Origin of the sequence: Streptomyces sp. NPDC014734, assembly GCF_043083325.1 — a bacterium.
In the GTDB taxonomy this organism is placed as follows: domain Bacteria; phylum Actinomycetota; class Actinomycetes; order Streptomycetales; family Streptomycetaceae; genus Streptomyces.
Window position 1 is genome coordinate 174267 of record NZ_JBIBYN010000005.1, and the last position, 57671, is coordinate 231937.

Consider the following 57671-nt stretch of genomic DNA (forward strand, 5'->3'; position numbering starts at 1 on the left):
GGGGGGTGGGGTCTGGGGCGCGGCGGCGCCCGGCCTGGGGGTGGGCGGCCACGTCTACCCCCCGGGCGGGGGGGGGGGGGGCGGGGCGGGGGGGGGGGGCGGCCCCGGGCCCCGCGTCGGGTGCCTACGCGCGGCCCGCGGTCCGCTGGGTGCGACGGGAGACCGAGTCGATGACCACCGCGGCCAGCAGCACCGCGCCGGTGATCATGTACTGGATGGCGTTGGCCATGCCGATCATGTTCAGGCCCTGCTGGATCGACTGGATCACGATCATGCCGAGCAGCGCGGACCAGACCTTGCCCCGTCCTCCGAAGAGGCTGGTCCCACCGATGACGGCGGCCGCGATGACCAGCATCAGGGTGTTGCCACCGCCGACACTCTTGGTGGCGCCGCCGGAGAGGCTGGCGATGAACAGGCCGCCGAAGGCGCCCAGCGTGCCGGACACGGCGAAGACGGCGATCCTGACCCTGCCGACATCGATCCCGGCGCGCCGGGCGGCCTCCGGGTTGCCGCCGACCGCGAAGACCCGGCGCCCGAAGGCCGTGCGCCGGGCGACGAAGTCCGCGACGACCAGCACGGCGAGGAACAGCACGAGGGCGAGCGGGAGTCCGCGGGCGCCCGCGGGCTCGTTCAGGACGTACGCGACGACGAAGCAGGCGACCGCGACGACCGCGGTGCGCAGCACGACCTCGCCGGTGGGCCGGGCGGGCAGGCCCGCCGCCCGGCGGCGCCGGGTGTCCACCAGGAGCGAGGCGGCGTACGCGAGGACCGCGACCAGGGCGAGTCCGTAGGCGGCGGCCTTGTCCTCGAAGAAGTAGTTGGTGAGGTTCTCGACGGCACTGCCGGACGGTGTGTTGATCGAGCCCTCCCCACCCATCATCCAGTCCTGGAGGCCGCTCCAGCCGAGGAATCCGGCCAGGGTGACGACGAAGGCCGGTACCCCGATCCTGGCGAAGAAGAAGCCGTGCACCACGCCCAGCACCGTGCCGGAGAGCACGGCGACGAGGATCGCGAGCCATTCGTTCCAGCCGTGATTGACCTGGAGAACCGCCCAGACGGCGGCGCCGACCCCGGCGACGGAGCCGACCGAGAGGTCGATCTCTCCGAGCAGCAGGACGAACACGATGCCGACCGCCATGATGCCGAGGCCGGAGCTGTAGACGGCGATGTTGGCGACGGAGCCGGCGGAGAGGAAGTTGTCGTTCTGGAACTGGAAGACGATCGCGATGACGATCAGGCCGACGAGGACCGGCAGCGAGCCGAGGTCGCCGCCGCGGACCTTGCGGCCGAACTCCGTCCAGTAGCCCTTGAGGCCCTCCTCGCGGACCAGCAGGCGCGGGTCGACGGCGGCGACGGGCGCCGCCCGCTGCCCGGGGGCGTCCGGCGTCCGCGGCGTCCCGCCGGTGCCGGGGGCCGTGGAGGCCTCGGGCCCGCCGGAGGTTCCGGGGGTGCCGGAGGACTCGGGGGTGCCGGAGGGCTCGGGGGACTTGGCGAGGTCGCTCACTTCGCGTCCTCCTTCGTGGCCACGCGTGCCTGACGGCGCGTGACGGCGTTGTCGGTGGCGCCGGTGATGGCGGCGATGATCTCTTCGTTGGTGGTGCCCGCCACGTCGAAGGAGCCGTTGTTGCGGCCGAGGCGGAGCACCGCGACCCGGTCCGCGACGGCGCGCACGTCGGCCATGTTGTGACTGATGAGGATCACACCGTGGCCCCGCTCGCGGAGTCGCTCGACCAGGTCGAGCACCTGGGCCGTCTGCTCGACGCCGAGTGCCGCGGTCGGCTCGTCCAGAATGACGATCTTGGGGTCGCCGATCAACGCGCGTGCGATGGCGACGACTTGGCGCTGTCCACCGGAGAGCGAGGCGACGGGAATGCGCACGCTCGGGATCCGGATGGAGAGGGTGTCCAGCAGCTCCTTGGCGCGCTTCTCCATCGCGATCTCGTCGAGGACGGACGCGGTGCGCAGTTCGCTGCCGAGGAAGAGGTTGGCGACGACATCGAGGTTGTCGCAGAGCGCCAGGTCCTGGTAGACGGTGGCGACTCCGAGTGCCTGGGCGTCGTTCGGCCGGTTGACGCGGACCGGCTCGCCCTCCCACTCGATGACGCCCTCGTCGATCGGGTGGACGCCCGAAATGGTCTTGACGAGGGTCGACTTGCCGGCGCCGTTGTCGCCGACCAGGGCGACGACCTCGCCGGAACGAATCTCCAGGTCCACGTCCGTGAGCGCCTGGACGGCGCCGAACCGCTTGGAGATTCCGCGCAACGCCAGCACGGGCGTAGCGGACACGTGAATCATCTCCTTCACCGCCTGACCGGCGGGGATGGTGGTGCCGAGCACGGGGGGTGTGCGAGGGAAGTCCGGCGCCCGCCCCCGCTTGCGGGGCGTGGAACGGGGCGGGCGCCGAACTGGCTGAGAGCCTGCCGGGCGGCCTTCGACCGGAAAGCGGACAGGGCATGGTGCGTGCGATTCCAAGGCGTCGGGATGGCCCAGTGGTGCAGCTGCCCGGTCGCTCCGGCAACGCCGGAAGCGTGCGTGCCAGGACGTGGCCGCCCGGCCGGAGGCCGCCCGACAGGCTCTGGGGCCCGCGGACGCGGCCTCCGTCCGAGCGGGGCCGGCCGGGTCGATCGGGCCGTGGGCCTACTTGATGCCGGCCGCCTCGCAGGCCGCCTTGTACTCGGGCGTGCAGATCTCCGCCGCCTTGTAGACCTTGTCGGCGATGATCGTGCTCGCCACGTTCTCCTTGGTCACGACCTGCGCGTCGTACAGCCGGGCCGGGATGCCCTTGAACTCGCCGGAGAGGCTGTCGACCTGAGTGGGCGTCAGTTCATCGAACTTCTCGCCCTTGAGGAGCTTGACGGCGATCTCCGCGGCGGTCTCCGCCTGCGGCTTGACCTGCTTGTAGATCGTGAAGGCCTGGTCGCCCTTGAGGATGCGCTGGAGACCGGCGAGCTCGGAGTCCTGGCCGCCGACCGGGACCTTGATGCCCCGCGTGTTCAGGGCCGTGATGATGCCGCCGGCCATGCCGTCGTTGGCGGAGTAGACGCCCCGGAAGCCGTCCTTGCCCAGCGCGTCGATGGCCGCGCCCATCTTCTTGTTGGCCTCGTCCGCCGACCAGTCCGGGATGTCCTGCTCGTAGACGACCTTCTTGACCTGGGTGTCCAGGACGCTGTGCGCGCCCTTCTTGAAGAACGGGGCGTTCGGGTCGGTCGGCGAACCGTTGATCATGACAACGTTGCTCTGCTTGGCCTCGGAACCCAGCGCCTTGACCAGGGCCTCGCCCTGGAGGCGGCCGATCTTCTCGTTGTCGTACGACACGTACGCCGAGATCGGGCCCTCGGCGAGGCGGTCGTACGCCACGACCTTGACGCCCTTCTTCTCCGCCTGCTGCACCCACGACTTGGTGGCCTTGTAGTCGACGGAGTCCAGGATGATGACCTTCACGCCCTGGGTGACGAGCGCGTCGAACTGCTTCTTCTGGGTGTCGCTCTGCTGCGCGGCGTTGCTGTACATGACCTTGCAGTCGCCGCACAGCTCGGTGACCTTCGCCTCGATCATGGGACGGTCGAACGTCTCGTAGCGAGTGGTCTTGTTCTCCGGCAGCAGCAGCCCGATGGACTTGCCGTCACCGCCGTCGGCCTTGTCGTCGTCGCCACCCGCCTTGCCACAGGCGGCGAGGGAGACGGCCATGGAGACTGCGGCCGTTCCAATGACGATGCGACGCGTCGTTGCGTTCATGCGGGTTGCCTCCCTGACGAGGCCGCGACGTCGCGGCCGAGGTGGCTGGAAGTCAACTCGGCCTCGACGTCAGCGTCAAGGAGTAAATCCTTAACGAGATGACAACGGTGCCATTCCTTCTCTAAGTGAAGACGAAGCCGTCACCGGGTCCTTCAGCGGCGCGCTGCTTTCCAAAAGGGTGGAATCCCCCATCTCGCTGAGCACCAGGGCCAGTGCGCCCAGCACTTCGGCCCGGCCGCCGAGCGCACCGGGCAGCACCGAGAGCTGCCTTGCCGCGCTCGGAATGGCGTAGCGGGACACCGAGTCGCGGATCGGGGAGAGCACCAGCTCGCCCGCCTCGGCGAGCGCGCCGCCGAGCACCACCCGGCTGGGGTTGAGCAGATTGCAGAGGTTGGCAACCCCGCTGCCGATGTGCCGTCCGACGTCCCCGATCACCCGGCGGCAGCCCGGATCGCCCTCGCGGGCCAGCTGGACCATCCGCTCCATGGTGAGGTCGGGTCCGTGGCTGGGGCGCAGCAGCGGCAGTACGTACCGCGCGGCCGTGAAGGTCTCCAGGCAGCCCCGGTTGCCGCAGCGGCACACCGGACCCGATTCGTCGAGCGTGATGTGCCCGATCTCGCCGGCCGTGCCGCCCGGGCCGCGGTAGATGCGGCCGTCGATCACCAGACCGGCGCCGACCCCGCTGGCGACCTTGATGTAGGCGAGGTCCTTGACGCCGCGCCCGCTCCCCCACACCAGTTCGCCGAGTGCCCCGAGGTTGGCGTCGTTGTCGACGTGCACCGGCACACCGAGCCGGTTCGCCAGTTCCTCGCCGGGATTGATGCCCGTCCAGCCCGGCAGTATCGACGTGGAGCCCAGCGTGCCGGACTCGACGTCGATCGGGCCGGGGACGCCGAGCCCCACCCCGATCACCTTGTCCGGCCCGATCCCGGTCGCCGCGATCAGCCGCTCGACCAGCCGCTGGGCCCGTCCGAACCCCTCCTCCGAGGAGGCGTCGACGTCCAGCGGCTCGGCCTCCTCGGCGAGCACCTGGTGGGCGAGGTTGCCGACCGCCACCCGCAGGTGCGCGTGGCCGAAGTCGACACCGATCACGATGCCCGCGTCACCGCTGAGCGAGACGCTGCGGGCCCGTCGGCCGCCTGCCGAGGTGGGGGTCACCTCGACCGTGCCGCTCTCCTTCAGTTCGCGAACGATATTGGAGACGGTGGCAGCCGAGAGGCCGGTGCTCCGCGCGATCTCCGCCTGGGTGAGTGAGCCGGCCATGCGTACCGCGCGCACGACCCGCTCAAGGTTGGCGCGATGCAGAGATGTCTGCGACCCCGGAGTCTCCATCGACTCTCTCACTCCTACCGTTTTCTCCAACATGTGAACTCCAAGCTGACCTTTTTGGGGCACTCCCCGTCAAGACCTTGAGCATCCGCGGCCTCGGATGAGCGCGGTCCCCGGGCCGTGGAGGTCCCCCGCACACGCGAACCGCCCGCCGGCGGGTGCCGGCGGGCGGTTTGCGGACGGTGCGGGGCGGCTACTTCACCGCGCCCGCGGTGAGTCCCGCCACCACCTGGCGCTGGAAGACGATGTAGGCGCCGAGCACCGGCAGCATCGCCATCACCAGTCCGGCGAACAGGCCGGACCAGTCGCCCTTGTATCCCTGGCTGTTGGCCAGTTCGACGAGGCCCTGGGAGAGCACTCGTTGGTTCGGGTCGCTGTTCAGCACCGTCGGCAGCATGTACTGGTTCCACTGCCCGAGGAAGTTGAAGATGCCGACGCTGATCAGGCCGGGCTTGGCCATCGGCAGCATGACCTGGAAGAACGTCCTGGTGTGCGAGGCCCCGTCGAGCATCGCCGCCTCCGCCACCGAGGTCGGCAGCGTCCGGAAGAAGGAGGTGAGGAAGAAGACGGTGAACGGCAGTGAGTACGCGATGTAGACCAGGATCAGCCCGTGGCGTGTGTTCAGCAGGGCCATGTTGTTCATGACGAAGAACAGCGGCACCAGCGCCAGGATGACCGGGAAGCTCATCCCGCCGATGAACAGGAAGTAGACGAAGCGGTTGCCGGGGAAGTCGAACCGGGCCAGGACGTACGCCGCCATCGATCCGAGCAGCAGGGTGCCGACGAGGGAGCAGCCCACCACCACGACGGTGTTGAAGAAGTAGTCGCTCATGTGCGCCTGGCTCCAGGCGCGCGACCAGTTCTCGAAGTGCAGCGTGTCGGGGAGCTTCCACGGCGTCGACAGGATCGAGTCGTCCGTCTTGAACGACGACATCACCGCCCAGAGCAGCGGCATGATGACCAGGATCGCCCAGATGATCAGCACGCCGTGCGAGAAGACGTTGAGGACGTGGCCCTCGCTGCTCTTCGTCCTGGCCGCGGGCACGTTCACCTCGGTCACGGGCGCCGGGCGCTCCGCCGGGGCCGCGGGAGGGGTGTCAGTGGTCTTCACGCGTACTCACCTCGTACTGTCGAGCCGGACACGGAGGCCGACCTGTGCTGCTGTGCGGGGGTTCCCATCGGTCGCGGCATCAGAACTCCAGCCGCTCGCGCCGGCCCAGCCGCATCACGATGGCAGCGAAGGCCATGGTGACGACGAGGAGTCCGACACCGATCGTCGTCGCGTATCCGGCCTGCCCGTCGCGGAAGGCCGTGTGGTACACGTACAGCGGCAGGACCGTTGTCGAGTAGTCGGGACCACCGGGGCCGACGGTCATGACCTGTACGGCGGTGAACGTCTCCACTCCGAGGGCCAGGATTCCCATGTAGACCCAGCCGGACTGGACCGTGTCCCAGAGCAGCGGGAGCGTGATCCTGAAGAACGTGGTGAAGCGGTTGGCGCCGTCGAGGAGCGCCGCCTCGTAGAAGTCCTTCGGAATGGACGCCATGCCGGCGGAGAAGAGGACGACGAAGAACCCGACCGTCGACCAGATCAGCACCGTCATGACGCAAATGAGCGCCAGATTGGGGTCTCCGAGCCATTCCGGTTTGAGCGAACCCAGGCCGATGCTGTCCAGCGTCGAGTTGATCATGCCGTCCCGCGGATTGAACGCGAACTGGAACAGCAGGGCGACGATGACGATCGAGAGCACCTGGGGGAAGAAGTAGGCGATCTTGTAGAAGCTCGACCCACGCACGCCGGAGACCGTGGCGTTCTTGCGCCGCCGGCCCCCGACGTTGAGCATGAAGGCGAAGAAGAGCGCCAGGCCCAGCGTCACCAACGGCAGCAGCAGCACGAGCAACACGCTGTGCTGCAAGGACTTCCAGAAGATGTCGTCCTTGAACATCCGCGTGTAGTTGTCGAACCCGACCATCGCGAAGTCGGAGCTCAGACCGGTCCAGTCCGTGAACGAGTAGTAGATGGACTGGACGAACGGCCAGATCACAAAGACCGCGTACAGCGCGAGTGGGATTGCCAGGAACCCCACGATGAAACGGTACTTGCCATGCTGCATCGTTTACCGACCCCGATCTTTCCGCGGGTGCCGCCGCTGGTGACGGTTGCTCACTGGTGCTTGTAGTGCGTGATGGACTGATCCTTGGCGGCCGCGTCGGCGAACGCCTGGATCTTCTTGAGGGCTTCCGCCGGGGTCGCGCGACCGGCCATCATCTCGCCGATGCCGGCCACACCGATCTGCTCCTTCTGGAGCTTCACGTACCAGTCCTGCATGCGCGGGTTCACCACGTTGTCGCCGGCCTTCTTCAGCACGTCGACACCCGACTGCAGAGCGGTCGACAGGGTCAGCCCGTCCGTGCCGCCGTTGAACGCGCTGAGCGACTTGACCTGCGTGGTGAAGTTCTTCGAGGACTCCTCGGAGAGCATGATGCGCAGCTGTTCCATGGCGCCCTCGGCGTTCTTCGCCTTGGCCGGAACGATGAAGGGCTCACCACCGGAGGCCCAGATGGTGCCGAACGGCATCTTGTCGGAGGAGTCCAGACCGGACGGCGGGGCGACCATCATCTTGAAGTCGGCGGGCGTGGTCGGCGCCGCCTCGTTCTCCACCCAGGAACCGTTGGGAATGAAGAGCGCCTTGCCCTTGGTCCACTCGGTCTGCGACTGGATGTGGGTCAGGCCCGGGGTGCCCTGAAGGATGTACCCCTTCTTGTACAGCTCGTAGTACGCCTCGAACGCCGCCTTGACCGCGGGGTCCATCCAGGCGTTCGGCTCCAGGTTGTCGATCTTGTCGAGAACCTCCCGGCCACCGATCTTGGCGATGAACGGGTAGAGCGAGAACGGCAGGTAGTAGGGGTACTTGCCCGGGTAGGTCCAACCCGCGATGCCCTGCTTCTTCGCCTTCTTGCAGAGTTCGAGCATCTCGTCCCAGGTTTCGGGATACTTCGCGTCGAGCTTGTCGAGCGCGGTCTGCGAGTACCAGACGCCGTACACCGTGTACGCGTAGTACATGATCCAGACCGGGTCGCCGTCGAACTGGCCCATCTCCAGCACACCGGGGCGCAGCGTGTCGCGGACCTTCTTGTTCGGGTCGTCGACGGACGGGGCGTCCATCAGCGGCGTCAGGTCCAGCAACTGCTTCTTGCCGACCAGGACACCCATGTCCATCTGCTCGGCGCCCGAGTTGTCGATCAGGTCCGGCGGGGTGCCGCCGTTGAACCGCGGCTGGAGCTGCGTCGCGATCTTCTGGGTCGCGACGTGCTTGACCTTCGGGGCCTTCGGGAAGGCCGCGTTGTACTTCTTCTCCGCGTCGATCGCGTACTTGTCGCCGAAGCCGCCGTTGAAGATGACGACTTCGAGCGGGGCCGTCTCGTTCACGCCGAGCGGGTTGGTCTTGGTGACCTTGCCCTTCTCGACCTTCTTGTCGCTGCTGCTGTCGCCGCTCGCGCACGACGAGAGGAAGCCCATCGCCGGAACGCTGAGCAGACCGAGTGCGGCAGATCGCTTGATCACATCGCGACGGCCGAGGCCCTCATTCTTGTGAGCGGAGGTGGATCCCATGCTCAAGTCCTCGCCTTCTCCAGGACTCAGGCGGTGTGTACCGGTCGCCCGTCGAAATTCGCCTCAGGCGAAGGGCCCCGCCACCGCGGTCAGTTGCGCTTGGGTGGTGCTGATTTTCAGGCTAGCCATGTGCGACGGGGGTACGGAGAGTCCGGCCGGGGACGCACGTGTGTGCCCTCCGGGCCCTGCTCCCCGATTCCCCCTTCGCCCGCGTCGCCGGAACGGGCTGCGCGGGTGCGCACAGGTATAGTCCACTCGCGGTCAACTGAGCAAGATCGAATGCAAGGTTGAACAGCAGTCTTTCCCGAGTTGAGACCTCGCGGACACCTCGCCCCGTTTACACCGCCACCGGGACGGGCAGTTCCGCATATCGGCCGAATCCGTCGGCACCCCCTCCCAACCTCCTTGACACATGGGGAACTTGGCTTCCTACTGGACCGTGCGCACCACCATGACAACGTTGTCCAGGTGTACTTCTTCGGGAGGAACGGCCCGGCATGCATCCACGACATGGCTCTCGCACGAGACACCGCCGCACGGTCGCGCTGATCGCGGCTTCACTGGCTCTGGTCATGACCGCCCCCGCCGCAGCCGCCGCGCAGTCGGACGGCACGGCACCGGGCCGAAGGGCCTCGCCGGAAGGGACCTTCGGTTCATCCTTCGAAGCGAACGAAAGGCAGCCGGACTGGCGCAACACCGTCGATGAGGGTCCTGACGGAAAGAAGCGGTCATCGGGTGTCGACGGCGGGTTCTCCGCAGGAATACCGGGCAATGTCACCGACAGGGTGACCGACGTCCGCGCCAGTGCCGAGAACACCGGCGGCGGGGAGGTGAAGGAGAATCTGACCGACGGGGAGCCCGCCACCAAGTGGCTGTCCTTCGAGCCGACCGCCTGGCTGGAGTTCGACCTCGCCGAGCCCGTCGACGTCGTGACCTACGCGCTGACCTCGGCCGACGATCACGACGAGCGCGACCCGAAGGAGTGGACCCTCCAGGGCTCCGCCGACGGCAAGGACTGGAAGGAGCTCGACTCCCGTACCGGTCAGACCTTCGCCGAACGGTTCCGGACCAACTCGTACGACATCGCCTCCCACGCCGCCTACCGGCACTACCGGTTGAACATCACGGGCAACAACGGTGCCGCGGACGCGACCCAGTTGGCCGACGTCCAGTTCTCCGACGGCGACACCACACGCCCCGTCCCGGACTCGATGCGCAGCCAGGTCGACCGCGGCCCGTCCGGCTCCCCCACCGCCAGGGCGGGCGCGGGCTTCACCGGGCGAAGGGCCCTGCGGTACGCGGGCACGCACAGGACGAAGGGCCGGGCCTACTCGTACAACAAGGTCTTCGACGTGAACACCGCCGTCACCCGCGACACCGTGCTCTCCTACCTGGTCTACCCGCAGATGACGGAGACGGACCTCTCCTACCCGGCGACGCACGTCTCGGTGGACCTGGCGTTCACGGACGGCACGTACCTGAGCGAGTTGCGGGCCGCCGACAGCAACGGGGGCCCGCTGACCCCGCAGGGCCAGGCCGCCGCCAAACGGCTGTACGTCAACCAGTGGAACAAGGTCACCTCGGCGATCGGCGCCGTCGCGGCGGGCCGGACCGTCGCCCGCGTCCTGGTGGCGTACGACTCCCCCGCGGGACCGGCGAAGTTCCAGGGCTGGATCGACGACATCACGCTCGCGCCGCGAAAGCCCGAGAAGCGCCGCGCGCACCTGTCCGACTACGCGTCGACGGTCCGCGGCACCAACTCCGGCGGCGGCTTCTCGCGCGGCAACGACATACCCGCCACCGCGGTCCCGAACGGCTTCAACTTCTGGACACCGGTCACCAACGCCGGTTCGACAAGCTGGCTCTACGACTACGCGCGCGGCAACAACGACGACAACCTCCCCACGCTCCAGGCGTTCGCCGCCAGCCACGAACCGAGCCCCTGGATGGGCGACCGGCAGACCTTCCAGCTGATGCCGTCGGCGGCCCCCGGCACCCCCGACGCCTCCCGCACCGCCCGCGCGCTGCCGTTCCACCACGAGAACGAGACGGCGAGGCCGCACTACTACGGGGTGACGTTCGACAACGGCCTGAAGGCCGAGATGACGCCGTCCGACCACGCGGCCAGGATGCGGTTCACCTTCCCCGGTGACGACGCGGGCGTCGTCCTCGACAACGTCACCGCCGACGGCGGACTCACCCTCGACCCCGGCACCCGCTCCTTCTCCGGCTTCTCGGACGTGCGCAGCGGCGGCTCGACCGGCGCCACCCGGCTGTTCGTCTACGGCGTCTTCGACGCGCCGGTCACCGCGAGCGGCAAACTCACCGGCGGCGGTGGCGGCGACGTCACGGGATACCTCCGCTTCGACGCGGGCGCGGACCGCACCGTCGGGCTGCGCTTGGCGACCTCCCTGATCGGCCTCGACCAGGCCAAGCGGAACCTGGCGGCCGAGATCCCCGCTTCCCGCTCCTTCCAGCAGGTCGAGAAGGGTGCGCAGCGGGCCTGGGACGATCTCCTGGGCAAGGTGGAGGTCGAGGGCGCCACGACCGACCAGCTGACCACGCTCTACTCCAGCCTGTACCGGCTGTACCTGTACCCGAACTCGGGCTTCGAGCGGGTCGACGGCAAGGACCGGTACGCCAGCGCGTTCTCCGGCCCGACCGGCCCCGACACCCCGACCCGCACGGGCGCGAAGATCGTCGACGGCCGGGTGTACGTCAACAACGGCTTCTGGGACACCTACCGCACCACCTGGCCCGCGTACTCCCTCCTGACGCCGGGCAGGGCGGGCGAGATGGTGGACGGCTTCGTCCAGCAGTACAAGGACGGCGGCTGGATCTCCCGCTGGTCGTCCCCCGGCTACGCCGACCTGATGACCGGCACCTCCTCGGACATCGCCTTCGCCGACGCCTACGTCAAGGGTGTGGAGTTCGACGCCGAGGCGGCGTACGAGGCGGCCCTGAAGAACGCCACCGCGGTCCCGCCGTCCCCGGGCGTCGGGCGCAAGGGCATGGCGACGTCCCCGTTCACCGGCTACGCGAACACCGACACGCACGAGGGCCTGTCCTGGTCCCTGGAGGGTTACCACAACGACTACGGCATCGCCCGGATGGGCCGGGCTCTCTACGACAAGACGCACAAGCGACGGTACGAGGAGGAGTCCGACTACTTCCTCGACCGTGCCCGCGACTACGTCGAACTCTTCGACGACCGGGTGGGCTTCTTCCAGGGCCGGGACGCCTCGGGCGACTGGCGGCTGTCGGCGGACGCGTACGACCCGCGTGTCTGGGGCTACGACTACACGGAGACCAACGGCTGGGGCTACGCCTTCACGGCCCCGCAGGACAGCCGGGGGCTGGCGAACCTGTACGGCGGGCGGGCCGGCCTGGCGAAGAAGCTCGACACCTACTTCTCCACCCCGGAGACGGCGGGTCCGGAGTTCGTGGGCTCCTACGGCGGCGTCATCCACGAGATGACGGAGGCGCGCGACGTACGGATGGGGCAGTACGGCCACAGCAACCAGGTCGCCCATCATGTCGCCTACATGTACGACGCGGCCTCGCAGCCCTGGAAGACGCAGGAGAAGGTCCGCGAGGTGCTGGGCCGCCTCTACACGGGCAGCGAGATCGGCCAGGGCTACCACGGTGACGAGGACAACGGGGAGCAGTCGGCCTGGTACCTCTTCTCCGCGCTCGGCTTCTACCCGCTCGTCATGGGCAGCGGCGAGTACGCCGTCGGCTCGCCGCTCTTCACCAGGGCCACGGTCCACCTGGAGAACGGCCGCGACCTCGTCGTCCGCGCGCCGGGGAACAGCGCGAAGAACATCTACGTGCAGGGCCTGAGGGTCGACGGCAGGAAGTGGAACTCGACCTCGCTGCCGCACGACCTGCTGGCCCGGGGCGGTGTGCTGGACTTCGACATGGGCGCCGCACCGTCGTCGTGGGGCACCGGCAAGGACGCGGCACCGCCGTCGATCACCACGGACGACGAGGTGCCGACGCCGAGGAAGGACGCGGTGAAGGGCGCGGGCGCCCTGTCCGACGACACCTCGGCCACGACGGCCCCGGTCGGCCCGGCCGCCCCCGTCGAACTTCCGGTGCCGTCGGCGACCGAGGCGGTCCAGTACACCCTGACGTCGTCGTCGGCGGGCCGGGCCCCGACCGGCTGGGTCCTCCAGGGCTCGACGGACGGCACGACATGGCAGGAGCTCGACCGGCGGTCGGGGGAGACATTCGCCTGGGACCGGCAGACGCGGGCGTTCTCGGTCGGCGCACCGGGCGCGTACGCGCGTTACCGCCTGGTGTTCACCGGCGAAGGCACCCTCGCGGAGGTGGAATTGCTCTCCTGAACCCCGGTCCCGGTCTCCCGGTCCGCGCTCCCGCGGCGACGCGCCGCCTGCGGCCGGTGCCCGGACAGAACCGGTGTCCGGAAGCGGCCGGTGCTCCCTCCTCCGGGGCACCGGCCGTCCGCGCGCCGGGAGGCGACCGGACGAGGAGGCGATCCGGGTCACCTGAACCGGCGAACGGGAGCACACCGGGCCGTCCGGACCGGCTCAGTCCCGCTCCGGGCTCCTGTGGTTCCCCTCCCCGTCCGGGACGATCCGACGGAGCAGGCTCTCGGGAAGGGCCACGTTCCACGCCGTGATCACCGGCCGGCCGTGCTCGGTGCCGAGCCGTGAGACGGCCCCGGTGGCGAGCTGGAACAACGTCCCCTCGGCCGGGGTCAGTCCGAGGTAGCGGGCGGTGAGCACCCGCAGGAAGTGCGAGTGGGCGACGAGTGCGACGTCCCGGTCCGTGTCCCGGCGGGCGGCCTCGGCGGCCTCGGCCAGCACCCGGTCGGCGCGGGCACCGACCTCGCCGGGGGTTTCGCCGGGGTGCGTCCCGGAGCCGGGAGTCACCCCGTCGGTCCACAGGTTCCAGTCGGGCCGGGTGCGGTGGATCTCGTCGGTCGTCACGCCCTCGTAGCCGCCGTAGTCCCATTCGCGCAGCTCGGGGGTGACGCGGGGGGCGGTGAGCCCGGCGAGTTCGGCGGTGCGCCGGGCGCGTACCGAGGGGCTGACCAGGGTGAGTGCGATCCGCCGGTCGGCGAGCAGGGGTGCCAGCGCACGGGCCTGGAGTTCGCCGAGGGCGGTCAGGGGCAGATCGGTGTAGCTGGTGTGCCGTCCGGACCGCGACCACTCGGTCTCACCGTGCCGGATCAGGATCAACTCGCCCATGGGTGCGTTCCGTCCCCTGCCTCTTCTTGTCTGTTCTGTCTGTTCTGTCTTCTCCGAACCACTGCCGATGCCGGGGCCCGCGTGTCGCGGCCGGGGCACCGTGCCGTGGAGGGGAACCTGCGGGCCCACCATCGCATTCCTCACCGGGTCGGCGGTGGGCCCGCCCACGGGTGTCGCGGTGCAACCGCGTTCCGAGGACGCGCGGAACACGAAGGGGCCGCACCCCGGTGTACCGGGATGCGGCCCCTTCGGCTGTCCGCCGCCTACTTGCGGATCAGGCTGCGGAGCACGTACTGCATGATGCCGCCGTTGCGGTAGTAGTCCGCCTCACCGGGAGTGTCGATGCGGACGACCGCGTCGAACTCCACACCGGTGTCGGTGGTGACCTTGACCGTGCGCGGCGTGGTGCCGTTGTTCAGCTCGGTCACGCCGGAGAAGGAGAAGGTCTCCTGGCCGGTCAGGCCGAGGGACTCGGCGGTCGCGCCCTCCGGGAACTGGAGCGGGAGGACGCCCATGCCGATGAGGTTCGAGCGGTGGATGCGCTCGTACGACTCGGCGATGACGGCCTTGACGCCGAGGAGCGCGGTGCCCTTGGCCGCCCAGTCGCGGGACGAGCCGGAACCGTACTCCTTGCCCGCCAGGACGACCAGCGGGATGCCGGCGGCCTGGTAGTTCTGCGAGGCGTCGTAGATGAAGGAGACCGGACCGTCCGCCTGGGTGAAGTCGCGGGTGTAGCCGCCCTCGGTGCCGGGCGCGATCTGGTTGCGCAGGCGGATGTTGGCGAACGTGCCGCGGATCATGACCTCGTGGTTCCCGCGGCGCGAGCCGTAGGAGTTGAAGTCGCGACGCTCCACACCGTGCTCGGTGAGGTACGTGCCGGCCGGGGTGTCGGCCTTGATGGCACCGGCCGGGGAGATGTGGTCGGTGGTGACCGAGTCGCCCAGCTTGGCGAGCACGCGGGCGCCGGCGATGTCCTCGACCGGGGCCGGGTCCATCGTCATGCCCTCGAAGTACGGGGGCTTGCGGACGTAGGTCGACTCGGCGTCCCACTCGAAGGTGTTGCCGGTCGGGATCGACAGGGCCTGCCACTGCGCGTCGCCCGCGAAGACGTCCTGGTAGGACTTGTTGAACATGTCCTCGCCGATGGCGTTGGCGACGACGTCGTTCACCTCGGCCTCGGTCGGCCAGATGTCCGCGAGGTGGACCGGGTTGCCGTCCTGGTCGATGCCCAGGGCGTCCTTGGTGATGTCCACCTTCATCGAACCGGCGAGGGCGTACGCGACGACCAGCGGCGGGGAGGCCAGGTAGTTCATCTTGACGTCGGGGTTGATCCGGCCCTCGAAGTTGCGGTTGCCGGAGAGCACCGAGGTCACGGCCAGGTCGTGCTCGTTGACCGCCTTGGAGACCTCCTCCGGCAGCGGGCCGGAGTTGCCGATGCAGGTGGTGCAGCCGTAGCCGACGAGGTTGAAGCCGACCTTGTCGAGGTAGGGGGTCAGGCCCGCCTTGTCGAAGTAGTCGGTGACGACCTTCGAGCCCGGGGCGAGGGTGGTCTTGACCCACGGCTTGCGGGTCAGGCCCTTCTCGACCGCCTTCTTCGCCACGAGCGCGGCGGCGACCATGACGTACGGGTTCGAGGTGTTGGTGCAGGAGGTGATCGCGGCGACGGTGACGGCGCCGTGGTCGATCTCGTACGTCGAACCATCGGGGGCGGTCACGGTGACCGGGTTCGACGGGACGCCGTTGGAGGCGGCGGGGGCGTCGGAGGCCGGGAAGGACTCCTTGCCCGCCTCGTCGGCGGTGTCCACGTAGTTGCGGACGTCCTGCTTGAACTGCTCGGCGGCGTTGGCGAGGACGATACGGTCCTGCGGGCGCTTCGGACCGGCGATCGACGGGACGACCGTCGACAGGTCCAGCTCCAGCTTCTCGGAGAAGTCCGGCTCGGCGGCCGGGTCCAGCCAGAGGCCCTGCTCCTTGGCGTACGCCTCGACGAGGGCGACCTGCTGCTCGTCACGGCCGGTCAGGCGCAGGTACTTCAGCGTCTCGTCGTCGATCGGGAAGATCGCGGCGGTGGAGCCGAACTCCGGCGACATGTTGCCGATGGTGGCGCGGTTGGCGAGGGAGGTGGCGGCGACGCCCTCGCCGTAGAACTCGACGAACTTGCCGACGACGCCGTGCTTGCGGAGCATCTCGGTGATGGTCAGCACCAGGTCGGTGGCGGTGGTGCCCGGCTTGAGCTCACCGGTCAGCTTGAAGCCGACGACGCGCGGGATGAGCATCGAGACCGGCTGGCCGAGCATCGCGGCCTCGGCCTCGATGCCGCCGACGCCCCAGCCCAGCACGCCGAGGCCGTTGACCATGGTGGTGTGCGAGTCGGTGCCGACGAGGGTGTCGGGGTACGCCTGACCGCCCCGGACCATGACCGTACGGGCCAGGTGCTCGATGTTCACCTGGTGGACGATGCCGGTGCCCGGGGGGACGACCTTGAACTCGTCGAAGGCGGTCTGGCCCCAGCGCAGGAACTGGTAGCGCTCCTTGTTGCGGCCGTACTCCAGCTCGACGTTCTGGCCGAAGGCGTCCTTCGTGCCGAACTTGTCGGCGATGACGGAGTGGTCGATGACCAGCTCGGCCGGGGCCAGCGGGTTGATCTTGGCCGGGTCGCCGCCCAGCTCCTTGACGGCCTCACGCATGGTGGCGAGGTCCACGACGCACGGCACGCCGGTGAAGTCCTGCATGATCACGCGGGCCGGCGTGAACTGGATCTCCTGGCTGGGCTGCGCCTGGGAGTCCCAGCCGCCCAGCGCCCGGATGTGGTCGGCGGTGATGTTCGCGCCGTCCTCGGTGCGGAGCAGGTTCTCCAGGAGCACCTTCAGGCTGTAGGGGAGGCGCGCGGAGCCCTCGACCTTGTCCAGCTTGAAGATCTCGTACGACTCGTCGCCCACGCGCAGCGTGCTGCGGGCGTCGAAGCTGTTCGCCGACACGACAGTCTCCTTCATCAATGTGCGCGTACTCCGCGCCGCGCCTCGTTACGGCGGGCGCCGCGTGATGCCGCCTGCGGCCCCTCGACCATCCGCTGGGGTAAGGTTTGTTAGGTAACCCTTACCCGACAGTGGGCGGCGGTGCGCCTTCGGCAATTATCTCGATGTCGAGATAACTCTAGTACATCACCGCCGGACGGTCATGCGCGGGCGGCTGATCCATCGCGGTGAAGGTTGAACGTTCTCACCGAGAACCCGTCGACGGGCTCCTCGCCCATCGAAGTCCGGCCCCGCTCGTCGAAGTCCGGGCGGGTCGGCCGGAGCGGCCCGCCCCACCGGCCCCCATGGGGTCACACGCCCCGGACGGGCCGGATCCGCCGGGCGGCCGCACCGACGGCCGCCGGTCCGCGGGAACGGTGTGGCGTGGCCCGTGGACACGGGCGATCCGGGTCCGGAGACTGCGAGGTGCCCGAACCGGCAGCCGTGGCCGCGCCGGGCCCGACCCCTGGAGACAGCACGCGCACCCACCTCGCCGCCGCACTCGGCACCTCCGTCCTGACCACGGGCATGCTCCTGGGCACCCCCGCGGCCGGCGCCCAGGCCTCCGCCCACCCGGTCAGCACGTTCGACGTGACCCTCGGGAACACCTACACGAGGGGCACGATCACCTGGCACGACCGGGCGGTCACGGTGGCAGGGGCACAGAAGTCGGTCGACCCGGCGAACCGCCGGCAGACCACTGCGTACAGCCTGGACATTCACAACAAGCAACTGGGGTACGCCGTCACTCCCGGAATCGCGTGCGGCAAGACCCAGGACTTCAGCTTCCCCGCATACTCAGGCGTTCCCGGCGGAGCCGCAGTTGTGCGGATCTGCCTCGACGACGGCACGAAGGCCCTGCTGTGCAAGCGCTACGGGCGCCCCTGACCGCAGCCCCGACCCCGCTGCGCCGCGAACCGGCCCTGCCCGCCCGCACCGTTCGCCCGCACTGTTCGCCCCGGCCCGAGCGCACCTCCGGCCCGGGAACCATCACCCCCGGCGGCACCCGACCTCGACGAGAGACGTCCGGCCCCGGCCGCGACGGGTCGGCGGCACGGCGAACCGCGCGGACACACCCGCCGGCCCCGGACGGGCGTACACCGCGCGACGTCACGACGTTCGAGGTGAACCATGGAAGGCACGTGCCACAGGCGCCGCGTCCCGCCCCCCACATGCGCGGGAACGGACAACGGCCGTGCCTGCGCACCTTCATCACCCGAACGGCGCACCCCACCAGAAGGCTCATCTCATATCTGAGATAGCCTTTCGCCATGTCAGACGATTACCTCGTACGCATCGGCAAGCTCATACGTGACGCCCGTCAGCACCGGGGCTGGACACAGAGTCAGCTCGCCGAGGCGCTCGCCACGAGCCAGAGCGCCGTCAATCGCATCGAGCGCGGCAACCAGAACATCAGCCTTGAGATGATCGCGCGCATCGGCGAGGCGCTCGACAGCGAGATCGTTTCGCTCGGCTACGCCGGGCCCATGCACCTGCGGGTGGTCGGTGGACGCCGCCTCTCGGGCTCCATCGACGTCAAGACGAGCAAGAACGCGTGCGTGGCCCTGCTCTGCGCCACCCTCCTCAACAAGGGCCGCACCGTGCTCCGCCGGGTGGCCCGCATCGAGGAGGTCTACCGCCTCCTGGAGGTCCTGAACTCCATCGGTGTGCGGACCCGCTGGATCAACGACGGGACCGATCTGGAGATCGTCCCGCCCGCCCGGCTCGACATGGACGCCATCGACGCGGACGCCGCCCGCCGGACCCGGTCCATCATCATGTTCCTCGGCCCGCTGCTGCACCGCCTGGACGCGTTCAAGCTTCCGTACGCGGGCGGTTGCGACCTCGGCACACGGACCATCGAGCCGCACATGATCGCGCTGCGCCGGTTCGGACTGGAGATCGCCGCGACCGAGGGGCTCTACCACGCCCAGGTCGACCACTCGGTCGCACCCGGCCGCCCCATCGTGCTGACCGAACGCGGCGACACCGTGACCGAGAACGCGCTGCTGGCCGCCGCCCGGCACGACGGCACCACCGTCATCCGCAACGCCTCCTCCAACTACATGGTCCAGGACCTGTGCTTCTTCCTGGAGGCACTGGGCATACGCGTGGACGGCATCGGCACGACCACCCTGACCGTGCACGGCGTCCCGCACATAGACGTGGACGTCGACTACTCCCCCTCCGAGGACCCGGTCGAGGCGATGAGCCTGCTCGCCGCCGCCGTGGTGACGGAGTCCCAGCTGACGATCCGCCGGGTACCCATCGAGTTCCTGGAGATCGAACTCGCGGTGCTGGAGGAGATGGGCGTCGACTGCGACCGCACGGCGGAGTACGCCGCCGACAACGGCCGCACCCGGCTGGTCGACCTCACGGTCCGCCCCTCCAAGCTGGAGGCGCCGATCGACAAGATCCACCCCATGCCGTTCCCCGGGCTCAACATCGACAACGTGCCCTTCTTCGCGGCGATCGCCGCCTCGGCCCACGGCCAGACCCTCATACACGACTGGGTCTACGACAACCGGGCCATCTACCTCACCGACCTGAACCGCCTCGGGGGCAGGCTCCAACTCCTCGACCCGCACCGGGTCCTGGTCGAGGGCCCGACCCGCTGGCGGGCCGCCGAGATGATGTGCCCGCCCGCACTGCGCCCCGCCGTGGTCGTCCTGCTGGCCATGATGGCGGCCGAGGGCACGTCCGTGCTGCGCAACGTGTACGTCATCAACCGCGGGTACGAGGAGCTGGCGGAGCGGCTGAACTCGGTGGGCGCGCAGATCGAGATCTTCCGGGACATCTGACCGCCTTCGGAAGAACGCCCCCGTCCCCTCCTGGCCTGCAGGTATGCGAACCAGGATGGGGCGGGGGCGCTGTCCTGAGGAAGGTCAGAGGTCCGGCCGGATCTTGCCGCCGACATGCGCGATGCGGATCGTGCCTTCTTCACCGATGGGACGGAAATGAATCCGGCCGGCTCCTGGGGTGAAGCGGGCGTGGAGGTGGAACGTCTCCCACTTCCCGTCCACGTCCTCGAACCTGCACACCCGCTTGCGCGTCTCGCCTTCCGGAGTCACCTTGCTCTGCCATTCCGGCTCTTTCATCGTGGCCGGATCCCATGCGGCGGCTGCGGCGTCCAGCCGCTCCAGGCAGCGTCGTACGGGTACCACCCAGCGCGGATCAAGGTCGCCGAGCCGGGCCTCGGTGCGGGCAGAAACTGGAGGCTCGGGTAGACGGCTCGGCGAGGAGAACCGGCAGATCCCCTTCCGCACCACGCCCGCGATCGGTCGCGGCGAGGCCGCCCCGGTCCGCACCGACCCGGCGATCGGCGCCATCGCCTCGTACGTCCTGAACTCCGCCCGCGACGCGAACACCCACGACCAGATGGTCCGCAACCAGATCACCAGGGACGTGAACGGTCTGCCGGGCACGAAGTCCGCCGACTACGGTCTTCCCGCCTCGGTGCCCGTGCGCAATGAGGCCGAGCGCGCCTGGGAATACCTCAAGCCGCTCTGGCGCGACCTGCGCGCCGTGCTGCCCCGGACCCGGCGACCGGCAAGCCCGCCGCCGACCCGACGGGCCGCGCCGGAACGGACTGGCTCGCCCAGCTCTTCCGCAAGCTGGACTTCGGCGCACCGACGGAGATCGGCACGACGGGAGTTCCGGCAGACTCCGACCCGGACAAGCGCTTCCCCGTCTCCCACCGCCACGGCCCGGCCCTCGTCCACCAGATCCCCTGGAACCAGAACCTCGACAAGCGCCCGGCCCCCGGCCAGGTTCCGCCGCAGTCGATGGTCCAGGGCTGCCTGAACCGCACCGAGGCGCACCTGTGGGCGATCGTCACCAACGGGCGCCGACTGCGCCTGTTGCGCGACTCGTCGTCCTTCTCGACGGCGGCCTACGTCGACTTCGGCCTGGAAGCCCTCTTCGACGGCGAACTGTTCAGCGAGTTCGTGCTGCTGTACAGCCTGCTGCACGCGTCGCGGGTCGCGGTGGCGGAGGGGGCGGCGGCTTCGGGGGCTGGCTGGAGAAGTGACGCGCCGAGGCCGTCACCTCCGGCACCCGTGCCCTGGACCAGCTCCGTCCGGGCGTACAGTACGCCCTGACCGTCGGCCTACGAGTCCCTGCTGGAGCTGGAGCCGAAGCACTCTGCTGCCGACTGGTGGGGGTGGCGCGCAACGAGCTACTTCATCGTGCGACAGTTGGCTGTTCCCACCCCCGACCAGCTTGCACCCCACGCAGCGCTTATCACCCCTCGTGCCCCAGAACTCAGATGCTCTGCACATGACATGACAGGCTTCGTCCGCGACCTCGGCGACACCGGCGCTCCCTTCCGCTGGGAGACCGACCGCCGCGCCATCATGCGCGTCGAGCTGGACGCACTCTTCTTCCACCTCTACGGCATCACGCGCGAGGACACTGCCTACATCCTGGACACCTTCAACGTCACCCGCGACAACGACATCAAGGCACATGGCGAGTACCGCACCAAGAACCTGATCCTCGCCGAGTACGACCGGATGGCCACCACCGGCCTCACCATGGAGACCCCGCTCGTCGAGGGCGATTCCGGCACCTATGGGTCCACCCTCACCCCACCCCCCGGCCACGGCCCCCGTCACGACTGATCCCGCTCCCCCACCGAAGGAACCAACACCCGTGGTACGCCGAAGCCAGACCAGCAACCCGCGCACGTCCGTCGTCCTGACCTCGGGCGCGGGTTGGGCGACGCGTGCCGCCGGGCAGCGCCGGAGCAGTGGGGCGGAGTCTCCGATACCCCGGCGGCAGGCGGGGAAGGCCAAGGCGTTGCGGCAGTGCCTCGAAGTGATTCGCATGGCGCTCAACGCCAGGCGTTGGGCCCTGGCGCGTTACGAGCTCGATCGGGCCAGGGTTCTCGTCAATGCCCTGCCCGCCGACCAGACCGTCCAGGAGCGAGAGCAACTGACGCTGCTGCGAAGGAAGTTCAAGGCACGCGGCACGACGGCCGCCAAGAACGCCGCACAGAAGAAGACGGTCGCGAAACCCACCGCGAAGAAGGTCACGCCCAAGAAGGTCACGCCCAAGAAAGCTGCGACCAAGAAGGCCGCACCCAAAAAGGCGGCGCCGAGGCCGGAACCAGCATCCGATCTCGGCGACCGCTTCATCAACCGTGCCGCGCTCGGTTACACCTCCGAGGCACCCGACACGTACCGCACGAAGGGCACCCATTCCGCGCGTCCCACGGCGAAGGCCGGGCGGTCCAGGTCCTTCGAGTCCCTTACGTGAACAGCCGTTTCGGCGACTGCGATCTCCACGCAGCTGTCGCCCTGGCTGCCGCTGTAGCTGGACTTGAACCAGGCGAGTTCCGTCGTTCCGCTGTTCATAGCTCTCCTCGCAGTCGCTCCAGCAGGTCCCGGGATTCCTTGGGACTCAAGGCCTGCGAGCGCAGTCTTTCATAGCGTTGGCAGAGCAGGCTCACCTCTTTCCGGTCCGAGATGAGCCGACCGTTCTGCTGTCCCTCCGAGTAGCCGAGCCGCTGCCCCGCGGGGGTCTCCAACAACTGAACCGGCCCATCCAGGCACGGATGCAACTCCGCCTCCAGCGGCACCACCTGGAGTGTCACGTTGCGCGGAGCACTCCGCTCCAGCACGTGGTCCACCAGGCCGCGCATCGCCTCCGCGTTCCCGAACCGCCGCCGGAACACGTGCTCCTCGACGATGAAGCTGAACGGCACCGTGGGCCGCTCACGCATCATCCGTTGCCGCTCCATTCGCGCGGTGAGCTGGTCCTCCAGTTCATCGTCGGTCCGCAGCGGAATCGTGCCCTCGAAAACCGCCCGCGCATACGGCTCCGACTGCAACAGCCCCGGCACCAGACGACATTCATACGTGTACAGACTCGCCGCGTCCCGTTCCAGCCGGGCCCAACGCCGGAACCACACCGCGAGCCCGACCTCACCGCGGCTGAGGTGGCATGCGGCCTTCCGAAGTGCGCCCGTGTTGCCGAGCGCCTCCTCCGCGCGCTCGACGAACGCCTCGTCCGCCATGCGGCGCCCGAGTTCGATGGACTCCACAGTGTGTTTGGAGTACCGGACAAGGGCGGCGAGCTCCGCCCGGCTGAGGCCCGCGTGCTCGCGCAGGGCCTGGACGACCGCGCCGAACGTGCGCAGACTGTCCGACGGATGGGGCTCCCGCTCCCACTCCGTCGCCGAGACCGCCCGAACGTCGGCGCTCCCGGCCGCCTCCCCCTCGACTTCGTCCATCCGCCGCTCCTTTCTCCGTACCGCACCCGCGACAGCTGCTCGCCGTCGTCCACGTTCGCCACCCAGTGTGACTGCTTGTCCCGCGTACCACCTACTCCATGTGTCCGTACGCTGACTCCGCGTACGGGATGCGGTACTCGTATCCGGCCATATCCGGCCGCCACGATGGGGGCATGAACCAACCACTCCCCCAACTCGTCGGGACTCGACACGTCTTCACGCAGCTGCTGTCGCCCACGCGGCGCGGCGCCCGGCTCGCCCGACTTCTCGGTGTGACGCAGTTGCAGTCCTGGGGCGCCCCGCAGGACCTCACGGAGCGTGCCGAGTTCGTCGTCGCGGAGCTCGCCTCCAACGCCGTCCTCCATGGCTTCGTGTCCGGCCGGAGCTTCCGGCTGTCGCTCGCGTTCGACGCCTCATCCGGTCGCCTCCGCATCGACGTCACCGACGCACGCGGGGATCGGTGGCCACTGACCGGGCCTCCGGGTACCGCACCCGAAATGCTCCGCACGGGCGGTCGCGGCCTCGCACTCGTCGCCGCGCTCTGCGATCACTGGGAAACACTCCCCCATCCGCCCAGCGGCAAGACCGTCCGAGCCGAACTGACCACTCCGAACCGTGAATGAGTACAGCCGGCCGGACGCCATCCGAAAACCGGCCACCCCCATCCGGTGGGCGGGCTCCAGGCGGTGGCTGGAGCGAGGCCGGAAGCGTGGCCGCGCAGCCACCCACAGCTGGTTGTACCGCTCACGAGGAGTCCGGTTGCCCCCTGTGAAGGATCGCGCGAGCGATCCGGAAGAGGGCAAGGACAAGAGCGCCGGCGGCGAGGACAGCGAGAGCGGCGATCGTGGGGTTCACCCATGCGGGAACGAGGCCGACATGCTCGTTGCACGCGTCGGACAACGGGAAGTACGACGTGCCATCCGCACCGGTGCGGTCCCGATACGCCTGGTCGTAGGTGGTGTGGAGGGTGAGCTCGCAGGTCTCCCGTACGTCCAGACCGCCTGAGAAGATACCGAAGCCCCACACATTGGCCGCGAGGCTCCCGAAGATCAGGGCGGCGCCGAGGAGCGCGACGGGCTGCTTGTGCCACGGTGGGAGCCGTTTCGCGCTATGGCGCAGCATCAGCAACCCTGCCGGGAGCGTCAGGACAAGACCTGCGAGGACGAGTTCGAACATCAGGACTTGGAACCGATCCCAGCGACGATCGCATCGGCGGACGCGAGCGCCTGCTGCCAGTCACCGGCCGTCGCCACGGCGTACGGCGTCGTACGGAGCGTCTGCGCGTACGCGGGCGCCTGGGCTTCGGCCTTCAGGCACGTCGCTTCGATCCGCGCCACAGCGCCGTACATGTGACGCTGTGCCGCAGCGGTGGCATCCTGCTGGTGCGACACGATGCTCAGTCCCCGCGCCCCGGCCTCCTTGACCCAGCCGCGCAGGCTCTCGGAGCTGATGCCGAGTTCGCGGGCGACGTCGGTCACCGTCCGTCCCGACGATCCCACGAGCTCGATCGCGTCCCGCTTGTCGTCGTCGGAGTACCGCTTCGTGTACTTGCTTCCCACATGGCACTACTTCCTCTGGAACCTCTCAGATCCCAGTCTCCAGGTGTCCGTGAGCAAGGGGAAGCTTCATGGAGCGCCTTGCCCCAGAGCAGCGCCGCCGCTTCCGCCGGACCGTGGCGGGCTTCGTCGACGAGCCCCGCTCAGAATCAGTCAGAACTTCTGTTGTTCGGCATCGGGGGGCAGGAGACAGGGAGTGTCGACAGACAGACTCCATTGATCATCGGCCACGTCACCCGCGGAGGCATAGTGCTTGTCCTTCGGATGCCGGGCCTGAACACCGTAAGTGCCACGCTCCTGCCCAGGGCCTTCCTGGTAGCCGACGATCTCGAATCCCTGGGCTTCAAGTTCGCTTTTCAGTGCCCTGGCCGCCTCGCTGTACCGAGCCCGGGGCAGCTTGGCGCGTGCGTTGAACATCAGGGTGAACCGGCTGTCGTCGGCTGTCTCGCCGTTCTTGCCGGTGCAACTGGTGAAGTTGGCCTTGGCCGTGGCGGGAATGATCTCGGCCTCGGTCGTGCGGGTCATGGACTCGACCCAGTGCTGGGCCCAGGCCTGCGCCTTCTCCTTGCTCATGCGGGGAAGGGGATCGTTTACGCCGTTGTCGGACATGCAGCCTCCGAGAAGCAGTGCGAGGGCAAGGGCGAGGGAGGCCCGCCGTGTTGTGGGCATGGTCTGCGGTCTCTTTCGGATCAGTTGGACGGCCCGGGACGCGGCTTCAGCCCGGCGATGATGCGGCCCTGATTGTCGAGGCTCTGACTGCCGTCGTCCCAATATCGGCTGTGCCCGGAGGTGTCGACGTACATCCTCTGGGCTCCGAAATCGGGGTCCTTCGGGTCCACTGAGAGTGTGAGTCCGGAGGTCCAGTTGGAGACGAAGTCGTCCCCGGAAGCGCCGACCCACAGGTGGTGGGGATTCACGTGTAGCTGGTCGGCGCGTTCCACAGTGAGGCCCGGGCTGCCGACAACAACGATGTCGTCCGCGTCCAGTCCGGTGCCGCCAGCATCGGCGGCACCGGTCATAGAAGATCCGTAGCTGTGGCCGATGACGGTGAGGTGCCCGCGATCGCCTTCCTGTGCGGATCGGAGACCGTGGGTGAAGTTGCGCAGGTCTTCTTCACCTGCCTTGGCCCGGCCTTGGGTGATTACGCTTCCGTCGATCTCGGGGGCGTCGTAGTCCATCCAGCTGATCACGACGACGTCTTCTCCGGCTGCGGTTGAGTTTGCCGCCGCGTTTTGCAGTTTCTCGATGCGGTTCAGCTGTCCGCCGTAGTTGTCCAACTGGTTGTCCGTTCCCGGCACCAGGACCGCGGTGTGCCGGGCGCTGTCGGGGTTGCCCAGGGCCACGATGGCACGGCCGTCCTTCTCGGTGCCGAATCCGAGGAGGTACATCTGCTTGTCTGCCGGGCCGCCGTCCGTCTTCTCCAGACGGTCCTTGAGGTTGGTCAGGTGCCGGTAGTTGTACCGGTCGTGGTAGCCAAGGCTGTCTTCCCGCAGTGCATAGTCATTCAGACGCAGGTCCAGGGCTGAACGGTTGGCTTCATCGCGGGTGGGCGTGGGCAGACCGTCCAGCGCGCCGATCCTGTCCGGGTAGGCGGCGAGGTAGAACTGCCGCTTCTCCTCGTCCAAGCCTGGCCTTGTGAAGGCGGGCCGGTCACGCGCTTGCGGCCGCCCTTCTGGGTGTCATCGAACGCCTTGGCGAGCTTCTTCCACGACGCCGTGGCGGCGTCCATTTCGGCGAAATCCTGGCGGAGCAGTTGTGCAAAGAGTTCGGGCATCGTGGTTGTTCACCAGCCCCGGAACTTGGAAAGGATGTCCTGCTCAAGGATATCCGTCCCGCTCGCCAGGCCCCGAAGTCCTTCAGCGTGACCGCCCCGGCTGACGCGCGCAGGTCGGCATGCGACACGTTTTGGTCCCACCCCATGAAACATCTCCCCTGCTTCGTAATCACGGACATCGTATGCACGGCGTGAAGGGAAACCACCAGGTTCCATGCCGCCCGCCAACGCGATCTCGAGTAATGGGATCACGGAGTCGTCATACATCGACGCGAATCACCCGACGCGAATCACCCGACGCCGAGAATCCCAGCAGGCGTTCCGAGACGGCCTCTGTCGGACTGGCTCAACCTGAAGCACCGTCTCGGCTCCCAGGACTTCGCGGAGTCGAGCGGTCTCTCCGCCGCCGGGAGCGTCCTGCCGTCCGGAGAGTGACGGGACGGCAGGACGAATCGCTTGGCAGTGTCAACGGGCAGGCTGCATGGAGTTCGCGTGGGCCTCACCTCGCACGGAAGGTGACCCGTGCCCCAGCCCGGCCGTCTCCCCGGTGCGCCCGACTTCCGGCTCACGCTCCCCAAGGACGGCGGAGAGGCGCACGGACGTCTACTCACCGAGTTCGGCGGGAACGGCACGAACAAGTTTCTCCTGCACGAGGGATCGTTCGTGGCGGCAGAGACATCGCCCGGCCTCCGCGACCACAGACGCCTGATCCGTGCGGATCCGCGGGCGAGCGGCGCGCCTGGAATCGCACGCCCCATGCCGCGCCCGCTTTCCGATCGACGGTCACCCGACAGGCTCTCAGCGTCCCGCCGCCCGGTCGCGCAGGTGACCGAGTGACCCGCCGCGGTGGCCCGCACGGCGCGGAGGCGGCCGGCGTCCGGTGCCGCCCGGGTCAGCCCGGCTTCGGCGGGTTCTGCGTGTCGAAGGCGAAGAGGGTGTTCTTGGCCGCGGCCGCGATCACCACACGCCCCGCGACGGCCACGCGCGGGCTCGCGCCCTGCTCGCCCGTCAGACCATCGGCCTGCGGGTCCGTTGACCACAGGGTCTTCCCGTCGTTCGGCGACAGCGCGACCACACGGCCGGTGGCCGAGCTGAAGTACAGCGCGTCGGCTCCCGCGACGGGGCCCGACGCACCTTCCACGCCCGTCTGCCGCGACCACTTCTTCCGGCCGGTCGCCGGGTCGAGCGCCGCAATGAGACCGGTCTGCGTGCTCACGTAGACGGTGCCGTCCGCCATGCCGGGCGTCCCCGCGTACGTCGTGGCCAGCCGGGAGTACGTGACTTTCCGCGAGGCCGGGTCGACCCGCGCCACTCCGTCGTAGCCGACCAGTATCGGGCCGTCCATGCGTCCCTGAAGCAGCACGAGCCCGCCGTCGGCGACACCCATCGGCACGGCGGGGCCTTCGACCTCGATCGGCCTGCCCAGGGCCCCCGAGGCGGGGTCGACCGTGTACAGGGTGGGGTGGTACACCTCCACGGCATCCACCTCCTCGTCCGTCCCGCACATTGCCATGAGCTGGGGGCCCACCGGGACGGGCGCGCACTGCCTGCCCGCCGGGAACGACGTCGTCCAGGTGACCTCACCGCTGTGCGCGTCCCGGGCCTCGAAGCGGGAGTTGGAAGCGTCGACCGTCACGACGGCGGAACCGAACACGACGGCGTCCTCGGTACGACCCGTGACGGCTGTCGACTGGGCGCCGGACGGCGCGGACCACAGCTCCCGGCCGCTGCTCGCGTCGATGGCCACCACCTCCCGGGGAGGGCCCTGCGGGGCCTCCTGGGCGGCGAAGCGGTATCCGAGCACCGTATCGCCGGTGGCGCCCACCATGTGCATGCCCTGGGTGGGGACACCCGGGCTCTTCACCGTCCACGCCCGCGAGCCGTCCAGGACGCTGATGCGGGTCGCGACAACACCGCCGCCCCCGCAGAACAGTGCGTCGCCGTGCGCGACGCAACGCAACTCGTCGGGGATGTCCTCCTGACCGCCCGGCACGGTCGTGCGCCAGGGCTCGAAGCCGTCGGGGAGCGCGACGCCCGGCTCAGCGGCACTGCTGCCCCTGTCGCCGCCGACGTTTCCCCCGAAGCCGCCCGCCTTCAATACGGCGACTCCGCCGCCGATCGCCGCCACCGCGACCGCGGCCGCCAGCACAGGACGCCATCGGCGACGCAGACGGCCGCCGACGGGGGCGCCTTCGCTCCCCGTATCGGGAACGGCCGGGGCGGTGGTCGGGGCAGTCGGTGCCGGGGTGGCCGCCGTCGCGAAGTCGTGCTGGGTGGCCATGTCGCGGGTGCAGCCCGCGCCGGTCCCGTTCGCGTCGGTCCCTCCGAGGTCGGTCGGCAGGTCCCGCAGCAGCACGAGGAGTTCGTCCGCCGAGGGGCGCCGCTCGGGCTCCTTGTCGAGGCACGACTCGACGACCGCGCGCAGGGCCACCGGCACGGCACCCAGCGACGGCTCCTCATGCACCACCTGATACGCCGTCATGTACGGGCTGTCCGCGTCGAAGGGCCCGCGGCCCGTCGCCGAGTACACCAGCAGCGTCCCCAGCGAGAAGACATCGGACCGCGGTCCCACACCACGCGGCGCCCGCAACTGCTCCGGCGACATGAAGGGCGGCGTACCGATGACCCGCCCTGTCATCGTCAGCGTCTGCTGATCCGCGGCGCGCGAAATACCGAAGTCGATGACGCGCGGACCCTCGGGCGAGAGCACGACGTTCGAGGGCTTCAGGTCACGGTGCACGACCCCCACCCGGTGGATGTCGCGCAGCGCCTCGGCCAGCCCGATGGCGAGCCTCCTCAGCTCCGCTCCGTCCAGCGGGCCCTCCGCGGCGATGTGCTGGGCGAGCGTCCGGCCCTCGATATAGGTCGTCGCCATCCACGGCTGCTCGGCCTCGGGGGCGGCGTCGACCACGGCGGCGGTGAACGCACCGCTCACCCGTCTCGCCGCCGCCACCTCCTGCCGGAAACGGATACGGAACTCGTCGTCCCCCGCGAACTGCTGGTGGATCAGTTTGATCGCGACAGGCCGCCCCGAACTCGTACGGGCCAGGAAGACCGTACCCATGCCGCCCGAGCCGAGCCGCGCCTCAAGTGGATAGCCGCCGATCTCGGCTGGGTCACCCCCGCGCAGCGACACTCTTCCCGACCCCCCTCCCCCGTGCGCCTCTGTCACCACGGGCCTTCGTACCTGTCCTGCACACAAACTAGCCGCAAGGCGGTACGGCAGAGCAAAGCGGGTGGCGAACTGCGGGCCCGGTGCTTCCCCCGCCACGCGCGGAGCCCTGTCGGCGCAAGCGGACGGGACGGCCGCGGGGCGGTGTCGGCCCGGCCCGGGACGGCCGCCCGGCCGCGGGAATTCGGCGTGCGGTGCCGGAAGCGGTGCGTCTCGGGGCGGAGAAGCCCCGGATGCCGGATGCAGTCGGGACTCCTGACGCAGTCGGGACTCCTGACGCAGTCGGGACTCTCGACGCATACAGGACTCTTGACGCAGTCGAGACTCTTGACGCATCCGGGGCTCCTGGCATATCCGGTACTCCGGTATGCATTTCGGGATTCTGGATGTATTCAGGCGTTGCGATGACGCGGCGGGCGGGCCCTCATGCCCAGAGCTGTTCGCCGAGAGTCCCGGTGGGTGCGGTGCCGGGCAGCACGTAGGCCACGGCCGAGGCACGGTGCTGGAGGAAGGGGGCGAGGGCGTCGCGGGCGGCCAGACGGTCCTGGACGCGGGTGAACTGGGCGGGGTCGCGCATGAAGGCGCAGAACAGCAGGCCGCGGTCGGTCGGGCCGTCGTCGTAGCTGTAGCTGCGGCGGAGCATCCGGGCACCACCGTCGTAGCGGGGGCTGGCGAGACGCACGTGGGCGGTGGCGGGGATGACGTAGGAACCGTCGGGGTTCTTGGCGTAGATGTCCGGCTCGTCGTGCTCGGCGGTGCCGCTGAGGGGGGCTCCGTCATGGGCGCGGCGGCCGATCACCCGGTCGCGCTCGGCCTCGGGGAGGGCCGTGAAGCCGGTGACGTCCATATGGATCCTGCGGTAGACGAGGACGGTGCCGTTCCGGTGGGTTCCGGTCGTGTCCCAGACCCACCGCTCGGCCGCCGTCCGGTCGGGATTGGCGATGCCGTCCTTGGAGCCGAACAGGTTGCGAGGGGTCGTGCCCGGGGCCGTCAGGGGCAGGAAACCGGACTGGGTCCAGCGCGGTACGGCGCCGGCGGAGTGCGCCGCCGTGCCGACGAGTTCGGCGACGACGGTGACGGTCCAGCGGTCCGCCGCGCACAGTTGGACCAGGAGATCGCCGTTGCTGCGGCGCGGGTCGAGACGGTCCCCGGGGAAGGCCGGCAACGCGCCGAATGAGGCGGGGACGTCGAGGCGGAGGCGGGTGGCGAGGGCCGGGCCGATGCCGACCAGGGAGGTGAGCCGGGTCGCGCCACCGCCCTGCAGTCGCGGATCCGGCGGGTCGGCGGAGGCGGCGGCGGCGAGCGTGCGGGTCAGTGCGCCGAGAACGCCGCGCAGAGTCTTCCGGTCGTCGGCGGTGGAGGTCTGCGGGAGGTCGAAGGAGAGCAGGTGCGTCGCCGGTTGCTGGGGCGCCGTGACACCCGCCTGCCGGACACCGTGGAAGGCGATCGCGGTCTCGGCCGCTGGGGCACCGGCGGTGGCGCGTCCGGCGGTCCGGTCGCCCCTCGCGAGTTCGTCGGCCGCCGCACCGATCCCGGCGGCGAGCACCACTCCACCGGCGAGCAGTGCCCGGCGCCGCCCGAAACCGGTTGCCGCGGGGCGGGACGATTCCTGCGCATTTCCCTGTTCGGTGGGCATACGCCTATTGCAGACGATAAAACATCTGCCATGCAACTCCTGTCTCCAGAAAGCTCGTTGGTACGCCCGGTGGTCCCGGCGACGGTGGTCCGGACGGCCCTGCGTCTGTCGGTACTTGTCGTCTCGGTCGTGATGGCCGCCGCCGGGTGCTCCGGTACGGGATCGACGTCCTCCGACGCACGGCATCCGGCGGGGAGCGTGCTGCGCGTTCCGCAGGACTTCCGTTCGGTGCAGCAGGCGGTGGACGTCGCCCGTGAGGGCGAGACGGTGCTGGTCGGCCCGGGCGTGTACCGGGAGAGTGTGCGCGTCACCAAGCCCCGTGTGGTGCTGCGGGGAACGGACCGCAACGCGGTGGTCCTCGACGGCGGTATGCGGCTGGCCAACGGCATCACCGTGACCGGCGCCGGATCGGTGGTCGAGAACCTCACCGTGCACGGATACCTCGCCAACGGCGTGCTGTTCACCGGCGTCACCGACGAACGGCTGCAGCGGCGCGGCGCCGGCGGCTCCGCCTACGACCCCCTGGACACCACCCGCTTCCCCGCCGTCCGGGGGTTCCGCGCGACCCGGGTGACGGCGTACAACAACGGTCTCTACGGCATCTACGCCTTTGACGCGCGCGACGGCGTGATCGAGGACTCCTACGCCTCGGGGCACGCCGACTCCGGCATCTACGTCGGCCAGTGCAAGCCCTGCAACACCGTCGTCCGCGGCAACACGGTGGAGCGCAACGCGGTAGGCGTGGAACTGACCAATGCCTCGGACGCCCTGTCGGTGCTGGGCAACCGCGTCGTCGGCAACCGGGTCGGCGTCACGATCAACTCCAACGATCTGGAGGCCCTCGCCCCGCAGCACGGTGCGGTGATCGCGGGCAACGTGGTCGTGGACAACAACGCCGCCGACACACCCGAGCAGGCGGACGGGGGCTTCGGCATCGGCATCGGCATCGGCGGCGGAACCGGGAACCGCGTGCAGCGCAACCTGGTCCGGGGCAACCGCGCGGCCGGGGTGGTCGTCACCGACCCGCCGGGGCATCCGGCGAGCGGCAATCGGGTCGAGGGCAACCACGCCACCGGCAACGGGGCCGACCTCGTGCTGGCCTCGGTCGATCCCACCAACTGCTTCGCGGGCAACCGGCCGGCCATCCAGAGCCCGGACGGTCTGGAGGGTCGCGCGGGCTGCGGCACCGGCGGCAGGGGCACGCTGCCCGGTGGCCGGACGGTGCCGGTGCAGGCGCCGCCGGGAGTCCCGTTCAACCGTGTGCAGGCGCCGCCCGCCCAGCCGTCCATGCCGGACGCGACGGTCCCGGGCAAACCGGCGACCGGTCTGCCGGGGCCGGTCGACGCGGCCGCGTATCCGCTCCCGGAGGACGCGGGTTCCGTGCCGCCTTCACGCTGAGCGCGGTGATCCGGTGGACGCGGTGACGCGGCGAGCCCGGGGAATCGGCGGACGCGGTGACGCGGTGGGCACCGTCCCCGTTCACCGTGCCGCCCCGGGAGGCGGGGTGAGGAGGACCGTCGGCGGCCGGGGAGCCGCCCGCGGCGTCAGCCGGTGCTCCACGGTGCCTCGGGGAGCTTCGCCCGGCTGTCGCGTCCGGAGAACTCCACGGTGGTCGGAGTCCCCAGGCCCGGCATCCGCATCGTGACCCGCCGCAGACCGCCGTCGTCGTCGACCCAGTACGTCAGCGGCGACCGTCCGCCGTCGGGCCCGGCACTCGACTTGGCGCCCTGGGCCCGCGGCCCGGCGAACCGGTCGTAGTCGCGGCCGTCGATCCGCTCGCGATCCAGCCAACGGGCTCCGGACTGCGCGAGCAACAACGGGTTGTCGGGGCGGTCGGCGCCGAGCCCGATCAGCAACCGGAGCCCGGCGTCCAGAGGATCGGTCGTGTAGGAGCGCGAGGACCAGCCCGAGCGCGGAATGTGCTCGGCCTGCTGCCAGGGCGGGGTGGTGTCACCCCGCGTGGCGCGGGCCAGGCCGAGGCCGCCGCTGTCCCAGACGATCAGACCCCGGTCGAGCTGCCCGGCGACGGGCCCGGAAGTCCCGGAGGGGCCGAAGGTTTCGCTGGAGGCGCCGCCGGCACCGCTGACCTGGTAGCTCCCGACGGCCCGGTGGGTCCGGTAGTCCACGATGCCACTGACCCGCACCATCACGCCGCCGCCCTCGGTCGTGGTGAGGGTCACCGCGACGGGACTCGCCTGGTACAGGTTCAGCCGCGACAGTGCCAGTCTGGACGCCTCGTCCGTCGTCACCGGCCGCTCGTCGGTGTGGCCGGAGAGGGCCCGGTAGACGGCAAGCCCGCCCGCTGCCACGCCACACACCACGAGCACGATCAGAGATCCGAGCCAGCGGGTCCGACGCGGCACACGGCCACCGGTCTTCCTCTTCCGAGCCATGCGGTCGCCTTCTCTCGTCGGTCGGTCACACAGGAGGACGGGGGTGCGAACCGATGGTCCGCCGACCCGCCCGGTCCGGCCCGGCGCCTCACCGTTGCCGGCCGGATCACTTGGGCCCCGTGCCGGTTCCGGACCGGTCCCGCGAGCCCGGCGTGATCCCCACGGGACGACCCGGTACCGCAACCGTGCTCGGCATGACCGTGGAACAGTTCAGGAGCTGTGGTGTCGTCGTTCGTCGTGGCCGATGCGTGCTCGGTGTTGTGCTTGCCTGCGCCCGTGGGAACCGTGCGGAACCCGGGCGACTTCCGGGGGAACGGACGTGCTGTGAGGCGAAAGCCAGGACGGCGGATCCCGGGCGGGCTCAGCGGGACGGGGCGCTGTTCACCGTTTTCTGATCCCCTTTTGGAGTTCGGCCGCACGGGCTGTTGTCAGGGAGACGTGGGCTGCCGTGGCAGGGGCGATGTGCCGTACCAGGCATGGTGTTTACGGACCCGGTAGTGGCCGGGGCCGCATCCGTTCTTCGCGGTCCGGAGACATTGCTCGATCGTACACCGGCAACTGGCCACGGTCAGAAGGATGTTCAGGCCGGTGCCGTCGGCCGCGAACCACACGTCGAGGGCGATCCCAACAGGCGATCTCCACGGGATCGGGTGATGAAGAGGTGGTCGGCGAGCATTTCGTCGAGGCTTTGCCGAAGGCCTGTGCGATCTCGTTGAGGTCGTCCGCGGTATGGACGGAACTGATCAGGAGGCTGTGCGGTTCGGGCAGGTACTCGCCGTGCTTGCGCATGTAGTACGCCGGGGCGATGGTGGCCTTGAAGTTGCTTCCCGTCATTCGGTCCCGGTACGGCTTCGGTTCGTCATGGCTGAAGGTGAGGGAGAAGATGGAGTTGCGGGCCTTGGCCCGGCAGGCGATGCCGCGTTCGCGGGCCGCTTGGCTCAGCATGACGGCGAGCTGTTGGGTGTGCTCGTCGAGCTGCCGGTAGAGCTCGGGGCGTGTCTTGAGACGTCGCACGGTGGCCGTGTCTGCCGCGCAGGTCGGTGAGTCGCCGCTGAGTGTGCCACCGGCGGGGATCCGGTTCTCGTCGTTGGTGAACGGTCCTGGGAGCTCTCGGCCATGTCGATGGACTCGGTGCGCCCCACGACCGCGCCGCAGGGCAGTCCGCCGCCGATCATCTTTCCCGGGCAGGTGAGGTCGGGCGGGATGCCGGTCATCGCGCGGCACGGGCGCACCGTTTCGACGCTCACGCGTTCCCCGGGCCGTCGACCGCGGCCACGAACTCCGGCGCGGCCTTTCGCACCTGCGGCGCCGTTTGCGCCCCGGGACTCCACTCCTCCGAACGTGACTCCGGTCGACCCGGGCTTCACCGCGAGCCCGCCACGGCGACCGCGGGTCGCGGCCCGGGTCCGATTCGCCACACCGACCGGCTCGCCGGCATCGATGCGAAGGTCCGCGCCGAAGCCCCGGGCGGGGCTTCGGCGCGGACGGAACCACGTGGGCGATCGGAACCCGATGACCAGTATCCCGTCCCGCCGGACCGGTCCGAGATCTGCCGTCCCGATCGCCCTTCCCCTCAACACACCCCCTCTTCTCCCGGTCGCTCAGGTCCTGCGCCGTCCCAGCTGCGACGAACACAACACCGAGCGCCCATCAGTCACGACGAACGACGAGGCCACAGCCCCTGAACGGTTCGGCCGTCAGGGCGAGCGCGGTTGCCCTGCCAGGGTTTGCGGGGAATCAAGGTGTCGGCTCCCCGCAATCCCTCAGTGGTGCGACGTCCTTCGCCTGCGCATCAGCACGACCAGCGCCGTGCCGAGGACGGTGAGCGCGGCGCAACCGGCCAGGGCCAGCGGAACCAGCCTGCTCGTGCCGGTGGACGCGAGGCCCGAGTCGGAGACGTGCCCCGCCGCGCCGGGAGCGCCCTGTTGACCCGGGGCCCCGGGTGAACCCGGTTTGCCCGGGGCCGTTGTCGTCGGTGTCGGCGTCGGTGTGGGCTCGGGCAGCCGCTGGTTGACCGCTGTCACCGACACCCCGGCGTCGAGGTTGTCGGAGGTGAGGACCAGCGGCCCGAACACCGGCACGTCCGGTACGGCGTACCCGTCGGGCGGGCTGACCTCCTGCCAGTAGTACGTTCCCGGCACACCGGCGCCCTCGCAGATGCCGTCGGTGCCGGTCACGCAGGGCTCGTCGACCGGTGTGTCCGGTTCCGTCCCGGTGGTCTGCAGGCCGTCGGTGTCGTTCGTCTCCTTCCACAGCCGGAACGTCGCCCCGGCCAACGGCTTGTCGTCCTGGTCGTGTTTGACCAGGCGCAGTGCCCCCTCCTGCTGCCGGAAGCCGAAGTCGTAGGTGTGGTCGTTCTCCCCCGGCCCGCCGGTGGTCAGCGCCCGTTCCGGGAACTTCGCGCCCTTCGGGACGATGCCCTTGGAGTCGATGAAGTGGTTGTCACCGACGTCCGCTTCCGTGGGCACCCATTGGTGGAGCGGGCCGCCCTCGGCGTAGTCGGCCGGTTCGTCGAGGCGGATGGTGTACTTGGTCCTCGGCAGGAGGCCGCCGGTGACGTTGGAGTCGTCGAAGTAGTACTCGCCGCGCGCCGTCGTCCTGGTCGTGCCCACGAGCTTGCCCGACTCGTCGTACAGGTGGACGGTGGCGCCCACGACCGGGCGCTGGCCCGGTTTCTGGATGCCCGTGCGCTCGGGGTCGTACCAGACCCGGTTGCCGATCTGCAGCGGTGCCTGGTCGCAGAGGACCTCCAGGTCGCCCATCGAGGCGCCCTTGCCGAACGGGGCGACGGTGCCCGGCGGGTTCAGCCGCAGGCCGAACTTCGGGTCCTGCGCGCCGTCGCGCTGGAGGAACGACGTGCCGTAACCGTAGGCGGTGTGGTCGGGGTCGAAGGCGGAGGTCGCGATGGTGTTCTCCACCCCGGAGAGCGCCATGCCCGCGAACGCCGTGTTGCGGTGACCGCCCCAGCTCGTGTCGAAGAACCGGGTGCCCCGAGGGGACAGCCCGCAGCCGTTGTTGGTGTCCATCACGTACGTGTCGTCCACCGGACATGCCTTGTTCAGGTCACCGCCCGACATGACGACGGCGGCGGAGCCCGGTGTGGGACCGGCCGGTGCGCGGTCGCCGAAGCGGTCGCGGAAGGACAGCAGCATCGAGCCGTCGGTCTCGAAGGCGATCTCGCCAAGTTCCGGTTCGGGGTTGGCGATGGTGGAACTGCCGCACGGACGGCCGTTCTGCGAGACCGGGTAGGTGTTCGTCCACGGGAACCAGCCCGCGCCGTCGCACGGACCACCGCCGACCGTGGACTGCCGCGGATAGTCCAGTGGCTGGTCCAGCACCGGCTTCCGGAACTCTCCGGTGGCGAGGTCGAAGGGCATGACCACGGCGCGCAGGTCCGAGACCTTCCCGGTGGACTCGCCGGAGCACACCCCGCCGACGTAGCCGACGCCGTCGTGCAGGCCGAGGCCGAACGGGCGCCAGTCCCCCGGCGCCGGACAGCCCGGGTCCGGAACGGTGGCGACGGCCTCGGGCTCCCGGGCGGTCTCCGCCGTGGCGTCGTACCGGTAGAGCTTGCGATTGTTGAGGTTGACGACGAACAGGTCCTTGCCGTCGTCCGTGACCTTGATGCCGCCCAGGCTCTCCCTGCCGGGCGCGGCGAGGAAGGCGTCGTCGGTGCCCGTGCCGTGTGCCGTCGTCCCCGCGTCCGGGACGACGGTGAACAGCGCGGTCTTCTTCCGGGCGGGGTCGGTCACGTAGATCCCCCCGGCGCCGCCCGGACCGTAGTCCGTGCTGCGTTTGGCCACCGCCGAGGAGAACACCCGCTTGTCGGCCTTGTTCCACGCGACGCCGAACAGAGTGCCGGTCTCGGCGTTGGTGGCGATGTTCGTGACGTTGACGTCGACGCCGTCCTGGCCGCGGGCGTCGTACGGGAAGGAGACCAGCGTGCGCTGAGTCCCGCCCTCGCGCGTCGTGGGCTGACAGGTCGTCATCAGCGGTGCGTTCTTCTGGCAGTAGTCGCCCGGACTCCACAGCCCGGTGGTCAGCGCCACGTTCTTCCCGCCGGAGAGGTCGACGAACTCCTCGTTGCTGCTCAACTGGTCGGGTGCGCCGTCGAGTCCCTGGCGCGAGGCGAAGGCCGGGAACAGCACACCCGGTTTCGGGTTCACCACCTGCACGCGGTAGGTGCCGCCGGTCTTCTCGTCCGCCGCCGGAGTCAGTGTCACGGTGCCGTCGGCCGCCGTGACCCCCTCGACGCCGGTTCCGGCGTCGTCGGTGAGGGTCACCTGGACGCCCGCGATACCCGGTTCCAGTGCGGGCGTCCAGACACCGCTGGCGTCCACGGCCCGGATCACCCGGACCGTCACCGATCCCTCCCCCGCCTGCGAGTGCGCCGTGGGCGCCATGGCTAACGAGGCGCTGCCTATTCCCAGGGCGAGAGCGGCCGCACTGCCGACGGCGCGGCGGCCGAGAACGCGCGGACACCGCCGACGCGGTGCGGGCGCAGCTCTCTTCGATCGTTCATGTGTGGATGTCATCCCCTGCTCTCAGCGTCAACAAGCCCCTGCGGCCCCGCTCGTGAAGGAGTACATAGAGATGCGGAGAACCGCCTTGTCGGCGATCTTAAAGATGGTTTAGGCAAGATCGTGCCGGAATGGCGAACTCGGTCTTCACGAGTTTCCCGGCCTCCTGGACGAACCGGCCGACGCACGTGTCCGGAGACGAGCCGCCTGCGGACGTCCGGGTTCCCGTCGTCCCGCGTCCCCGCCGCCCGGCCGGTCGTTCTCGGCGGAGCCGGTCGGCGGCGGGCTGCCTGTTCCGGTCCCGCTCGCGCGGTTCAGCGGCCGATGTCGCGTGCGAGGTCCAGACCGAGGACGCGGTCGAGATGGGCGAAGGTCTCGAACTTGGCGCCGGGCGGCAGATCGGAGCGTGCCGCCACGTCGTCCAGCGTGCCCAGCACGATGTGGACGCCGAGATCGTCGACGAGCGCCGCGTGCGACCGGTGCAGCAGGTCGTCGGGGATCGGCCGGGACGGCTCGCGCGCCCAGTCGGCGACCTGGAGGCGCCACCGGCGCAGGGTGCGCCGGGCTTCGGCCAGGGCTTCACCGGTGACCGTCGTCGGCGTGGAGTAGGGGCGGCCGAGCAGCAGCAGTCGAACGGCGAGCGGGTCGGCGTCGTCCGTCACTGCCTCGTCGGGCGGGTCCGGTGCGAGGAGCGGGCCGGGCGCGCCCTCGGCGAGCGGGGCCGTACCGACCGGGCCGACCTCCACCCACGCCCCGTCCGCGGCATCGGGCGGTCCGGCTCCCCGCGCGGTCACGTGCACGTCGGCGGGGCCGCCGAGAGCCGCGTCCGGCCGGTGCGCGCCGACGACGACGGGCGGGTGGACGCCCAGTACGGCCATGACCCGGTCGAGGGCCCGGAAGCGGTCGTCGCCCAGCCGCGGTGTGCTGAGGACGGTGACGACCTGGAGGCCGTGCAGTTCGGCGGTGCGGGCCAGTACGTCGCCGATCAGCAGGACGCGCAGGTGTCCCGGCCCGATCCCGGTGCCGTCCTCCGCGTCCGCGTCGAGGCCGGACAGGTGGACGTGTCCGCGCAGCAGACGGCGCGGCGCGGCGGGGATCTCCACCGGACGGCCGGTACGGGTGTCGGTGACGCGCAGCATGGTCAGCCCTTCTCGGTGAGTTGCTCGTCGAGTTCGTCGAAGAGCAGTTCGGCGTGGTCGATCTGGCCGGTCCGGTAGGCCGCCCGGGCCACCAGGTGCGCGGCGACCGGACCGGTCATGAGCTGGAAGAAGGCGATCAGCCCGAGGGTGGCGAGGTCCATGCCGCTGCGCAGCCGCAGGGCGACTCCGGCGAGGACCAGGATCATGCCGAGGGTCTGCGGCTTGGTGGCCGCGTGGCTGCGGGAGAGCACGTCCGGCAGCCTCAGCATCCCGATCACCCCGAGCAGGCAGATCACCGCGCCGACGGCGACAAGTGCCGCGCCGGTGGTGTCGAGGATCTGGAGCCAGACCTTCATGGTGTCCCTCCTTCGCCGCCGGTCGCCCTTCCGGTACCGCTCCCGGGCCCGTCCGCCCCGATCGATGACGTCGGCCGGTCGCGGGCGGCGATGAAGCGGGCGATGCCGACGGATCCGGTGAATCCGAGGAAGGCCAGCACGAGCATGATCGGGAAGTAGAACGGGTCGCGCGCGAAGGCGGACTTGGCACCGAGGCCCGCGATGATGAGGGCGGCGCACACGTCCAGCGAGATGGCCCGGTCCAGCATGGACGGGCCGAGCCAGATCCGGGCGAGGAGCACCGCGCCCGCGACGACGATCACGACGACGGACGCGGTGAGCAGCACCCGGTCGACGGTCTCCGGAACACTCATGTGTGGTGCCTCCCGAGGTGTCCGGCAGGTGGTGGTCCGCCGACGCGGGCGATCTCGTCGGAGGTGCCGAAGGCCCGTACGACGAGCCGTTCCAGCCGCCAGACGGAGCGCCGGGCCGCGTCCAGCGCGGCGGGCCGGTCCGCGTCGAGGACGTGCAGGAAGAGGGTGGCCGTGGCGCGGCGCACCTCGACGATCGATCCGCCGGGGATGTTGGACACGGCGACGGCGGTGGCCGCGAGCATCAGGTCCGAGCGGCAGCGCAGGGGTACGGCGATGACCGCGGCCCGGTGCGGGTAGCCGACGAAGATCTGCCGGGTGACCCGTACGCCCGAGGTGTACATGTCGTGGAGCAGGGAGCCGGTGAGGACCACGATGCCCCAGGGGTGCAGGCGGAGCCCGAGGTCGACCCGGGGCAGTGGGAAGGCGAGGCAGACCGCGATCGCGACGACCACGCCGGTCGGCACGTTCACCCAGTTCGGTCCGGACCAGAGCAGCACCCAGATCACGGTGAGCCAGGCGATCAGGGAGAGATCCAGCACGCGCCGGCCCCGGTACCGGCCGCCGGGGGCCGGTCGGTCCTCGCGCCGGAAGGACAGCGTGATGAAGCGCTTCACGGGCTGAACACCGCCTCCGTGTAGGGGGAACGGGTGATGAGTTCGACGGCGGCGCGGTCGGTGTAGGAGGTCAGTGGTCCGGCGAACACGGTGAAGGCGAGGCCGAGGGCGACGGCCGCGGCGGTGGCCGCGGTCATCGGGCGCGGCAGTCGCGTCGTGGTGGTGACGGCGTGTCCGTGCAGGGTGGCCGCGACCGCGCGCCCGGCGGGCTGGTGGCGGTGGCGGACCGACTCGTCGCCGCTGCCGGGGATGTGGTCGGGCCCCGTGTCGATGTCGGCGTCCTCCTCGTCGGGACCGGCTTCCAGGAGGGTGCCGGCCTCCGCCTGCCCCGGGGGCGCGGCCCGCCAGAACGCCAGGTTCCAGACCTTGGCCACCACGTACAGCGTGAGCAGGCTGGTCACGGCGGAACCGATGACGAGGAGCCAGGCCCAGGCCCCGCCGTCGGCGACCCCGGCCCGCATCAGGCCGAGTTTGCCGATGAAGCCGGAGAGCGGCGGGATGCCGGCCAGGTTCATGGCGGGGACGAAGAAGAGGACGGCGAGCAGGGGTGCCGCCCTGGCCAGTCCGCCGATGCGGGTGAGTTCGGTGGTGCCGCCCCGACGTTCGATCAGCCCGGTGGTCAGGAAGAGTGTGGTCTGCACGGTGATGTGGTGGGCGACGTAGACGATCGCGCCGCCGTACGCGTCCCGGGTGGCGAGGCCGATGCCGAACACCATGTAGCCGATGTGGCTGATGAGGGTGAAGGAGAGCAGCCGTTTCAGGTCGGTCTGGGCGACGGCTCCGAGGATGCCGATGACCATCGAGGCTAGTGCGGCGGCCATCAGCAGGTCGCCGAGCCGGTTGCCGGGGAAGAGCAGGGTCTCGGTGCGCAGCATGCAGTAGACGCCGACTTTGGTGAGCAGGCCGGCGAAGACCGCGGTGACGGGGGCGGGTGCGGTCGGGTAGGAGTCGGGGAGCCATGCGGCGAGCGGGAAGACGGCGGCCTTGATGGCGAAGACGGTGAGCAGCATGGCCTGGATCAGGGTCTGCACGCCAAGCGGGAGCTGGACGAGGCGGCCGGCCAGTTGGGCGAAGTTGGCGGTGCCGGTGGCCGCGTAGGTCATGGCGATGGCGGTGAGGAACAGCATCGACGAGAGCAGCGAGACGATGACATAGGTGGAGCCTGCGCGGACGCGGGGGCCGGTGCCGCCGAGGGTGAGCAGGACGAAGCTGGCGACCAGCATGATCTCGAAGCCGACGAAGAGGTTGACGAGGTCGCCGGCGAGGAAGGTGCAGGAGACCCCGGCGACCAGGATCAGGTACGCGGGGTGGAAGACCGCCACGGGTGTTTCCTCGTCGCGGTCGGCCATGCCCTGGCCCAGGGAGTAGATCAGTACGCAGAGCGTGATGGCGGAGGAGACCGTCAGCATCAGCCCCGAGAGCCGGTCGGCGACCAGGGTGATGCCGAGCGGCGGTGCGAAGTCGCCGAGGTGGACGGCGAGCGGTCCCTGCCGGTCGGCGGCGATCATCAGGGCGACGGAGAGGCCGAGCACGGCGGTGAGGACGGCGACGCTGACGAGGCGTTGGACCTGTTTGAGCCGGGTGCCGAAGGCGAGGCTGAGGCCGGTGGCGCAGAGCGGCAGCAGCACCGGCAGGGGGACGAGTTCGTTCATCCGGTGGCTCCCGGGTCGGTGTCGTCGGGACGGGTGTCCCGGTGCGGGCCGCCGCCGTCGGGGCCGGTGGGGCGGTTGCCGGAGGGGCCGGGGGGTGCGTGGTTCTCCGGCCGGGCAAGTCCTTTCGCGTAGTCGTCGGGGTCGGCGCCCAGGACGTCGTGCCAGAGGTCCCCGGTGGCGTACCGGCCGCGGGCCTGGAGGGCGCGGTCGGCGCGCAGTCTGGCCCGCAGGCGGCGGCGTTCCGCGCGGTAGCGGGCACGTTGCTCCTCGGTGACGTCGTCGGCGGCCCGGTAGCGTTCGCGCAGTTCGTCCCGCTCCCCCAGCACCTCGGCGCGCAGCGCGATGCGCCGGTCCTCGTCGTCGTCGTGGACCTCGTCGGTGCCGTTGAGCTGGTGGCTGCGGTAGGCCATGGCGAGGAGGAACGCCGTGGTGGCGAGGGTGATGACGATGGCGGTGAGCGCGATGGCCTGCGGCAGCGGGTCGGTGACCAGGCGCAACGGGACGCCGTAGAGGAGCGGTTCCTCGCCGGCGGGTCCGCTCGCGGCGATGACGAGCAGGTTGATGCCGTTGCCGGCGATCACCGCGCCGAGCAGGATGCGGGTGAGGGGCCGGGTGAGCATGAGGATGCCGCCGACCGCGCACAGCACCGCCGCGGTGGCCAGGAGCGAGACGCTCACCGTCATCGCGGGGTGCCCTCCGTCCCGGGGGGCGCCTCCGGCGGTGGACCGGTGCGCGGCGCCGCGTCGTCCGGTTCGGCGGCGTGCAGGGCGGCGGCCCGTTCGATCTGCCGGTCGATCTTGGCGCCGAGCGCGCGCACGATGTCCAGGACCACGCCCAGGACCAGGAGGTAGACGCCGAAGTCGAAGAGGACCGGGGTGCCGATGTGGTACGGCCCGATCAGGGGCAGGTGTCCGTAGTGGGTCCAGGCGTGCAGGACCGTTCCGTCGACGAGGCCGAGCAGGGCCACACCGGTGGAGACGAACAGACCGAGGCCGGTGAAGAGGCCGGGTTGCAGGGGCGCGGCCTCGGCGAGTTCGAAGCGACCGCCCGCCAGGTAGCGGGTGATCAGGGCGAGTCCGGCGACCAGCCCGGCGACGAAGCCGCCGCCCGGCATGTTCTCCGCGCAGAACAGCAGGTACACCGAGAGCACCAGGACCGGGTGGAACAGCAGCCGGGCCACCACCTCGAAGACGATGGAGCGGTGCTCGGGGGCGAGCGTCGAACCTGCCGCGAGCCAGCCGCGCTCCGGTGCCCCCTCGTCGCCCCGGGGCAGGCCCGTCATCCCCGGCGCGTTCAGCGACCAGGCGGTTCGTCCCCGGACCTCTTCGCGCAGCGACGCGCCCTCGGTGCGGCGGTGCAGGTAGATCAGGCTCGTCACCCCGATCGCCGCGGCGGCGAGCACGGCGGACTCCCCCATGGTGTCCCAGGCGCGCAGGTCGACCAGGATGGTGGCCACCACGTCCTTGAGGCCGTGATGGGCGACCTCCTCGACCATGGCCGCTCCCGCCGGGTCCGTCGTACGGGCGGCCGCCGCGACCCACACCACCACGCTGAGTGTCGCCGCCGCGGCCAGCGCCACCGGGACGCGGACGATCCGCCGTCGGTTGCTCACCGATTCCTGGAAGTGCACCGGCATCCGGCGCAGCACCAGCACGAACACGATCATGGACACGGTCTCGACGCAGAACTGGGTGAGCGCCAGGTCGGGGCCGCCCTGGACGACGAAGAGGAGCGCCGCGCCGTATCCCGTCAGTCCGGCCAGCACCACCGCCTTCATCCGGCGTCTGACGACGAGACAGAGGAGGGCCGCCGCACAGGTCAGGACGGCGACGGCGCCCTGCAGCGGGACGTCCCAGAGGCGCGGGAGGACTGCCCCGTGCCAGGGCCGGTCCACGCCGAGGACGGTGAGCTGGCCCGCCAGCATCACGAGCAGGGTGGTGGCGAGGTAGACGGAGAGCGAGCCGCGCTGGATGAAGCCGGTGAGCTGGAGCGAGAACCTTTCCAGACCGAGCAGCAGGTGCCCGAAGACGCTGTCGGCGGTGGGCCAGGCGATCCGGCGGGAGAGCCGGGTGACGGGGTTGCGGCCCGCGAAGAGCGCCGCGCCGCACGCCACGGCGAGGGCCGAGAGCAGCAGGGCGGTTCCGAGTCCGTGCCAGAGTGACAGGTGGTAGGGGTGTGCGACCGGGGGGAAGGTGTCCGCGTACGCGCCGAGCAGCCCGTCGACCCCGCCGACGCCCGGTCCGAGGAGCAGCCCGCAGGCCGCGAGCACGGCGGGCGGTGCGAGGAACGCGGGGCCGACCCGGTGCACGGGGGTGTCCTCGACGCCGGGCTTGCGGGCGAAGGCGCCCCAGACGAACCGCACGGTGTAGGCGACGGTCAGCGCGGACCCGGCGACCGTGGCGCCCAGTGCCCAGCGGTCCGCGGTGTTCCCGTGCAGCAGCGCCTCGAACGCCGCCTCCTTGGCGGCGAAGCCGAGCAGCGGGGGCAGGGCGGCCATGGACGCGGCGGCCACCACGGCGACCGTGCGGACGTGCGGCAGCGCCCGGCCGACGCCGGACAGTCTGCGCAGGTCACGGGTGCCGGCCGCGTGGTCGACGATGCCGGTGACGAGGAACAGCGGTGCCTTGAAAAGGGCGTGAGCGAGGGTCATGGCGGTGGCGGCCAGTGCCGTGTTCCGGTTGCCGACCCCGGCGAGCAGGACGAGGAAGCCGAGTTGGCTGACGGTGCCGTAGGCGAGGACCAGCTTGAGGTCGTTCAGGCGCAGTGCCCGCCAGCCTCCGAGCAGCATGGTCACCGCGCCGAGCACCATCACGACGGGCCGCCAGACCGGCACGTCGGAGAAGGCGGGGGCCAGCCGGGCGACGAGGTAGACACCGGCCTTCACCATCGCGGCGGCGTGCAGGTAGGCGCTGACCGGGGTGGGCGCGGCCATCGCGTTCGGCAGCCAGAGGCTGAACGGCCAGATCGCGGACTTCGACAGCGCCCCGCACAGGATCAGCACCACAGCGGCCGTCACGGCGGCGTCGGCCGGGGGCGGGTCGGCCAGGATCGCGGAGATCCGGTAGGTGCCGGTCGCCTGACCGATGATCAGGAAACCGATGAACATCGCGAGGCCGCCGAGCGTGGTCACGGTGAGGGCCTGGAGCGCGGAGCGGCGACTGTGCTTGCGTTCGCTGTCGTATCCGATCAGCAGGTACGAGAAGACCGTGGTCAGCTCCCAGAACACGTAGAGCGACATCAGGTCGTCGGCCAGGACCAGGCCGAGCATGGCGCCCGCGAACGCCAGCAGGTTCCCGGCGAAGCCGGCGAGTTGCGGGGTCGTGCCGGTGAAGTACGAGGCGCAGTAGAGCAGGACCAGCGTGCCGATCCCGGCGGCGAGCAGCACCATGAGTTCGGCGAGCGCGTCGAGCCGCAGATCGACGCCGACGCCCCACGCGGGCATCCACGACCAGGTCTGGACGACGGAGCCGCCGGACGCCGTGGTCCGCCACTGCGTGGCCGCCCACACGGTGGCGGCGGCCGGCGCCGCCGCGAGGACGACGAAGGCACGACTGCCCAGCAGGCGCACCAGCGGGCGGGCGCAGCCGGCGAGGACGAAGTGGCAGACGATGAGCGCGGTCATGCGTCCCCGGAGGGCATCCCACACCCGCCCGGGCCGGGCGTTCGGAACCTGAGCGATGCGTTACGGACAAAGTGCACTTGATACAGATATATCCCCGACCGTGCCTCACCCGTACGGCGCGCCGCGCTCTCCCCCGAGCGCCGAAGTACGCCGACGTCAGTTCCGGCCATCGGCTTCCGGCACGAACACCACCACATGTGTCGGGCCGTCATGTCCAGTCGCCCCGGGGGACGGTCGCGGGGCGGGCGAACCGGAACAGAACGGGGAGTTCCGGACCGTTGTGACGAGGATGTGCGTGATCAGTGATGCACTCATGAGCCCACTTTCTCTTCATTTTTGCAGTGTGACTAATATCTATCTGTCGAAGTTCTCAACGGATTTGACCAGTCTGAGGCTGGCATCATCGTCAAGGAGCACGCCCTGCGCACGCGCGCCTCACGGCGGACCGGATCGACCACCATGTCGCTGCGGACAGCCCTGCTCGTACTGGCCATCGTTCCAGGAGTCGCCCTGGCCGCCCTCTGGGCGGTCACCAGTGGCCAGACCCTGCTGGACTTCCAGCGGCAGGCGGCCCAGGGACAATTGGCCGAGAAGGCCGGTCAGCCTTCCAACATCGTGTACTACAACCTCCAGGAGGAGCGTCGGCTCAGCGCCGAGGCGCTCGCCCGGCACAAGGGTGCCGAGGAGGCGTTGCGACAGCAGCGCAAACTCACCGACGACGCGATCAAGAGTTTCCAGACCCTCTCCGACGTGGCGACCGACGATGCCCCGTCCGAGGTCCGCGACGCGGTCCGCCGGGCGCGCACGGCGATCGGTCAGCTGTCCGCCCAGCGTGCCCTGGTCGACGGCGGCGGCACCAACCAGCAGAAGACCGTGTACCGCTACTACACGGACCTGATCTCGGTCGACCTCGAACTCTTCGCGGCGCTCAGCCACGTCGACAACGGCCGGATCACCACGCTCTCCCAGCCGCTCGTCGACCTCTTCTGGACCAAGGAGATGATCTCCCGCTCGGACGCCCTGCTGGCGCGCGGCTGGGCCGGGAAGAAGCTGAGCACCGAGGACCTGGCCCAGATCCGGGAGGCCGTTTCCGGCCAGCCCTTCCAGTACTCCACCAAGGTCGTCCCCTACCTCTCGGCCGATGAGAAGGCCCAGTGGGAGAAGATCACCTCCAGCCCCGCCTGGAAGACCAAGACCCAGGTGGAGAAGCGGGTACTGAATCCGGCGAGTACCGACGACGACGGCTTCGTCGGCATCGACGCCGACGAGAAGACCTGGCGCGGCGCGCTGGACGAAGTGGACCCGCAGATCGAGAAGCTGCTGGAACAGCGCACCGCCTCCGTGGTCGAGGAGGGCAAGGGCAGTGTGATGTCCCTCCTGTTCAAGATGGTGCTCACCACGGTCGTCGGCCTGCTCGCCGTCATCGCGGTCATCTGGACCACCTGGCGTCTCACGCGTAACCTCCGCCGCCGCATCGGCAACCTCCAGGAACGGGCCGAGGAACTGGAGAAGTCCCTGCCCGAGGTGGTCGAGCGGCTCGCCCGGGGCGAGCGCATCGACGTAGAGGCCGAGGCCCGCGCCATCGAGAACGACACCAAGGGCGGCAGGAGCGACGAGCTGACCCAGCTCGGCGACGCGCTCAACCTGGCCCGCACCAGTGCGCTGGCCGCCGCCGTCAGACAGGCCGACCAGCACCGCGGCTTCGAACGCCTCCTCCAGCGCATCGCCCGCCGTACCCAGCAGTTGATCGGCCAGCAGCTGAAGAAGCTGGACGCCCTGGAGCGCAAGCACGAGGACCCCGAGGTCCTGGAGGGCCTCTTCGACCTCGACCACCTCACCGCGCGCCTGCGCCGGTACGAGGAGAACCTGGTCATTCTCGCGGGCGGCACCCCGCACCGCCGCTGGCGCAAGCCGGTGCCGCTGCTGGATGTGATGCGCTCCGCGCAGGGCGAGGTGCAGGACTACCAGCGGGTGGTGCTGGACCTCGACGGCGCCCCGTGGCTGTCCGCCCGGGCCGTGGGGCCGGTCTCGCACGTGCTCGCCGAGCTGATCGAGAACGCGCTCAGCTTCTCCCGGCCCCCCGCCCCCGTGGAGGTCAGGGCCGCCAAGGTGAGCCGCGGTCTGGCCATCGAGGTCGAGGACCGGGGTCTGGGGATGGAGGAGGACCAGCTGACCGAGGCCAACGAGCTGATGCTCCGCCCGCCCCGGATGGACGTGCTGGCCCACTCCGACGACGTCCGTCTCGGGCTCTACGTGATCGCACGGCTCGCGGACCAGCACGGCCTGCGGGTGGAGTTCCGTTCCTCGGCGTACGGGGGCACCCGCGTCGTCGTGCTCGTCCCCGACGAGCTCACCGTCCCGCAGCCGCAGTCCGGACCGGTCGGCGTGCCCTCCCCGGCCCCCTCGGCCGAACCCGCCCCGGCGCCGCTGCCGGAGACGGCTCCCGGTGAACCCCTGCCCAGCCGCGTCCAGGGCCGCGCACTGGCCGGCGTCACCGCGCTGAACGAGGCGGGCGTCCCCTACGCCGCCACCGCCCCGCAGCCGTTCCCGGCCGAGGAGCAGCCGCTCCCGTCGCCCGGTGCCGTGTTCCCCGACAACATCCGGGAACAGACGTACGGCGCGCCGGAGAACCCGGCACCGGCGCCGGACGAGCAGTACCGGCCCCCCGGCGGGTACAACGCGCCGGGCGAGCCGTTCACCCCGCACGAGTCCCCCTACGGTGCGACCGAACAGCCCTACATGACGGCGGCCGGCCAGTACCCGGTGGACCAGCCGTCGTACGCCGCGCCCGAGGAGCCCTACCAGGCGTCGCGGCAGACGTACCCCACCCCGTACGTCACCGGTTTCGGGGCCGACACCCCCGGACTCCCGGTCCCCGATCCCCGGCAGGCCGAGCCGGACACCACCCACGTGGGGCGGCTGCCGGTGTCGGAACCCGACCACCCGGCACCGCCGGACCCCAACGCCGTCCCGTCGGAGCACCCCTCCGACCGGCCCGCACCCGCCTCGTCCGCTTCCGAGCCCCCACTGCCGCGCCGGGTGCGGCAGGCCAGCCTGGCGGACGAACTGCGGATCGCCCCGGCCGCCCGGAGCACCGCGCCGACACCGCCGCGCCGGGACGAGAACCCGCAACCGCGTCCGGCCCCGCGCCGGGCCGGAGCCGCGATCGGGGCCTTCCAGCGCCGGTCCCGCGCCGCCCGCGCGACCGATACGGCACCGACGCAGCCCCCACCGCCCGCCACCCCGCATCCCACGAGAGAAGAACGGTCATGACACGCACAACCGCCACTCACCAGGATCTCGACTGGCTGCTCGACGGCCTGGTGGACTCGGTGGCCGAGACCGTCAACGCGGTCCTGCTCTCCGACGACGGTCTCGTGGTGAGCCACTCGCGCACCATCGACCGGGCCGACGCCGAACGACTTGCCGCCATCTGCACCGGTCAGCAGAGCCTGGCCCGCGGTGTCGGCCAGTTGTTCAACGGCGGCGGCGTGCACCAGGTGATCGTCGAGCTCGCCGACCTGTGGCTGTTCATCATCTCGGCCGGCCAGGGCACCCACCTCGCCGTGATCGCCTCCCAGGAGGTGGACGCCGAGATCATGTCGCTCGCCATGCACAACCTCGTCCAGCAGGTCGGCCAGAAGCTCTCCACCCCGACCCGCAACGACTTCGACGCCTTCGGTACCGGGGACGGGCAGCGCGCGTGACCCCCTACTGGCAGGACGAGGACGCCGAGGAGGACGCGGCGGGCACGATGGTGCGCCCTTACACCATCACCCGGGGCCGGACCGCTCCCGAGCGCGACGACTTCAGCCTCATCACCGTGCTGACCACCGCGCAGGACCCGCGGGACGAGCACGGTGCGCCGATCCTGCCGGGCCGGCTCCAGCCGGAACACCGGATGATCCTGGAACGCTGCCGCCGTCCGTCGGCGGTCGCCGAGGTCGCCTCCGACCTCGGCCTCCCGGTATCGGTGACCAAGATCCTCCTGGCCGACCTCGTCGCCCATGGCCTGCTGCTGGCCCGCGCACCGCTCTCGGTGGCGCGGGCCGCCGGCGGGGCCGACATGGGCCTGCTCGCCGCCGTTCGTGACGGACTCCGGAGACTCTGAACCAACATGACAAGCAGTCAGGCGGCCCCCGCCGCCGTAAAGATCCTTATCGCCGGCGGCTTCGGCGTCGGCAAGACCACCCTGGTCGGCGCGGTCAGCGAGGTCACCCCGCTGCGCACCGAGGAGTACCTGACCCAGGCCAGCGTCGGCGTCGACGACCTGGCGGGCGTCGGTCAGAAGGACACCACCACCGTGGCCCTGGACTTCGGCCGGATCACGGTCAGTTCGGAGCTGGTGGTCTACCTCTTCGGCACCCCCGGCCAGGAACGCTTCTGGTTCATGTGGAACGACCTGGTCAACGGGGCGCTCGGCGGCGTGGTGATCGCCGACACCCGCAGGCTGGAGTCGAGCTTCGCCTCGATCGACTTCTACGAGAGCCGGGACATCCCGTTCGTCGTGGCGATCAACTGCTTCCACGGCCACAACACCCGCACACCGGACGAGATCAGGGCCGCCCTGGACCTCGACCCGCACGTACCGATGCTGATCGGCGACGTCCGCGACCGCCCGTTCGCCCGGGACGTGCTGCTCGCCCTGGTGGACCACCTGATGAGCCTGCCCGTCGTGGCGGGCTGACCACCCGCCCCGTCCGCGCCTCGCGGCAGGTCCTTCGTGCCGCCGCACCGCATCCCCCGTTCTGGAGAAAAACTGAGATGGTTTCACCCCTGCGCGTCCTGATCCACGGCGGCGGCATCGGCGGGCTCGCGCTCGCCACCGCGCTCGCCCGGCGCGGCCACACCGTCGAGGTCGCCGAAGTGCGCGACAAGCTGGACGCGCTCGGCGTCGGCATCATCCAGCCGTCCAACGCCCTGCACGTCATGCGCGAGCTCGGGGTCCTCGACGACTGCCTGGAGGCGGGCTTCGAGTGGGAGATCCTGACGATCGCCGACCCGGCCGGCAACACCCTCGCCGAGATACCGCAGCCGCGGATGGACGACGTCCCGTCCAACAACGGCATCCCGCGCCCCGCCCTGGCCGAGGTGCTGAACTCCGCCGCGCTCGCCGCCGGGGCCACCATCCGCTTCGGCACCACCATCACCGAACTCGCCGACGACGGCTCCGGTGTGGACGTCACCCTCTCCGACGGCACCACCGGCCGCTGGGACCTTGTCGTCGGCTTCGACGGCATCGGCTCGCCGCTGCGCACCAGGCTGTACGGGGACCGCTACACCCCCGAGTACACCGGCTTCGCCAACTGGCGCGTGACGGTGCCCCGCCAGCCGCAGGTCCGGGGTGTGGTGATGGGCAACGCGGGCAAGGACGGCAAGGCGCTGCTCACCCCGATCACCGACGAACTGATGTACCTGGGCGCGGTGTTCGCCGAGGCCGAGGACTTCCGTCCGGACCCGGAGCGGGCCCACGAGCAGCTCGCGCAGCGGCTGACGGCGTTCACCGGTCCGGTCGCCGAGGCACTCGCCACGGTCACCGACCCGGCCGCGGTGGTGTACTCGCGGATCTCGCAGGTGACGGTCGAGGAGCCGTGGCACGTCGGCCGGGTGGTACTGGCCGGTGACGCCGCGCACGCCTCCACCCCGCACATCGCGCAGGGCGCGGCGATGGCCGTCGAGGACGCGCTGGTGCTCGCCCTGTCGCTGGACGCCGAGGACGACGTGGCCGCGGCGCTGGAGGCATGGGAGGCCCGCCGCCGCCCCCGGGCGATGTGGATGCAGGCCATGTCGCGTGCCGTGCTCAAGCAGGAGACGGGCAGCGAGACCACGCCCGAGGAGGACGAGCTGCTGAAGATCGGTATCCCGGGCGCGGCCCACGTGCTGGTCAAGCCCTACTGACCGCACCCGCCGCACACGGATCCTCGCAGTCCCGGACGGGCCGGGCCGGTGTTCCCGGCCCGGCCCGTCCGGCGCGTCGGCGCGGCGACCGGGGCGGCACGCGCTCACCCGTGGTCCTCCCGGCCCGCTCAGAGCCTTTCGGGTGGCCTTCGGCCGGAGAGCGGACGCGGCATGGCGCCGTGCGGTTCCAGGGCGCCGGGAGGGCCCGGTGGCGGAGCCACTCGGTCATCCCGGCGACGCCGGAAGCGTGCGTGCCGGGACGTGGCCGCCCGGTCAGAGGTCACCCGACAGGCCCTCAGGGAAGCATGGCCACCCCGTCCACCTCGACGAGTGCCTGCTCGTCCCAGAGCCTCGCCACCCCGATCACCGCCATCGCCGGGTAGTCCCGGCCCGCCAGGCGACGCCAGATCCTGCCCATCTCCGCCGCGTTCTCCCGGTAGTCGGCCACATCGGTGGCGTACACGGTCACCCGGGCCAGGTCCGCCGGAACGCCGCCGGCCGCCCGCAGGGCGGTGAGCAGATTGGCGAGCGCCGTCGCGAACTGCTCGGGCAGCGTGGTGCCGACGACCTTGCCGGCGGGATCGAGGGCGGTCTGCCCCGCCAGGAAGACGAGTTGGCCGCCGACCGCCGTGACGGCGTGCGAGAACCCCGCGGGCGGCGAGAGTTCGGCGGGGTTGATCCGGTGGACCGGACTCATGCGGACGCCTCCCGGTTCGCGTACAGCTCCTTGGCGATGATGGTGCGCTGGACCTCGCTGGCGCCCTCGTAGATCCGTGGGGCGCGCACTTCCCGGTAGAGGTGTTCGAGGAGGTGGCCGCGGCACAGGGCGCGGGCACCGTGCAGTTGGACGGCGGTGTCGACGACGTACTGCGCGGTCTCGGTGGCGTAGAGCTTCGCCATCGCGGCCCGGCGCGGCACGCCGGGTTCTCCGGCGTCGTACCCGGCGGCCGCCGCGTACACCAGGAGCCGGGCCGCCTCGGTGCGCACGGCCATCTCGGCGACCTGGTGGGAGACGGCCTGGAGGTCCTTCAACGGGCCGCCGAAGGCGCTGCGTTCGCCGGTGTGCGCGACGGTGGCGTCCAGGGCGGCGCGGGCCATCCCGACGGCGAACGCGCCCACGCTGGGACGGAACAGGTTCAGGGTCTCCATGGCGACGCGGAAGCCGTGGTCCGGTGCGCCGAGCACGTCCTCGGGGGCGACCGGCACGCCGTCGAAGGCCAGGGTTCCGACGGCGTGCGGCGCGAGCATGTCGAGTGCGGTGCCGGTGAGTCCCGGGCGGTCGGCGGGGACGAGGAAGGCGGTGACGCCGCGAGAGCCGGCACCGCGGGTGGTACGGGCGAAGACCGTGTAGAAGTCGGCCTCGGGCGCGTTGGAGATCCAGCACTTCTCACCCGTCAGCCGCCACCCGCCGGGGGCCGGTTCGGCGTCCAGGGCGAGGGCCGCCGCGTCGGAGCCCGCGCCCGGTTCGCTGAGCGCGAAGGCGGCAACGGCACGGCCCGCGCGCACCTCGGGGAGCCAGCGTGCGCGGTGCTCCGGGGTGCCCGCCCGGAGCACCGGGTGCGTGCCGAGCCCCTGGAGGGCCAGCGCGGTCTCGGCCTCCGTGCAGCCGCGGGCCAACGACTCGCGGAGCAGGCAGAGATCGAGGGCGCCCGAGTTCAGCATCCGGTCGAGGAGACCGGATGCGCCGAGGGCGGCGATCAGCGGACGGTTGACATGGCCGGGGTCGCCCTTCTCCGCGAGGGGACGGAGTTGCTGTTCGGCGAGGGATCTCAACTCCTCGCACCAGGCGGTTTGTACAGGATCGAGTGAGAATGGCGTCATCGCGGCGCCTCTCCTGTCGCGTCTTGTCGGTGAGTCGTCCTTCTCGTCTCTTCGTCTGCCCGTTTTCGTCGTGGTTTCCCGTCCGCCCGTTCTCTGGCGCGTTCGTTTCCGCGCCCGGCCCCGCACCTCCGGGCACCGGCCGCCCGCCCATTCGGTTTATCACGGACCGTTGACTACCGTCACCCAAACGATACGCTCCAGGGGCGACAAGGGGGCGATCCGTCATGGACCCGAAGACCTCAGCGCACCTCGACACCTTCGCCAGGGAGCATCTGCCACCCCCGGACCAGTGGCCGGAGCTGCTCTTCGACCTCCCCGAACTGCGCTACCCGGACCGCCTCAACTGCGCGGCGGAACTGCTGGACCGCACCATCGACCGCTTCGGCCCGGGCCGCCCGGCCTTCCGCACCCCCGACGGCGGGGAGTGGAGCTACGGGGAATTACGGGACCGGGTGGACCGGATCGCCCGGGTCCTGACGTCCGATCTGGGTGTCGTCCCCGGGAACCGGGTCCTGCTGCGCGGTCCCACCACCCCCCATCTCGCCGCCTGCTGGCTGGCGGTGCTGAAGGCGGGCGCCATCGCCGTCACGGTGCTGGCCCGGCAACGGCCCGCCGAGCTCGCCACCATCTGCTCGATCGCCCGGGTGAGCCACGCGCTGTGCGACGTCCGGGCGGTCGACGACCTGGTCGCGGCCGAGGCACCGGCGCTGCGGATCACGGTGTACGGAGGGGACGGACCGGACGATCTGCTGGCTCTGGCCGGTGCCAGACCGGGCCCGTACCGCGCGGTGGACACGGCGGCGGACGACGTCGCACTCATCGCGTTCACCTCCGGCACCACCGGGCGCCCCAAGGGGTGCATGCACTTCCACCGGGACCTGCTCGCCGTCGCGGACACGTTCTCGCGCCATGTCCTGCGCCCGACGCCGGACGACGTGTTCACGGGCAGTCCGCCGCTGGGCTTCACCTTCGGGCTGGGCGGGCTCGTGGTGTTCCCGCTCAGGGCCGGTGCCAGCGCGCTGCTGCTGGAACGTTCCGGACCCGCCGAGTTGCTGCCCGCGCTCGCCGCCCATCACGTCTCGGTCCTGTTCACCGCGCCGACCGCGTACCGCCTGATGCTCGATCACGTCGACGGACACGATCTGCGCGCGCTGCGGCGCTGTGTCTCGGCCGGGGAGAACCTTCCGGTCGCCACCTGGCGGTCCTGGTACGAGCGGACGGGGCTGCGCATCATCAACGGCATCGGCGCCACCGAACTGCTGCACATCTTCCTGTCCGCCGCCGACGACGCGATCCGCCCCGGCACCACCGGGGTCCCGGTGCCGGGCTGGCGGGCCCGGGTGCTGGACCGCGGGGGAAGGCCGGTGCCGGACGGCGAACCCGGACTCCTCGCGGTGCGCGGTCCGGTCGGCTGCCGCTATCTGGCCGACGAGCGCCAGCGCGACTACGTGGCGCACGGCTGGAACATCACCGGCGACACCTACGTGCGGGACGCCGACGGCTACTTCCGCTACGTCGCCCGCGCCGACGACATGATCGTCTCCTCCGGCTACAACATCGCGGGCCCCGAGGTCGAGGACGCCCTGCTGCGCCACCCGTCGGTCGCGGAGGCCGCCGTGGTGGGCCGGGCGGACGAGGTGCGCGGCAGCGTCGTCGCGGCGTACGTGGTGCTGCGCGAGGGCGCCGAGGTGTCGGCCGACGCGTTGCGCGCGTTCGTCAAGGGCGAACTGGCCCCGCACAAGTGTCCGCGCGTCATCGAGTTCCTTCCGGCGCTCCCCCGGACGGCGACCGGGAAGCTCCAGCGCTTCCGGCTCCGGGACACCTGAGCCGAGCGGGGCGACCGGCCCCGGGAGACGGCTCGCCGCTCCCCTCCGGGCCCGGAAATACGCATGCCCCGTGCCGGGCACCCCCGGCAGGATGAACCATGACCTGGACCTTCACGCATGACGTCGAGACCTTTCTCGACGCGGCCGGTGCCTCGCTGGCCGCGCGGCCCGTCGAGAACACCCTCGTCCTGACCGTCACCGCGTCCCTGCGGCGCAACGGCCCCCACGCCTACGGCGACGCCGAGCCGGTGCTGGGCTGGTGGCGCGGGGCTGACGGCACGGTCGCCGGGACTCTGGTACGGACCCCGCCGCATCCTCCGCTGCTCGGCGCCGTCGCCCCGGAGGCCGTCGGTCCGCTGGCCGCCGTGCTCCCGGCCGCCGTCGGCGGCCGGACGGGCGTCAACGCGGACCGGGCCACCGCCGAAGCGCTGGCCGCCGCCCTGCCCGGCCGGCGCCGCGTCCTCCAGGAGCAGCGGCTGTACCGTCTGGGCACGCTCGTCCCGCCCCGTCCGGCGCCGCCGGGCCGGGCCAGGACCGCCGTTCCCGACGACCGGGAGCTCCTGGTGGCCTGGCATCTGGCCTTCGGTGAGCAGACCGGCCAGTCCGGCTCCCCTGTGGGACGGCTGGTGGACGAACGGACGGCGTCCGGCGGGCTGACCCTCTGGGAGGACGGTGGCGTCCCTGTGTCGATGGCGGGCGTCTCCCCGCGCGTCGCGGGCACGGTGCGGGTCGCCACCGTCTACACGCCTCCCGAGCACCGCGGCCGCGGCTACGCGGCGGCGGTGACGGCGCGGGCGAGCCGGGCGGCGCGGCAGGCGGGCGCGGCCGAGGTGCTGCTCTTCACTGACCTCGCGAACCCGACGAGCAACGGCGTGTACCGGCGGATCGGCTACCGGCCGGTCTCGGACCGCCTGCTGCTCGGCGCGCCGGAACGGTGAACGCCCCGCTCCCGCCCCGGCCCGTGCCGCCGCGGGTGCCGACCGGTCATCCCAGGGTGAGCCGGGGCTTCGGGGCGTCGGTGCGGCCCGTCGGCGGGGTTCGGCTGCCCGCCCGGTACGGGAGCGGCCAGGGGGCGCCGGGTCCGCCGTAGCCCTGTTCGGCCGCGGCGTGCAGCGTCCAGTGCGGGTCGTAGAGGTGGGGGCGGCCCAGGGCACACAGGTCGGCCCGGCCGGCGAGCAGCAGCGAGTTCACGTCGTCCCAGGAGGAGATCGCCCCGACCGCGACGACCGGGACGCACAGGGTGTTGCGGATCCGGTCGGCGTAGGGGGTCTGGTAGGAGCGGCCGAACTCGGGGCGTTCCTCGGGGACGACCTGGCCGGTGGAGACGTCGATGGCGTCGGCGCCGTGGGCGACGAAGGCGCGGGCGATCTCGACGGCGTCCTCGGCCGTGGTGCCGCCCTCGGCCCAGTCCGTGGCGGAGACGCGGACGGTCATGGGGCGGTCGTCGGGCCAGACGGCGCGTACCGCGTCGAAGACTTCGAGGGGGAAGCGCAGACGGTTCTCCGGTGACCCGCCGTAGGCGTCGGTGCGCCGGTTGGTGAGCGGCGAGAGGAAGCCGGAGAGCAGATAGCCGTGGGCGCAGTGGAGTTCGAGGAGGTCGAAGCCGCTGTGGTCGGCGCGCCGCGCCGCCGCGGCGAACTGTTCGCGCACGGTGTCGAGTCCGGCCCGGTCCAGGGCGCGCGGGGTCTGGTTGACCCCGGCCGCGTACGGGATCGGGGAGGCGGCGACGAGGGGCCAGTTGCCGTGGTCGAGAGGCTTGTCGATGCCCTCCCACATGAGCTTGGTGGAGCCCTTGCGCCCGGAGTGGCCGAGCTGGACGCCGAACGCGGTGCCGGGCGCGTGGGTATGGACGAAGTCGGTGATCCGCCGCCAGGCGGTCGCCTGTTCGGGGGTGTAGAGCCCGGTGCAGCCGGGGGTGATGCGTCCCTCCGCGCTGACGCACACCATCTCCGTCATGACCAGCCCGGCCCCGCCGAGCGCCCGTGCTCCCAGGTGGGCGAGGTGGAAGTCGCCGGGGACACCGTCGACGGCCGAGTACATGTCCATCGGCGAGACGACGACGCGGTTGCGGAGTTCGAGGCCCCGCAGCCGCAGCGGGGTGAACATGGGCGGGGTGCCGGGGGCGCAGCCGAACTCCTCCTCGACCGCGGCGGTGAAGGAGGCGTCGCGCATCCGCAGGTTGTCGTGGGTGACGCGG

The 57671-nt window shown here is 70.5% G+C and carries 45 protein-coding genes (1 of these 45 only partly in view); 14 read left to right on the forward strand and 31 right to left on the reverse strand.

All coding sequences use genetic code 11. The features are described 5' to 3' along the window. Nucleotides 1-124: 124 nt before the first annotated feature. The 7 genes from ACF1CT_RS11400 to ngcE form a co-directional block, all read right to left on the reverse strand. Entirely contained in the window at nucleotides 125-1504 is a 1380-nt protein-coding gene (locus ACF1CT_RS11400) for a sugar ABC transporter permease (RefSeq protein ID WP_391783578.1), read from the reverse strand. Next, on the reverse strand, nucleotides 1501-2295 hold the full coding sequence (locus tag ACF1CT_RS11405; protein ID WP_391783709.1) for an ATP-binding cassette domain-containing protein: 795 nt from the start codon (nucleotides 2293-2295) through the stop codon (nucleotides 1501-1503). Before ACF1CT_RS11405 ends, ACF1CT_RS11400 begins: the two co-directional genes overlap by 4 nt. 342 nt (nucleotides 2296-2637) lie before the next feature. Beyond that, nucleotides 2638-3735: a substrate-binding domain-containing protein gene (locus ACF1CT_RS11410; RefSeq protein ID WP_391783579.1), complete on the reverse strand. Its 1098-nt coding sequence runs from the start codon at nucleotides 3733-3735 to the stop codon at nucleotides 2638-2640. 90 nt (nucleotides 3736-3825) lie between these two features. After that, complete coding sequence (locus ACF1CT_RS11415) at nucleotides 3826-5067, reverse strand: ROK family protein (protein ID WP_391783580.1); 1242 nt, start codon at nucleotides 5065-5067, stop codon at nucleotides 3826-3828. Between the two features lie 190 nt (nucleotides 5068-5257). Beyond that, nucleotides 5258-6175, reverse strand: coding sequence for a carbohydrate ABC transporter permease (locus ACF1CT_RS11420; RefSeq protein ID WP_391783581.1), 918 nt, complete (start codon nucleotides 6173-6175; stop codon nucleotides 5258-5260). Between the two features lie 79 nt (nucleotides 6176-6254). Beyond that, entirely contained in the window at nucleotides 6255-7178 is a 924-nt protein-coding gene (locus tag ACF1CT_RS11425) for a carbohydrate ABC transporter permease (RefSeq protein ID WP_391783582.1), read from the reverse strand. A gap of 50 nt (nucleotides 7179-7228) precedes the next feature. Then, entirely contained in the window at nucleotides 7229-8677 is a 1449-nt protein-coding gene (gene ngcE, locus ACF1CT_RS11430; protein WP_391783583.1) for an N-acetylglucosamine/diacetylchitobiose ABC transporter substrate-binding protein, read from the reverse strand. A gap of 497 nt (nucleotides 8678-9174) precedes the next feature. On the opposite strand from ngcE, the gene ACF1CT_RS11435 reads away from it, so the two are divergent. Beyond that, complete coding sequence (locus ACF1CT_RS11435) at nucleotides 9175-13026, forward strand: GH92 family glycosyl hydrolase (RefSeq protein ID WP_391783584.1); 3852 nt, start codon at nucleotides 9175-9177, stop codon at nucleotides 13024-13026. 204 nt (nucleotides 13027-13230) lie between these two features. Here the strand turns inward: ACF1CT_RS11435 and ACF1CT_RS11440 are convergent, their stop codons facing one another. Then, complete coding sequence (locus ACF1CT_RS11440) at nucleotides 13231-13893, reverse strand: histidine phosphatase family protein (RefSeq protein ID WP_391783585.1); 663 nt, start codon at nucleotides 13891-13893, stop codon at nucleotides 13231-13233. Between the two features lie 263 nt (nucleotides 13894-14156). Next, the gene (acnA, locus tag ACF1CT_RS11445; protein ID WP_391783586.1) at nucleotides 14157-16871 is read right to left on the reverse strand and encodes an aconitate hydratase AcnA; all 2715 of its coding nucleotides are present in this window, start codon (nucleotides 16869-16871) and stop codon (nucleotides 14157-14159) included. Nucleotides 16872-17333: 462 nt separating this feature from the next. On the opposite strand from acnA, the gene ACF1CT_RS11450 reads away from it, so the two are divergent. Together ACF1CT_RS11450 and ACF1CT_RS11455 are read left to right on the forward strand one after the other, a co-directional pair. After that, the gene (locus ACF1CT_RS11450; protein ID WP_391783587.1) at nucleotides 17334-17795 is read left to right on the forward strand and encodes a hypothetical protein; all 462 of its coding nucleotides are present in this window, start codon (nucleotides 17334-17336) and stop codon (nucleotides 17793-17795) included. 383 nt (nucleotides 17796-18178) lie between these two features. After that, on the forward strand, nucleotides 18179-19708 hold the full coding sequence (locus ACF1CT_RS11455) for a helix-turn-helix domain-containing protein (protein WP_391783588.1): 1530 nt from the start codon (nucleotides 18179-18181) through the stop codon (nucleotides 19706-19708). Between the two features lie 84 nt (nucleotides 19709-19792). On the opposite strand, the gene ACF1CT_RS11460 is transcribed toward ACF1CT_RS11455, so the two are convergent. Next, complete coding sequence (locus ACF1CT_RS11460) at nucleotides 19793-20332, reverse strand: hypothetical protein (RefSeq protein WP_391783589.1); 540 nt, start codon at nucleotides 20330-20332, stop codon at nucleotides 19793-19795. A 360-nt stretch (nucleotides 20333-20692) separates the two neighbouring features. On the opposite strand from ACF1CT_RS11460, the gene ACF1CT_RS11465 reads away from it, so the two are divergent. Both ACF1CT_RS11465 and ACF1CT_RS11470 read left to right on the forward strand, forming a co-directional pair. Continuing rightward, complete coding sequence (locus ACF1CT_RS11465) at nucleotides 20693-21007, forward strand: hypothetical protein (protein WP_391783590.1); 315 nt, start codon at nucleotides 20693-20695, stop codon at nucleotides 21005-21007. Nucleotides 21008-21190: 183 nt separating this feature from the next. Continuing rightward, nucleotides 21191-21529 carry a hypothetical protein gene (locus tag ACF1CT_RS11470; protein WP_391783591.1) on the forward strand — a complete coding sequence of 113 codons (339 nt, stop codon included), beginning with the start codon at nucleotides 21191-21193 and terminating at the stop codon, nucleotides 21527-21529. A 534-nt stretch (nucleotides 21530-22063) separates the two neighbouring features. Here the strand turns inward: ACF1CT_RS11470 and ACF1CT_RS11475 are convergent. After that, the gene (locus ACF1CT_RS11475) at nucleotides 22064-22264 is read right to left on the reverse strand and encodes a DUF397 domain-containing protein (protein WP_391783592.1); all 201 of its coding nucleotides are present in this window, start codon (nucleotides 22262-22264) and stop codon (nucleotides 22064-22066) included. Further along, nucleotides 22261-23142 carry a Scr1 family TA system antitoxin-like transcriptional regulator gene (locus ACF1CT_RS11480; RefSeq protein WP_391783593.1) on the reverse strand — a complete coding sequence of 294 codons (882 nt, stop codon included), beginning with the start codon at nucleotides 23140-23142 and terminating at the stop codon, nucleotides 22261-22263. Before ACF1CT_RS11480 ends, ACF1CT_RS11475 begins: the two co-directional genes overlap by 4 nt. Before the next feature lie 173 nt (nucleotides 23143-23315). On the opposite strand from ACF1CT_RS11480, the gene ACF1CT_RS11485 reads away from it, so the two are divergent. Next, a complete protein-coding gene (locus tag ACF1CT_RS11485) occupies nucleotides 23316-23765 on the forward strand; it encodes an ATP-binding protein (protein WP_391783594.1) in 450 nt (149 codons plus the stop codon). 121 nt (nucleotides 23766-23886) lie between these two features. Here ACF1CT_RS11485 and ACF1CT_RS11490 read toward each other — a convergent pair whose 3' ends face one another. The 6 genes from ACF1CT_RS11490 to ACF1CT_RS11515 form a co-directional block, all read right to left on the reverse strand. Further along, nucleotides 23887-24318 (reverse strand): hypothetical protein, encoded by a 432-nt coding sequence (locus ACF1CT_RS11490; protein ID WP_391783595.1) that lies wholly within the window; start codon nucleotides 24316-24318, stop codon nucleotides 23887-23889. Then, nucleotides 24318-24701 carry a transposase gene (locus ACF1CT_RS11495; RefSeq protein WP_391783596.1) on the reverse strand — a complete coding sequence of 128 codons (384 nt, stop codon included), beginning with the start codon at nucleotides 24699-24701 and terminating at the stop codon, nucleotides 24318-24320. Before ACF1CT_RS11495 ends, ACF1CT_RS11490 begins: the two co-directional genes overlap by 1 nt. A 150-nt stretch (nucleotides 24702-24851) precedes the next feature. Next, nucleotides 24852-25271 (reverse strand): hypothetical protein, encoded by a 420-nt coding sequence (locus ACF1CT_RS11500; RefSeq protein ID WP_391783597.1) that lies wholly within the window; start codon nucleotides 25269-25271, stop codon nucleotides 24852-24854. 116 nt (nucleotides 25272-25387) lie between these two features. Next, nucleotides 25388-26323 (reverse strand): alpha/beta hydrolase, encoded by a 936-nt coding sequence (locus ACF1CT_RS11505; RefSeq protein ID WP_391783598.1) that lies wholly within the window; start codon nucleotides 26321-26323, stop codon nucleotides 25388-25390. A 1041-nt stretch (nucleotides 26324-27364) separates the two neighbouring features. Further along, on the reverse strand, nucleotides 27365-29608 hold the full coding sequence (locus ACF1CT_RS11510; RefSeq protein ID WP_391783599.1) for a PQQ-binding-like beta-propeller repeat protein: 2244 nt from the start codon (nucleotides 29606-29608) through the stop codon (nucleotides 27365-27367). Nucleotides 29609-30068: 460 nt separating this feature from the next. Then, on the reverse strand, nucleotides 30069-31280 hold the full coding sequence (locus ACF1CT_RS11515) for a Dyp-type peroxidase (protein WP_391783600.1): 1212 nt from the start codon (nucleotides 31278-31280) through the stop codon (nucleotides 30069-30071). Nucleotides 31281-31310: 30 nt separating this feature from the next. On the opposite strand from ACF1CT_RS11515, the gene ACF1CT_RS11520 reads away from it, so the two are divergent. After that, nucleotides 31311-32678: a nitrous oxide reductase family maturation protein NosD gene (locus tag ACF1CT_RS11520; RefSeq protein WP_391783601.1), complete on the forward strand. Its 1368-nt coding sequence runs from the start codon at nucleotides 31311-31313 to the stop codon at nucleotides 32676-32678. Nucleotides 32679-32824: 146 nt separating this feature from the next. Here the strand turns inward: ACF1CT_RS11520 and ACF1CT_RS11525 are convergent, their stop codons facing one another. From ACF1CT_RS11525 to ACF1CT_RS11570, 10 genes are all read right to left on the reverse strand, one after another. Further along, nucleotides 32825-33673 (reverse strand): hypothetical protein, encoded by an 849-nt coding sequence (locus ACF1CT_RS11525; protein ID WP_391783602.1) that lies wholly within the window; start codon nucleotides 33671-33673, stop codon nucleotides 32825-32827. Nucleotides 33674-34156: 483 nt separating this feature from the next. Then, nucleotides 34157-34687 carry a hypothetical protein gene (locus ACF1CT_RS11530; protein WP_391783603.1) on the reverse strand — a complete coding sequence of 177 codons (531 nt, stop codon included), beginning with the start codon at nucleotides 34685-34687 and terminating at the stop codon, nucleotides 34157-34159. A 749-nt stretch (nucleotides 34688-35436) separates the two neighbouring features. Beyond that, nucleotides 35437-38037, reverse strand: coding sequence for an SdrD B-like domain-containing protein (locus tag ACF1CT_RS11535; RefSeq protein ID WP_391783604.1), 2601 nt, complete (start codon nucleotides 38035-38037; stop codon nucleotides 35437-35439). A gap of 470 nt (nucleotides 38038-38507) precedes the next feature. Beyond that, nucleotides 38508-39332: a hypothetical protein gene (locus tag ACF1CT_RS11540; protein WP_391783605.1), complete on the reverse strand. Its 825-nt coding sequence runs from the start codon at nucleotides 39330-39332 to the stop codon at nucleotides 38508-38510. 2 nt (nucleotides 39333-39334) lie between these two features. Beyond that, nucleotides 39335-39688, reverse strand: a complete 354-nt coding sequence (gene mnhG, locus ACF1CT_RS11545) for a monovalent cation/H(+) antiporter subunit G (RefSeq protein WP_391783606.1) — start codon at nucleotides 39686-39688, stop codon at nucleotides 39335-39337. Beyond that, on the reverse strand, nucleotides 39685-40041 hold the full coding sequence (locus ACF1CT_RS11550; RefSeq protein WP_391783607.1) for a monovalent cation/H+ antiporter complex subunit F: 357 nt from the start codon (nucleotides 40039-40041) through the stop codon (nucleotides 39685-39687). Before ACF1CT_RS11550 ends, mnhG begins: the two co-directional genes overlap by 4 nt. Then, nucleotides 40038-40655 carry a Na+/H+ antiporter subunit E gene (locus tag ACF1CT_RS11555; RefSeq protein WP_391783608.1) on the reverse strand — a complete coding sequence of 206 codons (618 nt, stop codon included), beginning with the start codon at nucleotides 40653-40655 and terminating at the stop codon, nucleotides 40038-40040. Before ACF1CT_RS11555 ends, ACF1CT_RS11550 begins: the two co-directional genes overlap by 4 nt. Further along, on the reverse strand, nucleotides 40652-42307 hold the full coding sequence (locus tag ACF1CT_RS11560; RefSeq protein WP_391783609.1) for a Na+/H+ antiporter subunit D: 1656 nt from the start codon (nucleotides 42305-42307) through the stop codon (nucleotides 40652-40654). The genes ACF1CT_RS11555 and ACF1CT_RS11560 overlap by 4 nt, the downstream gene beginning before the upstream one ends. Then, nucleotides 42304-42990 (reverse strand): Na(+)/H(+) antiporter subunit C, encoded by a 687-nt coding sequence (locus ACF1CT_RS11565; protein WP_391783610.1) that lies wholly within the window; start codon nucleotides 42988-42990, stop codon nucleotides 42304-42306. The genes ACF1CT_RS11560 and ACF1CT_RS11565 overlap by 4 nt, the downstream gene beginning before the upstream one ends. Beyond that, nucleotides 42987-45929, reverse strand: a complete 2943-nt coding sequence (locus ACF1CT_RS11570) for a Na+/H+ antiporter subunit A (RefSeq protein WP_391783611.1) — start codon at nucleotides 45927-45929, stop codon at nucleotides 42987-42989. The genes ACF1CT_RS11565 and ACF1CT_RS11570 overlap by 4 nt, the downstream gene beginning before the upstream one ends. Before the next feature lie 459 nt (nucleotides 45930-46388). On the opposite strand from ACF1CT_RS11570, the gene ACF1CT_RS11575 reads away from it, so the two are divergent. The 5 genes from ACF1CT_RS11575 to ACF1CT_RS11595 all read left to right on the forward strand — a co-directional run bounded on the left by ACF1CT_RS11575 (nucleotide 46389) and on the right by ACF1CT_RS11595 (nucleotide 51827). Then, nucleotides 46389-49202, forward strand: a complete 2814-nt coding sequence (locus ACF1CT_RS11575; protein WP_391783612.1) for a nitrate- and nitrite sensing domain-containing protein — start codon at nucleotides 46389-46391, stop codon at nucleotides 49200-49202. After that, nucleotides 49199-49636 (forward strand): roadblock/LC7 domain-containing protein, encoded by a 438-nt coding sequence (locus tag ACF1CT_RS11580; protein WP_391783613.1) that lies wholly within the window; start codon nucleotides 49199-49201, stop codon nucleotides 49634-49636. Before ACF1CT_RS11575 ends, ACF1CT_RS11580 begins: the two co-directional genes overlap by 4 nt. Nucleotides 49637-49683: 47 nt before the next feature. After that, nucleotides 49684-50040 carry a DUF742 domain-containing protein gene (locus ACF1CT_RS11585; protein WP_391783710.1) on the forward strand — a complete coding sequence of 119 codons (357 nt, stop codon included), beginning with the start codon at nucleotides 49684-49686 and terminating at the stop codon, nucleotides 50038-50040. 6 nt (nucleotides 50041-50046) lie between these two features. Then, nucleotides 50047-50616: an ATP/GTP-binding protein gene (locus ACF1CT_RS11590; protein ID WP_391783614.1), complete on the forward strand. Its 570-nt coding sequence runs from the start codon at nucleotides 50047-50049 to the stop codon at nucleotides 50614-50616. A gap of 77 nt (nucleotides 50617-50693) precedes the next feature. Then, nucleotides 50694-51827, forward strand: coding sequence for an FAD-dependent monooxygenase (locus ACF1CT_RS11595; protein ID WP_391783615.1), 1134 nt, complete (start codon nucleotides 50694-50696; stop codon nucleotides 51825-51827). Between the two features lie 295 nt (nucleotides 51828-52122). On the opposite strand, the gene ACF1CT_RS11600 is transcribed toward ACF1CT_RS11595, so the two are convergent. Both ACF1CT_RS11600 and ACF1CT_RS11605 read right to left on the reverse strand, forming a co-directional pair. Next, a complete protein-coding gene (locus ACF1CT_RS11600) occupies nucleotides 52123-52524 on the reverse strand; it encodes a RidA family protein (protein ID WP_391783616.1) in 402 nt (133 codons plus the stop codon). Then, a complete protein-coding gene (locus ACF1CT_RS11605; RefSeq protein ID WP_391783617.1) occupies nucleotides 52521-53648 on the reverse strand; it encodes an acyl-CoA dehydrogenase family protein in 1128 nt (375 codons plus the stop codon). The genes ACF1CT_RS11600 and ACF1CT_RS11605 overlap by 4 nt, the downstream gene beginning before the upstream one ends. Nucleotides 53649-53872: 224 nt before the next feature. On the opposite strand from ACF1CT_RS11605, the gene ACF1CT_RS11610 reads away from it, so the two are divergent. Together ACF1CT_RS11610 and ACF1CT_RS11615 are read left to right on the forward strand one after the other, a co-directional pair. Then, complete coding sequence (locus ACF1CT_RS11610; RefSeq protein ID WP_391783618.1) at nucleotides 53873-55474, forward strand: AMP-binding protein; 1602 nt, start codon at nucleotides 53873-53875, stop codon at nucleotides 55472-55474. A 98-nt stretch (nucleotides 55475-55572) separates the two neighbouring features. Further along, nucleotides 55573-56412, forward strand: a complete 840-nt coding sequence (locus tag ACF1CT_RS11615; RefSeq protein ID WP_391783619.1) for a GNAT family N-acetyltransferase — start codon at nucleotides 55573-55575, stop codon at nucleotides 56410-56412. A gap of 46 nt (nucleotides 56413-56458) precedes the next feature. On the opposite strand, the gene ACF1CT_RS11620 is transcribed toward ACF1CT_RS11615, so the two are convergent. Beyond that, nucleotides 56459-57671, reverse strand: the 3' portion of a protein-coding gene (locus ACF1CT_RS11620; RefSeq protein WP_391783620.1) for a bifunctional salicylyl-CoA 5-hydroxylase/oxidoreductase. It continues 1160 nt past the right edge of the window; 1213 of the gene's 2373 nt are visible here — the last part of the coding sequence; its start codon lies beyond the right edge, outside the window — the gene reads right to left on this strand; it ends in the stop codon at nucleotides 56459-56461.

Coding starts and splice junctions, on each gene's coding strand:
- ACF1CT_RS11405 (WP_391783709.1), bottom strand. CDS start 2,295: ATGATTCACGTGTCCGCTACGCCCGTGCTGGCGTTGCGCGGAATCTCC.
- ACF1CT_RS11410 (WP_391783579.1), bottom strand. CDS start 3,735: ATGAACGCAACGACGCGTCGCATCGTCATTGGAACGGCCGCAGTCTCC.
- ACF1CT_RS11415 (WP_391783580.1), bottom strand. CDS start 5,067: ATGGAGACTCCGGGGTCGCAGACATCTCTGCATCGCGCCAACCTTGAG.
- ACF1CT_RS11425 (WP_391783582.1), bottom strand. CDS start 7,178: ATGCAGCATGGCAAGTACCGTTTCATCGTGGGGTTCCTGGCAATCCCA.
- ngcE (WP_391783583.1), bottom strand. CDS start 8,677: ATGGGATCCACCTCCGCTCACAAGAATGAGGGCCTCGGCCGTCGCGAT.
- ACF1CT_RS11435 (WP_391783584.1), top strand. CDS start 9,175: ATGCATCCACGACATGGCTCTCGCACGAGACACCGCCGCACGGTCGCG.
- ACF1CT_RS11440 (WP_391783585.1), bottom strand. CDS start 13,893: ATGGGCGAGTTGATCCTGATCCGGCACGGTGAGACCGAGTGGTCGCGG.
- ACF1CT_RS11455 (WP_391783588.1), top strand. CDS start 18,179: ATGTCAGACGATTACCTCGTACGCATCGGCAAGCTCATACGTGACGCC.
- ACF1CT_RS11465 (WP_391783590.1), top strand. CDS start 20,693: ATGGTCCAGGGCTGCCTGAACCGCACCGAGGCGCACCTGTGGGCGATC.
- ACF1CT_RS11470 (WP_391783591.1), top strand. CDS start 21,191: ATGACAGGCTTCGTCCGCGACCTCGGCGACACCGGCGCTCCCTTCCGC.
- ACF1CT_RS11475 (WP_391783592.1), bottom strand. CDS start 22,264: ATGAACAGCGGAACGACGGAACTCGCCTGGTTCAAGTCCAGCTACAGC.
- ACF1CT_RS11480 (WP_391783593.1), bottom strand. CDS start 23,142: ATGGACGAAGTCGAGGGGGAGGCGGCCGGGAGCGCCGACGTTCGGGCG.
- ACF1CT_RS11485 (WP_391783594.1), top strand. CDS start 23,316: ATGAACCAACCACTCCCCCAACTCGTCGGGACTCGACACGTCTTCACG.
- ACF1CT_RS11490 (WP_391783595.1), bottom strand. CDS start 24,318: ATGTTCGAACTCGTCCTCGCAGGTCTTGTCCTGACGCTCCCGGCAGGG.
- ACF1CT_RS11500 (WP_391783597.1), bottom strand. CDS start 25,271: ATGAGCAAGGAGAAGGCGCAGGCCTGGGCCCAGCACTGGGTCGAGTCC.
- ACF1CT_RS11515 (WP_391783600.1), bottom strand. CDS start 31,280: ATGCCCACCGAACAGGGAAATGCGCAGGAATCGTCCCGCCCCGCGGCA.
- ACF1CT_RS11520 (WP_391783601.1), top strand. CDS start 31,311: ATGCAACTCCTGTCTCCAGAAAGCTCGTTGGTACGCCCGGTGGTCCCG.
- ACF1CT_RS11525 (WP_391783602.1), bottom strand. CDS start 33,673: ATGGCTCGGAAGAGGAAGACCGGTGGCCGTGTGCCGCGTCGGACCCGC.
- ACF1CT_RS11540 (WP_391783605.1), bottom strand. CDS start 39,332: ATGCTGCGCGTCACCGACACCCGTACCGGCCGTCCGGTGGAGATCCCC.
- mnhG (WP_391783606.1), bottom strand. CDS start 39,688: ATGAAGGTCTGGCTCCAGATCCTCGACACCACCGGCGCGGCACTTGTC.
- ACF1CT_RS11550 (WP_391783607.1), bottom strand. CDS start 40,041: ATGAGTGTTCCGGAGACCGTCGACCGGGTGCTGCTCACCGCGTCCGTC.
- ACF1CT_RS11560 (WP_391783609.1), bottom strand. CDS start 42,307: ATGAACGAACTCGTCCCCCTGCCGGTGCTGCTGCCGCTCTGCGCCACC.
- ACF1CT_RS11565 (WP_391783610.1), bottom strand. CDS start 42,990: ATGACGGTGAGCGTCTCGCTCCTGGCCACCGCGGCGGTGCTGTGCGCG.
- ACF1CT_RS11570 (WP_391783611.1), bottom strand. CDS start 45,929: ATGACCGCGCTCATCGTCTGCCACTTCGTCCTCGCCGGCTGCGCCCGC.
- ACF1CT_RS11575 (WP_391783612.1), top strand. CDS start 46,389: ATGTCGCTGCGGACAGCCCTGCTCGTACTGGCCATCGTTCCAGGAGTC.
- ACF1CT_RS11580 (WP_391783613.1), top strand. CDS start 49,199: ATGACACGCACAACCGCCACTCACCAGGATCTCGACTGGCTGCTCGAC.
- ACF1CT_RS11585 (WP_391783710.1), top strand. CDS start 49,684: ATGGTGCGCCCTTACACCATCACCCGGGGCCGGACCGCTCCCGAGCGC.
- ACF1CT_RS11590 (WP_391783614.1), top strand. CDS start 50,047: ATGACAAGCAGTCAGGCGGCCCCCGCCGCCGTAAAGATCCTTATCGCC.
- ACF1CT_RS11595 (WP_391783615.1), top strand. CDS start 50,694: ATGGTTTCACCCCTGCGCGTCCTGATCCACGGCGGCGGCATCGGCGGG.
- ACF1CT_RS11600 (WP_391783616.1), bottom strand. CDS start 52,524: ATGAGTCCGGTCCACCGGATCAACCCCGCCGAACTCTCGCCGCCCGCG.
- ACF1CT_RS11605 (WP_391783617.1), bottom strand. CDS start 53,648: ATGACGCCATTCTCACTCGATCCTGTACAAACCGCCTGGTGCGAGGAG.
- ACF1CT_RS11610 (WP_391783618.1), top strand. CDS start 53,873: ATGGACCCGAAGACCTCAGCGCACCTCGACACCTTCGCCAGGGAGCAT.
- ACF1CT_RS11615 (WP_391783619.1), top strand. CDS start 55,573: ATGACCTGGACCTTCACGCATGACGTCGAGACCTTTCTCGACGCGGCC.